The organism is Listeria floridensis FSL S10-1187 (genome assembly GCF_000525875.1).
Taxonomy (GTDB): domain Bacteria; phylum Bacillota; class Bacilli; order Lactobacillales; family Listeriaceae; genus Listeria; species Listeria floridensis.
Window position 1 is genome coordinate 1 of the sequence record NZ_AODF01000045.1, and the last position, 57,149, is coordinate 57,149.

The following is a 57,149-nucleotide window of genomic DNA, read 5'->3' on the forward strand; positions in this document are numbered from 1 at the left end:
TGAATTCTTTTTCAGCTGTTTCTTTTTTTATATAACAGTTTGATGACATGCAAAACCTGTGAAACTGTAAACTTGTCATGGTTTAGCTGAAAATCGGTCTATGCCTTTTCTTTCAAATTGTAAAGATTTTTAATCTAGCTGTAATGTTATTTTTCAAAAAAAAACGATACAATAAAGTCACTGGAAAAACAAAAAAGTTTTCAATTGTTTTTTTAAAGCAGTATAAAAAGTCAAAAGAAATATCCCCTATTTAGGAAATTCTAAACATCAAACGATGACTGTATTACAACAAAGTATTGATTGTCATGTGCTGAAATATAACTGTAATGTAATTAACCTAAAGTTGAAAAACTACAGTGTTATAATAATCTGTATTGTGGCAGTTTTATTATTGCCAATTCACAATTTTATATCAAAGGTTATCATTGCATTACCTTTAACTGAAGCTAAAGAAAGGCGAGTAAGGTGATTAAATGATATTGATGGAAGACGTTTATAAAAAGTACCCCAATGGTATCACAGCCGCAAATGGTCTTAACGTAAAAATTGATCAAGGGGAGTTCGTCTATGTTGTTGGTCCAAGTGGTGCAGGTAAATCCACTTTTATAAAAATGATTTATCGCGAAGAAAGAGCGACCAAAGGAAATATCCAAGTTGATAACTTTGACTTGGTGAACATGAAAAACCGAGAAATTCCTTACTTAAGACGAGACGTTGGCGTCGTTTTCCAAGATTTTAAATTACTCCAAAGTAAGACAGTCTATGAAAATATCGCTTATGCGATGGAAGTCGTGGAAAAAGATCCAGTGGAAATCAAAAATCGTGTTATGGAAGTTCTTGATTTAGTCAATTTAAAACATAAAGTCAGAATGCTGCCCGATGAACTCTCAGGCGGAGAGCAACAACGTATTTCAATTGCAAGATCAATTGCGAATACGCCAAAGGTTCTCATTGCTGATGAGCCAACCGGAAATCTCGATCCAGATACTTCATGGGAAATCATGAATATCCTTGAAGAAATCAATAGTCGTGGGACAACGATTGTAATGGCTACTCACAATAAAGAAATTGTGAATACGTTAAAACATCGTGTTATCGCCATTGAAAATGGCAGAATTGCCCGTGATGAAGAGCAAGGAGAATATGGATATGAAATTTAGAACAGTTGGTCGGCACGTTAAAGAGAGTTTTAAGAGTCTTTACAGAAATGGATGGATGACTTTTGCGGCCGCAAGTGCCGTAACAGTGACATTAATTCTTGTGAGTGTATTCTTCTCCATTTTGATCAACATGAATAAGCTTGCGTCAGATGTTGAAAACGATGTTCAGATTAATGTTCACGTTTCACTAAGCGCAACGGACAAGCAAGAAGATGAGCTTAAGGCAAACATCGAAAAAGTAAGTGGGGTTGAAAAAGTTACTTTTTCATCCAAAGATGAGCAGTTGAATAAACTGGTTGGTGCTTACGGAAAAAACTTCGAACTGTTTAAGCAAGATAATCCGCTCCATGATGTATTCGTTGTTCAAGCAAAAAATCCTGAACAGACAAAAACGGTAGCAAGCAAAATTGAAAAGCTGAAACATGTTGAAGATGCTGAGTATGGTGAAAAAACAGTTGATAACTTATTCAACACTTTGAAATGGGCAAGATATGCTGGAATAGTCCTAAGTATTGGATTACTCTTAACGGCAATGTTCCTCATCTCAAATACAATTAAAATCGCCATCTTCTCGCGTCGAAGAGAAATTGAAATTATGAAGTTGGTTGGAGCTACAAACTGGTTCATTCGCTGGCCTTTCGTTTTAGAAGGCGCTTGGCTAGGACTAATTGGTTCAATCATTCCGGTGATTTTAACGTTTGTAGGTTATATCAACACTTACAATCTGGTAAATCCGAAGCTTGCAACAACATCGCTTTCGCTTTTACCGCCAACACCTTTCGCTTATCAATTAAGTGCGCTGATTATCCTGATAGGAGTTCTGATTGGTATTTGGGGAAGTGCTATCTCAATTAGAAGATTCTTGAAGGTGTAACAGAAGCATACAGTAATCTATATACCCAAATGAAAATTAAATTAATCTTAAAAAATAAAAAAGAAAAAAGCTAGGGAGCTTTTTAGGAGGTAAATTTCTTTGAAAAAAAAATGCGTTTATTGCAGTCTCACTTGCAACAGTAATGACTTTAACACCGGCTTTTGCGACAGATGTTTTCGCTGATGTAAATAAGGATATCCAAGTACAAGATCAAAAAATTAGTGATTTAAAATCTAAAAAAGGTGATCTTGAATCACAACTTTCGAAACTTGTTTCTCAAATGGAATCCGCTAAAAGCAAAGCAAAAGATCTGCAAGCTGACTTTGATAAAACAGGTAAAGAACTTAAAAAATTAAACAAACAAATCCAAGAAATTAATGAACGCATTAAAGAACGCGAAGAAGTTTTAAAAGAACGCGCACGTGCAATGCAAAAAAAATTCGAACTCAAATGCTTACCTTGATGTTATTCTAGGTGCTGATAATTTCTCTGATTTAGTAAACCGTGTTTCGGCTGTGAATCAGCTTGTAGATTCTGACCAATCTATTTTGGAAGAACAACAAAAAGATGAACAAGCTCTTAAAACAACACAAGCTTCTGTGAAGAAGACGCAAGAAAAACAACAAAAAGCAATTGCTGATTTTGAAGTTCAGCAAAATAAAATTGAAGCTCAAAAAGCTGAAAAAGAAGCAGTCGTTGCCCAACTTGCAGCTGACCAAGCAACTGCTGAAAAAGCAAAGGCTGGTTTAATCAGCGAACGCGATAAACAAGCAGCAGCAGCGGCAGCTCGTGCTCAAGCTTTAGCAGCGGCGGCAGCACCAACTGCTGGCGAATCAACTGCCTCAGCTTCATCAAATAGCAGCAGTTCTTCTGCAAGCTCAAATGTAAGCAGTTCTAATACTTCTGCAAGCAATGCATCTTCATCATCTGATTCTAGTAGTAATAGTTCTGCTGGAAACAGCAGCAACAGCGGTTCAACTGGCGGCGGTAGTGTTTCTCAACCGAGCGGTAGCGGTTATTCTGCAATGATTGCGGCAGCTCAAGCTCAACTTGGTAAACCATATTCGCTAGGTGCTACAGGCCCTAACGCATTTGACTGCTCTGGATTCACTTCTTACGCTTTCCGTGCAGCTGGAATCAGCTTGCCAAGAACATCTGGCGGACAATATGCAGCAGCTACTAAAGTAAGTGCAAGCCAAGCAAAACCAGGGGATCTCGTATTCTTTAACTATGGCGGCGGTATTGCACACGTTGGAATTTATGTAGGCGGCGGTCAAATGATCAATGCACAAAATAACGGCGTAAAATATGACAACATTTCAAGCGGCTACTGGGCTCGTTACCTTGTTGGGTATGGTCGTGTAGCAAACTTCTAAGATTAAGAAGTTAAATGGATTTGAAAATCGCAAAGTACCTTTATCTGATTTTGAGATAAGGGTACTTTTTTTTATCAAAATTTATAGAAAAGCTAATTTTCATATGAGAAGTGGGGTAGCAAAACAGAAATGAAAAAAGAAAAAAAACACTTGGGTTAATCGCAGTAATTGCATCAGCGGGGATGGTAGTTCAGCCGCTGAATGTGTTTGCAGATAGTATTTCGGACATGGAAAAAGAAAAACAAAGTGTGACACAAAAGAAGTCTTCGGTTGAAAAGGATATTGAAACGAAGCAAGCGGAGATGAATCAAATTGTTAGCGACGTGAAGACGGTATCGGATAATTTGAACCGTGTTTCAAAGGAGATAAAAGAAACAAATGAAAAGCTAAAAGAACAAACGAAAAAGGTAAAATCGGAAGAAGCTCAGGTCAAACGTTTGGAAAATGAAATTGCGGCGCTTGAGAAGCAGATTGCGGAACGGCAGGTAGTGCTTGAGAAGCGTGCTCGTGCGATTCAAACGAGCGGAAGTAGCAATAGCTATTTGACGATTTTGCTTCAAGCTGAAGATTTTGGTGATTTTATTGATCGAGCAAATTTGGTTCAAGTTCTTGTCAGTGCTGATCAGGAAATTATGACGAAGCAGAAAAATGATCAGGAACTACTTGACCAAAAACAGGTGGATTCAGAAAAGAAATTAGCTGAATTAAACCGTTTGGCCAAGCAAATTGCGGTGACAAAAAATAACTTGGAAAGTCAAAAAGCTGAGCAAAATGAATTGATTTTAACGCTTGCAGCGAAAAAAGATAAGACAGAGCAAGAAAAGGCGTTGCTCGAAACGCAAAAGGGTCAATTGACTGGTGAGGAGCAGAAGCTTTTAAGTAATATTTCAGATGCGTATGCGGAAGAACAGCGTAAAAAGGAAGCGGCTGCGAAAAAAGCGATTGAGGATCAACGTAAGAAAGTGGCGGCTGAACGTGCAGAGGCTCAGGCGGAAGCTAGTACAGCGGGGAGCGCGGCGCAAGCTGGGAATGGCAACGAAACTGCGATTGCTCCTCCGGCGTATACACCGCCAGCTTCAAACGGAAGTATGTTTATCCGCCCCGCACAAGGAATTCTTACTTCGGGATTTAGTGATCGGGTTAACCCAGTGACAGGACAGTATGAATCACATAAAGGTCAAGATATTGCAGCTGGAGGAACGGTGCAGGTTGTGGCAGCTGCAGAAGGGAAAGTTGTTTTTGCAGGTTACGGGGCACCGGGAAGCGGATATGGCGGTTACGGGTATGTGGTCGAAATTGATCACGGGAACGGCTATCAAACGCTATATGCACATATGCGGGCAGGAAGTTTGAATGTGACGGCAGGGCAGCAAGTCATGCAAGGTCAAGCGATTGGAATTATGGGCTCAACGGGGCAGTCAACGGGGCAGCATCTTCATTTTGAAATTCATTTAAATGGAGTACCGATCGATCCGGCACCGTATTTATAACTTTGAAAAAGGCATTCCCAAAAACTGGGGGTGCTTTTTTACAGAAAATAGTCGAACGATTGATTTTATGATATGATAGCGTAGAGTAACTGAAAAAGGGGCGTGCTATGTGGGGATTTTGACAGCTATTTTGGTCATTTTGCTGGTCTTGAATGTATTTTTTGCGGCTGTGACTGTATTTCTAGAGCGGCGCGATACATCTGCGACTTGGGCGTGGCTTTTAGTTTTAACATTTGTGCCGATTATAGGCTTTATTATTTACTTGATTTTTGGCCGAAAGCTCTCCAATAAGAAGATTTTTGATTGGAAAGGGCAGGAAAAGATTGGGATTAAGGAATCGACTGCCAATCAAATCGAGCTCATTCGCCAAAAAGAATTTCCGTTTAGTGATGCAAATGTACAAAAACATCGTGATTTAATTTATCTTTTGCTCGTAAACGACGGTGCAATTTTGACTCAAGATAATGAAGTGGAAGTCTATGTTGATGGTCACGACAAGTTTGAAGCACTGATGAAAGACATTGAAACGGCAACGAATCATATACATATTATTTATTATATTTTTCATTCGGATGAGCTTGGCAAGCGGATGATCAGGCTGCTTGAGAAAAAAGCGGCTGAAGGTGTGAATGTGAAAGTGCTTTATGATGCGATGGGATCGAGAACCACAAAAAAATCATTTTTCCGGACGCTTGAGAAAAATGGTGGAGTTGTGAGGCCGTTTTTTCCATCAAAACTTCCGCTGATCAATTTCCGATTGAATTATCGAAATCACCGTAAGCTTGCGATTATTGACGGAAAAGTCGGCTATATTGGTGGATTTAATATCGGAGATGAGTATCTCGGTTTGTCGAAAAAATTTGGATACTGGCGTGATACGCATTTGCGCGTGCATGGTAAGGCTGTTTATGCGATGCAAACGCGCTATATTATGGATTGGAATTCGGCAGCGCCTAGCCATAAGATTGATTACAAGGCACGTTATTTCCCTACGTTTCATGGGAAAGGGCATACGAGTATGCAAATTGTGTCGAGCGGACCAGATTCTGAATGGCAACAAATTAAGAATGGCTATATTAAGATGATAAATTCAGCGAAAAAATCAATTTATCTGCAATCACCGTATTTTATTCCCGATGCCAGTTTGTTCGAAGCGCTTAAGATTGCTTCGCTTTCGGGGATTGACGTGCGTGTCATGATTCCAAATAAGCCGGATCATCCGTTTGTATACCGCGCAACGACGAGTTATGCGGGAGAATTGATGGAAACGGGAGCGAAAATTTTCATCTATGATAATGGCTTTATTCATGCGAAAATGCTCGTGATTGATGGTGAAATTGCTTCGGTCGGAACGGCGAATATGGACTTTCGCAGTTTTCGCTTAAATTTTGAGGTAAATGCGTTTATTTATGAGAAAAAACTGGCTGCCGAGCTTGAGGATATTTTCCTCGAGGATATCTTGAAATCTTATCAGCTGACGCCAGAATTGTACAATGAAAGATCGATTTGGCTTAAATTCAAGGAAGCGGTAAGCAGACTCTTGTCGCCAATACTATAAAAAATAAAAGTCGGCTTGGGGGGCTTTTTGGAGATGAATGTCATGGAAATTATTTTTAAAGGAATACTCAGCTTGCTGTTACAGCCCGTTTTTTACTTATCGATTTTGCTTGTCATTGTGGCAGGGTTTAACCGTGTCAAATGGGAACGCAAATCGTTTAGTGTGCGGATTTATTCGCCATTTCTAGAGTTGAAAAACTTTTTTACGCTAGGACTTGGAATTGCGATTATCCTTTCGATTATTTTGTTTTTCGTTGGTTTCAGTGTGATGAAAACGTGGATTGTCATTTTTAATGTAGTTACAGTACTTGCTTTGATACTTGCAATGTTTCGGCTTAGCTCGACAGCAATCACGATTGGGATTTCAAGTTTAGTCTTTTATTTCTGCTACTACTTTGATATCCAATTTGGTTCGCTACAAGACAAATTTTTTATCGTATGATGATTTGTATATTGATAATTTTATGATTGGCATGACGTTTCTTCTCGCCGTACTTTTATTTGTGGAAGCCTGGCTGATTCGCTATACGAGCGCGAAAGCCCCATCCCCGTCGCTAAGAAAAAGCGGACGCGGCAAACTTGTTGGAGCTTTTCAACTGCGAAAACTATGGTTCATTCCACTTGTTGCTTTTATTCCTGGTGCTGAAATTCAAAAATTATTTGAGTTCTGGCCGGTATTTAATATTGGATCAAGTTCGTATACGCTTGTACTTCTGCCGCTCGTGATCGGCTTTGAGCAAAAGACGTTGTCGGAACTTCCAGCCGAGTTAAGCCGAAAACTATCTACGCAAGTGACCACCTTGGCGGTGTTTATTGCTGGAATCGGCCTAGTCAGTATTGTCCTTCCGGTCATGACCCTTTTTGCTTTCGTACTCGCCGTGATTTCAAGGTTTTGGATTTCTTGGCGTTTTTATCGAACGGACAAAAAAGCGCCGCTACGCTACAAGCCGGAGCCGGATGGGATTGTTGTACTCGGGGCGCGTGCTGAGACGCCGTCTGCGCGTATGCATCTTATTGCAGGTGAAAAGATAACGGAAGTGAATGGGATTGCTGTCAGGAATCGAACAGAACTTTATGAAGCGCTTAATAAAAATCGGGCATTTTGCAAGTTGAAAGTTGTCGATTTGCAAGGCGAGCCGCGTTTTGAGCAAACTGCGCTGTATGAAAATGAATCGTTTGAGCTTGGTTTGCTGTTAGTGGAACCGAGATGAGCTTTGGTCTTTTAGGATCAAAGCTTTTTTTGAGGGGAATTTAAGAGTGTTTTTCCAAATATGTGGATAACAGTTGAAGGCGATGTTTCATAGCTTTTCAAGGTGATTAGCAAGTTTTTGTTTCAGAAATTTACAACCTCCTTTAAGTTTTTGTAAAAAACAAGCGAAAGCTATCCAGCATCTGTTAATTCATGCTATATTTATGTTAACAAATAGACGAAAGTATGGAAGTTTCTGGAAAGGGAGATTAATGTGACCAAAATTTTAGTTGTGGATGATGAGCTTTCGATCTCGACATTGTTAAAATTTAATATCGAAAAAGCCGGCTATGACGTTATAACGGCGGAAGACGGGGAGCAGGGATACGAACTGGCTGTGACGGAAAAGCCGGACTTGATTGTGCTCGACTTGATGCTGCCGAAGATGGACGGGATTGAGGTTACGAAGAAATTGCGCCAAAATCAAATTGAGATTCCTATTTTGATGCTGACTGCGAAAGACGAGGAGCTCGATAAGATTATTGGACTTGAGCTTGGTGCGGATGATTACCTTACGAAACCGTTCAGCCCGCGCGAGGTACTCGCGCGGATTAAAGCTATTCTTCGGCGGGCGCAAAAGGCCGGTACGGTGGAACAAGCGAAAACGGAGAGCGGAGCGGAAGATCAAATTCAAATAGGTGAACTTGTGATTTTTAAAGAAAGCTACCAAGCAACATTACGTGGTGAAGCGCTTGATCTTACGCCAAAGGAATTTGAGTTGCTGCTTTATCTCGCCAACCATCGTGGAAAGGTTTTTTCGCGTGATCAGCTACTCGATGCGGTTTGGAATTATGATTATATCGGCGAAACGCGGATTGTGGATGTACATGTCAGTCACTTGCGCGATAAGATTGAAGCGGATACGAAAAATCCGCGTTATATTAAGACGGTGCGCGGGTTCGGCTATAAAATGGAGAACGTGAAAGAATGAAAAAATTATGGCTGAAAATTGGAATGACTTTTTTTTGTTTTGTTTTTTGCAACGATTGCACTTGTGGGGCTTTTTTCTGGGGAATTGATGAAGTCAACATACTTGCAGATGAAGGAAAATCAGTTGGAAGATGAAGCGCGGATTTTGCGTCATACGGCCGGATTGAATGATCAGGATTTGGATGGGAGCGAAGCGGAAATTAGCGCGAAAATTGCCCCGCTGAAAGATGAAGTCGATGCGCGGATTACGGTGATGGATAAGGATGGACGCGTGATTACGGACTCGAAGGAAAATCCGGAAAAGCTCGGGAATCATGCGGATCGTCCGGAAATTAAAGCGGTTTTGAAAAATGGGAAATCTGTTGGGACGGCGACGAGGGAAAGTGCCACGCTCGGCTATAGTATGCTTTATGTAGCGGTGCCGATTTTGGATGGCGGTTCGGTTGATGGCGCAATTCGGATTTCAGTTTCGCTTGAATCGATCGACAAGGCGATCGATAAATTATGGGGCAATTTGATGCTGATTCTTGTGCCGACGATACTGATTATTGCTGCGGTGAGTATTTTTATTGCAAGGCGAATTACGCGTCCTGTGGAGGAAATTGTGGATGTTTCAAACAGACTTGCGAGCCATGATTATAGTAGTCGAATTTACGGGAAATCAAGCGGCGAGCTGGAGGAGATTGCAACGGCGGTGAATAAGCTGGCCGAAAGTCTCGAAACGCAGATGTATGAAATCAGAGAAAACTCGCAGCGGCTGTCAGCCATCGTTGAAAATCTTGTGAGCGGTGTGATGCTGATTAATTTCGACAAGGAAATTATTATGGCGAATAAGGCGATGTATCAGATTCTTGGGGTGAAAGAAATCAAAGGCAGACCTTTTTATGAAGTGATCAAAAGCTTTGGGGTTAGTCAGCTGATTGAACAGTCGATGCAGGAGCGTGAGCGTAAACAACAGGAAATTCAAATTTACTTCCCGCGGGAGTTGATTCTCGATGCGAGTGTAACGCCTATTCTCATGGAAGATGGCGAAATTTCTGGGCTAGTGTTGTTGTTACACGATGTGACGCAGATTCGGCATCTCGAAAATGTGCGCTCGGAATTTGTGACCAATGTGTCGCATGAACTAAAAACCCCGGTTACGGCCGTGAAGGGCTTTGCAGAAACGCTGCTTGATGGTGCGATGCACGATGAGGAAGTGCTGAAGCAATTTCTTACGATTATTAAGGATGAAAGTGATCGCTTAAACCGCTTGATTCAAGATATTCTGGCCTTGTCGAAAATTGAGCAAAAAGCATTGCCGGTGCAGCTTGAAGAAATTGATGTGGATGATGTGATCGCTCAGTCTGCCGGAACGGTGAAAGAGCTTGCGGCGGCAAAATCAATTGTACTTGACCTTCCAGTAAAACATCAGCCGCCGCTCGTTGTTTTGGCGGAGCGCGACCGTCTGCAGCAGATTTTGGTGAACTTGCTTTCTAATGCGATTCAGTACACACCTGCTGATGGAAAGGTAAAGATTCGACTGGAAGATGCAGCCAGTCATGTGATTCTATCTGTGTCAGATAATGGAATTGGGATTCCAGAAAAAGATTTGGAGCGAATTTTTGAACGATTTTACCGGGTGGATAAAGCACGAAGTCGTCATTCTGGTGGAACGGGTCTTGGACTTTCTATCGTGAAGCATTTGGTTGAAAGTATGGATGGTGACATTTCGGTTGCAAGTGTGGAAGATGAAGGAACAACGTTTAAAATAAAATTACCGAAAACACCAAAATAATTTTGGATTTGAACTGTTAGGAAAAGTGCGCAGCGCTTTTCCTAACAGTTTTTTTTACGTGAATCGACTGTTTATTCATAGTTTTGATATCTTTTTTACAGAAATAAACAGATTTACATGATCTTAACATTAGCTAAATAACGGCTTAATGCTTTCCGTTTATAGTAGAGAATGTAAGAGATAACAATTAATCAATAAGGTGGGTAACGAAATATGAAAAAAAAAGGTTTTGGGTTTACTTATAATTTTTTCAGCTTTAATGTTGGTTTTGGCAGCTTGCGGAAACGGAGATTCTGATAAGGGCAAGGCAAGCAGCGGAGATTCAAAAGAAATTTCTGGTTCGGTTACGGCTGTTGGTTCAACGGCACTTCAACCGCTAGTCGAAGCGGCGGGTAAGCAATTCCAATCTGAAAATCCGAAAGCACAAATTAATGTGCAAGGCGGGGGATCAGGAACAGGGCTGACTCAAGTTCAGCAGGGTGCAGTTGAAATCGGCAACTCTGATGTTTTTGCTGAAGAAAAAGATGGTGTAGATGCTTCAAAACTTGTTGACCATAAAGTGGCTGTTGTCGGGATGGCACCGGTTGCGAATAAAGATGTGGGTGTAGATAACTTAACAAAACAACAACTGATTGATATTTTCACTGGAAAAGTGAAGAATTGGAAAGATGTTGGTGGAAAAGATGAAAAAATTACGATCATCAATCGCGCTGAAGGAAGCGGAACACGTGCAACTTTTGAAAAATGGGCGCTTGACGGAGCGGATACAGTGAAAGCTCAAGAACAAGATTCTTCGGGTACGGTACGCAAAATTGTTAGCGAAACGCCTGGAGCAATCAGCTACTTGGCCTTCTCTTACATCGATGATTCGATTGTCGGTCTTTCGGTCGACGGTGTGAAACCAGATGAGAAAAACGTCGCAACGAACGATTGGAAGATCTGGTCTTACGAACATATGTATACAAACGGCGAACCTAAAGGGGTTGCTAAGGAATTCTTAAAATATATGACAAGCGATAGCGTTCAAAATGACCTCGTTCCACAGCTTGGCTATCAATCGATCAAACAAATGAAGATCGAACGCGACGCTGAAGGCAATGTTAAAAATATCTAATTCTGGAACAAAGAAATAGAACGGAGAGTCTATCCTGCGCGCAGGATAGACTTGTCCGTACGTTAGGGAATGGAAGGAGTTTTAGTCTTGGAAGTGATTAATGAAGAAAAGCTGACACGTGTTTCCAAGAAAGCACGTCTTGAATCGAGAGGGAAAATCATTACCTTCATTTGTATCGCGGTGATGGTTCTTGCCGCTGTTTCAATTTTATATTTCGTTATCTCAAAAGGATTATCCACCTTTTTTGTCAATAAAGTATCATTTATCGATTTTATCTCCGGAAAAGACTGGAGTCCATCGAAACAAGATGCAGCTGGAAACCCGCTAGTTGGTGCACTTCCAATGATTATCGGTTCATTCGCAGTAACGCTTTTTGCAGCGTGTATTGCTGCACCGCTTGCAATTGGAGCGGCAATTTTTATGGTTGAAATTTCACCGCGCTTTGGGAAAAAAGTGCTACAACCTGTAATGGAACTTTTGGTTGGGATTCCATCGGTTGTTTATGGATTTATCGGACTAAGTGTAGTGGTGCCGTTTATTCGTGAACATATTTCTGGAAGCGGCTTTGGGATTGCTGCCGCGACAGTAGTTTTAACGGTGATGATTCTACCGACCGTAACATCGCTTGCGGTTGATGCGATCAAAGCTGTGCCGCGTCATTATCGGGAAGCTTCGCTTGCGCTCGGTGCGACAAGATGGCAAACGATTTGGCGTGTTGTACTTAGATCTTCACGTGCGGGCATTTTGACGGCTATTGTGTTCGGGATGGCTCGTGCGTTCGGCGAGGCGTTAGCCGTACAAATGGTAATCGGGAATTCGGCGGTGATTCCAATTTCGCTGTTTGAACCTGCGTCAACACTGACAAGTATTCTGACGATGGGTATGGGAAATACAGTCATGGGAACGCTTGACAACAATATTCTTTGGTCACTGGCGATGGTGCTTCTGGCGATGTCGCTCTTCTTTATCATTATTATCCGCTTCATCGGCCGTAGGAGGAAAGCGAAATGAATGTAAAAACAAAAGACAAAATAGCTACTGGCGTATTTTACGTTATCGCTGGCTTTATTATTCTGATACTTGCCGGATTATTAGGATATATTTTGGTAAAGGGCGTGCCCCAGTTAAGCTTAAGCTTCTTAACGAATCCTCCGCAAGCTTTTAAAGCAGGTGGTGGCATTGGACCAGAGATTTGGAATTCGTTTTACATGTTGATTATCACGATGCTGATTTCAATTCCAATTTCGCTTGGTGCCGGGATTTACATGGCGGAATATGCCCGTAAAAACTGGTTGACAGATTTGATTCGGACAATGATTGAAGTGCTTAGTTCGCTTCCTTCGATTGTAGTTGGTTTGTTCGGCTTCCTCGTATTCGTTATCCAAATGGGTTGGAGTTTCTCAGTGATTTCAGGTGCACTCACATTGACGATCTTTAACTTACCGCTTCTTATCCGCGTGGTTGAAGATGCGCTTCGGGCGATTCCTGATACACAGCGGGAAGCAGGACTTGCGCTTGGAATTTCACGCTGGGAAACGATTACGCGCGTGCTCGTACCGGCCGCACTTCCGGCGATCATTACGGGAATTATTCTCGCGGCAGGACGTGTATTCGGTGAAGCCGCAGCCCTTATTTTCACAGCAGGTCAAAGTACGCCGATTCTCGACTTTACTAACTGGAATCCAGCAGATATGACCTCACCGCTCAATATTTTCCGCCCGGCTGAGACACTTGCTGTTCATATTTGGAAAATTAACGGGGAAGGAATCATGCCGGATGCGCGTGTAGTATCAGACGGAGCTTCCGCAGTCTTAATCCTTTCAGTTCTCTTGTTTAATATCCTTGCGCGACTGCTTGGGAAATTTGTTTTCAAAAAAATGACGTCTTCGTCTTAAGATAAAGGAGTTTTAGAAATGATGATTACGAAAAATATGCCGAATGTAAGCGTAGCGGCACAAGATCAGACAGAAGCAGCCGCAATTCCTATCGACATGCAGACACACGCGATGGCTACTCGCGATCTCCGCGTTTTTTATGGCGAAAATGAAGCTATCAAAGGCGTTGATCTTGCTTTCCCAGAAAACAAAGTCACAGCGCTGATTGGTCCGTCTGGTTGCGGCAAGTCAACGTATCTTAGAGCACTTAACCGGATGAATGATGAAATCGACGGCTGCCGAATGGAAGGAAGCATTTTTTATAACGGAATTGATATTAATCGTAAAGAAATCGACCTTTATCGGGTGCGCCAAGAAATTGGCATGGTTTTTCAAAAACCAAATCCATTTTCCAAATCAATTTATGAAAATATTGCCTTCGGGTTGAAGCGTCATGGAATGAAAAACAAAAAAGGAGTTGATGGAACGCGTGGAGAAGAGCTTACGAGGTGCGGCACTTTGGGATGAAGTCAAAGACGACTTAAATAAGAGTGCACTTTCACTCTCAGGCGGTCAGCAGCAGCGTCTTTGCATCGCACGGGCGATCGCGATGCAGCCGAAGGTTTTGTTACTAGATGAGCCGGCTTCTGCTCTCGACCCGATTTCAACAAGTAAAATTGAAGATTTAATTGATGAACTAAAGGAAAAATACACGATCGTGATTGTAACGCACAATATGCAGCAGGCAGCGCGCGTTTCCGATTACACAGCGTTTTTCTACCTCGGGGAAGTCGTGGAATTCAAAGGAACGAAAGAACTTTTCACGAATCCGACCGAAAAACGTACAGAAGACTATATTTCTGGAAACTTCGGTTAAGGAGGGCTTTTTGAAATGACGATGACGACTGAACAAACAAAATTAATGATCGAAGCAGACCAAGTAGACCTGTATTACGGGGCTAAACAGGCGCTTAAAAAAGTGTCGCTTGCCATTAAAAAAAAACCGTGTGACGGCGCTAATCGGTCCGTCTGGATGCGGCAAATCGACTTTTCTGCGGACGCTCAATCGGATGAATGATTTGATACCAGGGGTTAAGACGACCGGTAGCATTAAGATTTCTGAGGAAGAAGTCAATCAAAATAAAGTAGATTTGGTAGGATTGCGCAAACGAGTTGGAATGGTTTTCCAGCAACCGAATCCTTTTCCATTTTCAATCTACGATAATGTTGCTTACGGACCGCGAATGCACGGAGTGACGAATAAAAAGGAACTGGATGCAATTGTAGAAGAAAGCCTACGTCAAGCGGCGCTTTGGGACGAAGTAAGCGACCGGCTTGATAAACCTGCAACAGGGATGTCAGGCGGTCAGCAGCAGCGTCTTTGTATCGCACGTGTGCTTGCAGTGAAGCCAGAAGTAATTTTGATGGATGAACCGACATCAGCACTTGATCCGATTTCAACATCTAAAGTAGAGGATTTGATTTTAGAGCTGAAAAAGGATTATACGATTGTGATTGTGACACATAATATGCAGCAAGCTTCGCGTATTTCGGATGAAACAGCCTTTTTCTTGAATGGAGAAATCATCGAGTTTGCGGATACGAAAACGATTTTCACAAACCCTAAAGAACAAAAAACAGAAGACTATATTTCAGGTCGATTCGGATAAGGAGTGTAACACGAATATGGTAGCAAGAAAAATTTTTACAGAACAATTAAATGAACTGCATCAGCATTTGCTCGAAATGGGGATGCTAGTAAATGAAGCAATTTTTAAAGCAGTTAAGTCGCTTTCAGAACGTGATTTGGAGCTTGCTAATCAAGTCGTTGCAGAAGACAAAGCGATTAATAATATGGAGCTTTCGCTTGAACAAGGCTCATTTGAATTAATTGCACTGCAACAACCGGTTGGAACAGATTTGCGGAAAATTGTGACCGTACTCAAGGCAAGTTCGGACTTGGAGCGGATTGCCGATCACGCGGTGAGCATTGCGAAAGCAGCGATTCTGTTAAAAGACAGTAAAGCGCTAAAGCCGATTCCAGAAATTGCAGAAATGGGCGAAATTGTGAAATCAATGCTTCACGATGTGTTGAACGCATACTTAGCAGGTGATGCAGTTGCTGCACGAGAAATTGCAGCTCGCGACAATGAAGTTGATAAGCTTCATGGTATAGTATCTCGCAAGTGCATTGAGCAAATGCAAGTTGATACGGAGCATTTAGAAGAGTTTTCGCATCTTTTGCTTGTAGCGCAGAACTTGGAGCGGATTGGCGACTACATTACAAATGTTTCCGAATGGATTGTTTATTTGGAAAGCGGAGAAATTGAAGAATTGAATTTGTAAGTATGAAGAGGTTCATCCTTGATTAAGTAAAGAATGAATTTGAGAGTTAAAAAGGCTGCCCGCGGGCAGCCTTTTTTTTATTTTACATATTTGTATTTAAATGGGAGCTGTCCTTTAAATGGCGTGCTACGAATAACAAGTTTGTTGATTGGCGTAAGTTTTGTTGCCGTTTCTCTCAGAAAATAAGATTTTGGCGCAATCCGTCCGCCTGAGCGCACGGAAATCTGGTTATCAATAAATAGTGCCGATTGAATCGTTTCGGTACCGTTAAAACTGAATAGTTTCTGATAAGTTTCGAGCGTCTGCAAAATAACTTTGTTATTCTCAAACGTCCAATTTTTAACATTTCCAATCGGAAAAACATCGTAATTTTTAGGTGAGGTGTCTAAATTGAAGGCGTTATTCTTAACAGTGAAGTTTGTGACGCGAGCTTGACTGCTGCCTGGTCTCCAAGCGATAGCACTTGGTCGGCTAGTCTTTGAAGGATAATCTGATGTGAGGTTATTGCTTATGAAAGAAATTGATTTTATATTGTCTTGGATGGCTAAAAATTTATTTTTTACATTTTTACCGTAATTATTATAAATCTGGAAGTCGCCGCCGGAAATAACGATCGCTTCATCGGCCATGTTAAGAAAAGTATTATGATGAACAGCGGCTTTTTGAACTTGCAGTAAATATAAGGCATTGTCCACTACATTTTCGAAACGATTACCGCTAGCTGTGAAGGAAGTGATACTTGGAGCTAAAGCAACGACTGCTTGATTAACTTGATAGAAGCGGTTATTTATTAGCTGAAACTGATTGGAGTTGCTGCCTTGGATGGTAATGCAGCGATTTAAATCACCGAGTTTAGCCGTATATTCAAAACCGTTTTTAGTGAAAATATTTTGTTCAATGGTGGCATTTTGAACACCATCTAGTAAGATGGCGCTATCTGTTTTGTAATAACCGAATCGCTTTGAATAGCCCGTAAATTCGTTATGACTAATCGTGATGTCCCTATTCTTTGAAAATTTAAGGCTTCCTCGTCCGCGGTGAGCCAAGTCAAAGCGGATATTTTTCACCGTAATATGGGTGTGTCCTTCTGCAAATGAAAGTAAGTAAGGTGTTTGGCTGCTTCCGGTACCATTGAAATCAGCACGTATTTCGGAACCTGAACTTGCGCCGATCAGGTTCACCTTTACATTTTGAATTGGCTTAGAAATAGTATAAACGGCATCTGTTTTACTTTTCAAATGAATATCTCCCGTTTTTCCATCGATAAGCGGCTCAAGCGGTATAACAGTTCTTGTAGCTGCTTTTGTTTGAAGCTCAGCATGGCCAACTGGTAAAACAACAGTGACAGCGAGCAGGCATAACGATAGAATTATGCGTATTTTTTTCATAATGAATTCCCCCTTAAAAAAGAAGTACCCTCTGGAAAAATATGGAAAACGTAAAATTGGTTACGATTAGATTATGTTTTTGTGACTTAGGTTTATGTGGCAGAAGTTACACCTGAAATTTGGACAATTACAGAATATACTAGCCCAAAGGATAGAAAATTTATGTGTGAAACTGGATTAGTTGATAAATAGTCACATTTTTCAGTAGTTTAATTTTGTATACTTAAGATAATGGAATAAAAAGGAGGGGAAAGAATGAAAGCGCTACAAGGGAAATGGCGGATTTATATGATGTTACTGATATTGATTATGAGTCAAGCCATACAAACAGGGAATGTATTAGCAAGCACAGCGATTGTGAAAGAAAATAAAGAAGTTGAAAAAGTGAAAATGACAGAAACGGAGGGGACAAATACAGAGTTATATATTGATCCATACATTTTTAAGGATATATATGTTACGGGTAGACAAAGTACGGAAATTAAAAGGGTTACGCTAGTGGTTAATAAAAAAGAACGAAATGAAGTCGCGGTGAAGGAAAATGGTAATTTTAAAATCTATGTAGCCCCATGGATTTTGAGCGCGAAGGATCAGGTAGAGATAATAGGAAAAACGGCGAGCGGAGAAGAAGTAACGCGTAAATATGTAAACATTCAGCCAATAGAACAAGATTTTGGCATAACCGTAAATCATTACACACTAGGAGAGTCAAAAATTGTCGGGACATATGGCAGTGACATTGCGAAAATTCGTCTGTTTGTAAATGGAAAAGTTGTTAAGCAAGCCGAAATGAGAGATGGTAGTTTCATAGTTGATGCAGAACAGTATATTATGGCAGCAGAAGACAAGGTAGAAATTATCGGTGTCGACGATGGATACTTTGAGCAAGCTAGACATACAGTTTCTGTATCGGAAGAAAAAATGACACGAGATGTTTTTACTTTTGGTGATGTATATATTACAGGAACACATGGAATAAGCATTGATAAGGTAGCGGTTTTTGTAAATGGGAAAGAACGAAATGAAGTTTCTGTGAAAGAAGGCGGCCTATATAAAATCTATGTAGAACCTTGGATTTTAAGTGGAAATGATCAAGTAGAAATTGTTGGTAGAACAGGAACTGGACAAGATGTTGCTCATCAAAAAGTTATAATGCAGGTGGGTAAGCAAGATTTCTCTGTATCAGTGGATGAGTATATGTATAAAGATCAGCAACTGACAGGGAGTTATGGTAAAGACATCAGTAAGGTCAGGCTTTTTGTGAATGGTGAGGTAGTTGCGCAAGCTATAACCAAAGAGGGGAAGTTTCAATTTGCGACCGCTGGACAGTTTATTAAGAGTTCAGAAGATCGAGTGGAAATTGTTGGTGTAGACAAAGGCTATCATGAACAGGCTCGCAAAGCAGTTTCATTGGATCAAGCGGGTTTTATCGGAAATGTTTCTTGGATATGGAAAAAAGAAACAAAAGAATTAGTGTTTAGCGGCGGAGAATTCACAGAAGACAATAGATTGCGCCAGATTTTACTTAAGTATAAGAATGCCAAGGTCATTCGATTTTCAGAAAAAGTACAATTTCCGAAAAACTGCTCGATGTTGTTTCAAAATATTGGTGATTTAGATTGCAAAATTGAAGGTGGTCAAAATATGGATATGTCACAAGTGTTAACGATGCAATCAATGTTTGATTCTTCCAATATAAAATCTATAGAAAGCCCTGTTTGGGATACTTCAAATGTTTCTGATATGTCGTATATGTTCAGATTTTCTAAAGCAGAGTATCTGGATTTAAGCGGATGGGATGTGTCAAATGTTAAAACAATGGAAGGAATGTTTTTCAGTTCAGGGGTTCAAGTTCTATTAGCTGAAAAGTGGAAACCTGTACAGGTAACTAATATGTCAAGCATGTTTGCGTGGACAAATTTTAAAGAATTAAAAATAAAAAATTGGGACACATCAAATGTTGAAACCATGCATTATATGTTCGGTGAGTTAGGTCCTCTTTCAAACGGAGGCGATTTTAAACTAGATCTTAGCGGTTGGAAAACATCAAAAGTAAAGAATATGAGCTATATGTTTGTTGCCGATGGTTCCATTATTGAAGATGCTTTTACACGCTTGTCGCTTAACTTAAAAGGTTGGGATGTTTCAGAAGTGAGAACAATGGAAAAAATGTTTGCCAAAATAATAATTAGCAATCAGGATTTTGATATTAGTGACTGGAATCCAGTAAAAGCAGAAAATATGTCATACATGTTTTTTTTACTCTACATTTGCTAATGTAAAACTCGATTTAAGTGGTTGGAATACTCCCAGCCTAGCAAATATGGAAAAAGCTTTTTATTCATTGGGTGCAGGTGAGCTTAATATTGCAAATTGGAATAGCTTAAACGTAACGAATATGAAAGAAGCTTTTTCGTATGCTTATTTGTCAACTTTAAAAATTGGAACTAACTTTAGGTTTGCAGGCGATTGTGGACTTCCTTGGTCACCTTACGAAGTAGATCCCCGACATGTGTATAGTTGGGAGTGTGAATCGAATTCAGACTGGGTTTATCACTCCACTGGGGAGTTTGTTAATAATTACGACGGAACGCAACCAGGCACGTATCATTGTATATTAAAAAAAGAATGATAATACAAGATTCTCTTGCAATCTTTTAATAGATTGCAAGAGTTTTTTTTGTTTAAATAAGTTTTTTTTAAAAAAAATCCTTGCAATTTTATCTGATATATATTAATATATGTGTATATTAACATATATTAATATATAAGAAAAACACAAGTCCTAAAGAGTTGCGCAAACCACTCTTTTCACGCTATCATATGAATATATGACCATATAGTAATGGAGTGAATCAAGATGGAAAATAAATCGGGACTTAATGAAGCAACCTTGCAAGACGTTACACAAATTTTTAAGGCGCTTTCGGACCCAACGCGTGTTCAAATTTTGAACTTGCTACAAGAACGAGAATACTCAGTAAACGAAATTGCACGGACACTAAGTTTTAATCAAACAACAGTTTCCCATCAACTGCGATTTTTAAAAAAATTTACGGCTCGTCAAATCGAGAAGAGAAGGAACAACCATCTTTTACTCACAAGACGATCATCACGTTCTTGAACTCTTAAAACAAGCCATTCATCACGTTGAACACCGTTAGGTAACGGCGCCGCTTTAGAAGGAGAGAATGAAAATGACTGAATATCGGCTTAATGGACTTTCATGTGCAGATTGCACGGACAAGCTAGAAAAAGAAATCCGCGGCTTGAAAAATGGGGCAGAAACGAAAATCTTCTACAATACAGCCAAACTTATCCTTCCAGATGGAGTTTCGCTTCCAGAAGTTGAGAAAATCCTTAAGACGGAAAATGTATCACTAATTCAGCCGGAAAAAGAAGGTGGGGATCACGACCATAGCCACGATAACGGAAATGATAAAAGATTACTAATACAGCTTGGAGTCTCAACCGTGATCCTTATTGCTGCACTAATATTTGGAGATAAAATGTCAGCACCCATTGCATTCTTCGTATTTTTAATCGCGGCAGGTCTAAGCGGATACCAGACATTCCTTAAAGGCTTGAAAAATCTTGTTAGTTTTAAATTCAATATTGATACACTGATGACAGTTGCCCTAGTTGGAGCTTTTGCGATCGGCGATTATAAAGAAGGAACCGTAGTTGCCATCCTTTTCGGTGTAAATGAGTATCTGGAAGGCTTCGGAATGCGCCAAGCGCGGAAGTCGATGGCAGAACTCCTCAAAGTAGCGCCAAAAACCGCAAACGTGATTCAAAATGGAGAAACCAAACAAATTCCAATTGCAGATTTACGTGTAAACGATATCGTTCTTATCCGTGCCGGTGAAAAAGTACCGTCTGATGCCGTCTTGATCGAAGGCAGCGGTTCATTTGACGAAGCGGCGATCACCGGCGAATCCATGCCGGTTGAAAAACAAGTCGGCGATGACTTATTCGGTGGTTCGATCAACAACGAAGGGACTATCCGAGCTCAAATTACAGCACTTTACAAAGATTCATCACTTGCTAAAATTCTTCATCTTGTGGAAGAAGCACAAGAAACGAAAACACCAACTGAATTGTTTATTGATAAATTTGCCCGCTACTATACGCCCGTTATCATGATTTTCGCTGTCATGATTGCGTTTGTACCACCACTTTTCTTCGGCGGAGATTACTCGAAATGGATTTATGAAGGCCTCGCAGTTCTTATTATCGGCTGCCCATGTGCCTTGATCCTTGCCTCGCCCGTTACGATCGTTTCAGGAATTACCCGCAGCGCCAAAAACGGTGTGTTGATTAAAGGCGGCGTATTCCTTGAGCAACTTAGCAAAATCAAACAAATTGCTTTTGATAAAACCGGAACACTTACAAAAGGAAAACCGGCAGTTGCCGATATGTACAGCTACGATGATAAAAACTTCCTCGACATTGTAGGCCGAATGGAAAGCGACTCACTCCATCCGATTGCAGGCGCGATTATGAGAGAAATTGAAAGCACTGGGAAAAAAGTTCAAAAAATGGATTCCCTACAAACCGTTGCCGGAAAAGGACTTGTCGGGAATTTGGATGGCGTGACTTACTTCATGGGAAGCGAAAGTCAGATTCCAGAGAAGGCATGGAATGACACTGCGCGGCGGGACGCCGCGAGCTTGAAACAATCCGGATTCACATTGGTTGTGACTTCAACAGAAGATCGGATTCTCGGCATGTTTGGTATCCGAGATGCCCTTCGTCCAGAAAGTCGCGAACTGATCGGCAACTTGCATGCACTTGGTGTCAATAACACAATTATGCTGACAGGGGATCACGCTAAGACAGCCGAAAAAGTAGCAGCAGAAATCGGAATTGACAGCTATTATGCTGATCTCTTGCCTGAAGAAAAACTGACACAAATTCAAAAAATCCAAGCCGAATCCGGCAAAGTTATGATGGTCGGAGATGGTATCAATGACTCGCCAGCCCTTGCAACCGCCGATCTTGGTATCGCGATGGGGAAAGGAACCGATAGTGCTATCGAAGTTGCTGACGTTGTCTTGATGCAAGACCACTTGCAGAAACTGCCGATCACGATCAAAATTGCGAAACGCGTTCACAAAATCGTTACTTTCAATATTGCATTTGCACTCGGTTTGAAAATCATTGCGCTTCTTTTGACACTTCCAGGAATCTTGACATTGTGGATGGCCATCATGGCTGACATGGGAGCGACCGTCGTAGTGACGCTGCTCGGACTTACAATTCTAATTCGGTCGAAAGAAGAAAAACAAAGCTAATTTTTTTCCAAAAAACGTCTTTTTGCTTTTCCTAATCGGAGGAGCAGAAGGACGTTTTTCAATCGAAAAGTCCAGCTTGATGTGGTAAAGTTAGATATAAATCAAAAAAATTGGGGGATTTTGCTTGAAAAATCTTACTTCCATCCAAAAAACACTGGTTATTGCCGGACTAGTCTCAATTCTCAGCGATGCTATTCTCGGAATTGTCTTCAATCAGTCACTTGCTGTTGTCGCTGTACTCGGCGTTATTCAGCTTATCCTAAGCCAAGCTGTGTGCTACATCTGGATTTACGCACCGCTCAAAGTCGAACAAACACGCCGAATGAAACTGTTCAGCTTGGGAATCGTCATCACGATCATCCTCGCAGCCTTGATTGCTTTTCTGGTCCCAGCGAACTTCAGATCGTATTCCGGCGCTATCATTGCTTTGCTTAGCTACGTAGGTGCTATCCTGATGCGAGAAGTAGAACATACAAATCCAGCGAACAAAAAAACAAAAGAATAAACAGGAAAAGGAGTGTTAACCATGGGCATTCATCAATATTTTCAAAGCTTATCCGATCTTGAGAACATTTACCGCTGTCCCGGAAAATTCAAATACCAAGAACACTCCGTTGCCGAACATTCTTTCAAAGTAACGAGTATTGCGCAGTTTTTTGGACACGTTGAAGAGCAGGCAGGAAATAAGGTGGATTGGCGCGCGCTTTATGAACGAGCACTGAATCACGATTATTCCGAGCTTTTTATCGGTGATATCAAAACACCCGTTAAATATGCGACCGCTGAACTTCGTGCGATGCTTTCAGAAGTCGAAGAAAGCATGACTCAGAATTTCATCGAACGTGAAATTCCCGCACAGTTTCAAGAGATTTATCGGCATTTGCTAAAAGAAGGAAAAGACGAAACATTAGAAGGGCGAATTTTGGCTATCGCTGATAAAGTGGACTTGCTGTATGAGTCATTCGGTGAAATTCAAAAAGGCAATCCCGAGCCGGTTTTCGTTGAAATATACAGTGAAGCGCTGGCGACGATTTACCAGTATCGCGACATGGCAAGCGTCAAATATTTTCTCGCTGAGATCTTACCTGATATGCTGCGTGAAAAAAGCATTCGCACTACTGATTTGCCGAAACTAACCACAGATATTCGGGAAAATGCTATAAAAAAAACGAACTAAAGGGAGGGAAAGCAGATGTTCGATCAAATTTTGTCGGCCTTCTTTTTCCCTGGTTTGTTAGTCATCTTGTTTGCTCGAATCACTTATAACCGCTATGTTGCGCTGATCTTAATGGTGATTCTAATTGCTGCAAGTGTGAAGCTCGGCTATACCAGTACAATCTGGCTTATCATCATTGATGCCATTTCGATGACAGCCGGCTTTGCAGCGGCTACTGTGATGCTTCGGCGGCTTAAGGCAAAAGAAGAGCACATGGATAGGTGAGAGCATTGAAGAGTGGTAAAATAAGAAGAACAGAAAAACGTGATCCATCGTGATGACGTTTTTTTCTGTTCTCAAATAAAGCGAAAATATGTTCGGTTTTTGCTAGGAGAATAAAAAAATTTATGGTAAAATAGAAGAGCTATTATGAGAGAATGATATTTCAGTAGGAATGGAGGAATCGACATTGACTGATAAATTTGAACTGGTTTCAGAATATAAGCCGTCAGGAGACCAGCCGAGAGCGATTGAGAGATTGGTTGCTGGGCTTAATAAAGGACTCAAACACCAAACCCTGCTAGGTGCAACCGGAACAGGGAAAACGTTTACGGTGTCGAATGTCATTCAAGAAGTGAACAAACCTACGCTTATCATGGCCCACAATAAAACACTTGCGGGTCAGTTATACAGCGAATTTAAAGAGTTTTTTCCGAATAACGCTGTTGAATATTTTGTAAGTTATTATGACTATTACCAACCTGAGGCTTACGTTCCTCAAAGTGATACTTATATTGAAAAAGATGCGAGCATCAATGATGAAATTGATAAATTACGTCACTCGGCTACGGCCAGTCTTTTTGAACGGCGCGATGTTATTATCATTGCCAGTGTCTCTTGCATTTATGGCTTAGGTGCGCCGGAAGAGTACGGCAAGCTACTCGTGTCGCTTCGAACTGGAATGGAAATGAGCCGCGATCACTTGTTGCGCCGCTTGGTTGACATCCAGTATGATCGTAATGACATTGATTTCCAGCGCGGTCGTTTTCGTGTGCGCGGCGATGTCGTTGAAATTTTCCCAGCTTCACGTGATGAACATTGTGTTCGCGTTGAGTTTTTCGGGGATGAGATCGAACGCATTCGTGAAGTAGATGCGCTAACTGGAGAAATTATCGGTGATCGAGACCATGTTTCGATCTTCCCAGCTTCTCACTTTGTGACGAGCCCTGATATTATGAAAAAAGCAATTGTGAACATCAAACAAGAACTTGCAGATCGCTTAAAAGAACTGCGAGATGACAATAAACTGCTTGAAGCACAGCGTCTTGAACAACGTACCAATTATGATCTTGAAATGATGGAAGAGATGGGTTACTGCTCTGGAATTGAAAACTATTCGCGCCATCTTGCACTCCGTGCACCTGGCTCAACGCCTTATACACTGCTTGATTACTTCCCAGATGATTTTCAAATCGTGATTGACGAATCACACGTTACGATGCCACAAATTCGGGGGATGTATAACGGCGACCAAGCAAGAAAGCAAATGCTTGTTGATCACGGTTTCAGATTGCCGTCCGCGCTTGATAATCGTCCGCTTCGGCTTGAGGAATTTGAAGAACATGTTAATCAAATTATGTATATTTCAGCAACACCAGGTCCGTATGAACTCGAGCATAATCCAGATGTGATTGAACAAATCATCCGTCCGACAGGGCTACTTGATCCAATCGTTGAAATACGTCCAATTGAAGGTCAGATTGATGACTTGATTGATGAAATTAATGAGCGTGTTGGTAAAGACGAACGTGTCCTTGTCACGACGCTTACGAAGAAAATGTCAGAGGATCTAACCGATTATCTGAAAGAAGCTGGCATCAAAGTACAGTACCTGCATTCCGAGGTTAAAACACTTGAACGGATTGAAATCATTCGTGATCTACGACTTGGTGTCTTTGATGTGCTTGTCGGAATCAACTTACTCCGTGAAGGAATCGACTTGCCGGAAGTTTCGCTTGTTGCCATTCTCGATGCCGATAAAGAAGGCTTTCTTCGCTCTGAACGTTCACTCATTCAAACGATGGGACGTGCGGCGCGTAATGAACACGGTAAAGTTATCATGTATGCAGATAATATGACGGATTCAATGCGCAAATCAATTGATGAAACCGAACGGCGTCGTCAAATACAAGAAGCTTATAATGAAGAACACGGTATCGTACCGAAAACTATTCGAAAAGAAATTCGCGGTGTTATTGCAGCAACTACCGCTGTAGAAGGCGGAGAAGAAAAACTGCAAGATTTGAGCAAGCTTACAAAACAAGAACGCGGTCAGCTGATCGAAGATATGGAACACGAAATGAAGGCTGCTGCAAAAGCGCTTGACTTTGAACGTGCATCTGAACTTCGCGATGCACTCTTAGAACTGAAAGCGGAAGGATGAAGCAAATTTGAAGAAAGATAAGATTGTTATTCAAGGAGCAAGAGCTCATAACTTAAAAAATATCGATGTAGAAATCCCACGTGATAAGCTGATCGTCATGACCGGCTTATCTGGTTCTGGGAAGTCATCGCTTGCCTTCGACACCATTTATGCGGAAGGGCAGCGCCGCTATGTCGAGTCTCTTTCTGCCTATGCTCGGCAGTTTTTGGGGCAAATGGATAAGCCGGATGTTGACTTGATTGAAGGACTCAGCCCAGCCATTTCGATTGACCAAAAAACAACTAGTCGAAATCCGCGATCGACGGTTGGAACCGTAACGGAAATTCACGACTATCTGCGCTTGCTTTATGCGCGAGTTGGTCATCCAATTTGTCCAAACCACGGTATCGAAATTACTTCACAAACGATTGAGCAAATGGTAGATCGTGTAATGGAATATCCAGAAAAAACACGCATCCAAGTAATGGCACCAGTCGTTTCCGGGAAAAAAGGCACGCATAAGAAAACGTTTGAAGAAATAAAAAAAACAAGGCTATGTTCGGATTCGCGTTGATGGAGAAGTATACGACGTGAATGATGAACTGGAACTTGAAAAAAATAAGAAGCACTCCATTGAAATCATCATTGATCGAATTGTGATTAAAGAAGGGATTCATTCTCGACTGTATGACTCGCTCGAATCAGCACTTAAACTTGCTGATGGTTATGCGATTGTGGATGTGATGGGCGAAAAAGAACTTCTATTCAGCGAACATTATGCTTGCCCGTATTGTGGTTTTTCGGTAGGCGAACTTGAACCGCGTATGTTTTCATTTAATAGTCCGTTCGGTGCTTGCCCAACTTGCGATGGACTTGGAACGAAGCTTGAAGTGGATATTGATACAGTTATCCCAGATACTTCACTTTCGTTAAATGAAGGTGCGATTTTACCTTGGAAACCAATCAGCTCGCAGTACTATCCACAGATGCTGGCTTCGGCGTGCAAAGAATTCGGGATTGACATGGATACACCGTTTGAAAAGCTGTCAAAGGCTGACAAAGACATTGTTTTACGTGGATCTGGCGATAAAGAGTTTTACTTTGAATATAAAAATGACTTTGGAATGACACGTGAAACGTGGATGAAATTTGAAGGGATTTTGCCGAATATTGAACGGCGGTATCGCGAAACGAATTCTGATTTTACACGTGACCAAATGGCGCAATATATGACAAATCTGCCATGTCCGACTTGCCATGGCTACCGACTTAAAGAAGAAGCTTTAGCGGTGAAAGTGGAAGGAAAACACCTTGGCGAAATCAGCAATTATTCGATTACGGAAGGGCTCAATTTCTTTGAAGATCTAGAGCTGTCGGAGAAGGAAACTCAAATTGCTGCACCCATTTTAAAGGAAGTCCGCAATCGGCTTGGATTTTTAAATAACGTCGGTTTGAATTATTTATCGCTTAGTCGAGCAGCGGGGACGCTTTCGGGAGGGGAAGCACAGCGAATTAGGCTTGCGACGCAAATTGGATCGAAGCTGACAGGCGTGCTTTACATTTTGGATGAACCGTCGATTGGATTGCATCAGCGGGATAATGACCGCTTGGTTGATACGCTTCAAGGAATGCGCGACATTGGGAATACGCTGATCGTGGTCGAACACGATGAAGATACGATGATGGCGGCGGATTATTTGATTGATATCGGGCCGGGCGCTGGCGAACATGGCGGTGAAATTGTTGCGGCGGGAACGCCAAAAGAGGTTGCGTCGAATGAAAATTCAATTACGGGCGCATATTTGTCTGGCAAAAAGTTTATCCCAGTGCCGAATAAACGCCGTAAGGGGAATGGAAATAAACTTGAAATTATTGGAGCAGAAGCAAATAATTTGAAGAATGTTTCAGTGGATATTCCTCTTGGAACGTTCACTTGTGTGACGGGAGTTTCGGGGTCTGGTAAAAGCTCGCTTGTAAATGAAGTATTGCGTAAAGCGCTATCGCGCAAACTAAATCGTGCGAATGCCAAACCGGGTCCACATAAAGAAATTAAAGGTATCGAACATCTTGAAAAGATTATTGATATTGATCAGTCGCCGATTGGGCGGACGCCGCGCTCGAATCCAGCAACGTACACAGGCGCATTTGATGATATTCGTGATTTGTTTTCGGCGACGAATGAAGCGAAAGTTCGCGGTTACAAGAAAGGGCGCTTCAGTTTTAATGTGAAAGGCGGACGTTGTGAAGCTTGTAAGGGCGATGGCATCATAAAAATTGAGATGCATTTCTTGCCGGATGTGTATGTTCCATGCGAAATATGCCACGGACAACGCTACAATAGCGAAACGTTAGATATTCGCTATAAAGGAAAGAATATTGCTGAAGTGCTTGACATGACAGTTGAGGAAGGGCTTGAGTTCTTCCAAAATCAACCGAAAATTGCTCGGAAACTGCAAACGATTGTGGATGTTGGACTCGGATACATTCGACTTGGGCAGCCAGCAACGACATTGTCAGGTGGGGAAGCGCAGCGCGTCAAGCTTGCATCGGAGCTGCATAAGCGTAGCAATGGTAAATCGTTTTACATTTTAGATGAACCGACAACTGGGCTGCACGTGGATGATATTGGACGGTTACTAGGTGTATTGCAGCGGCTTGTCGATGAAAATGGGGATACTGTGCTTGTAATTGAGCATAATTTAGATGTGATTAAACAAGCGGATTATTTGATTGACCTCGGACCAGAAGGCGGAGATGGCGGCGGTCAAATTATTGCGAAGGGCACTCCCGAAAAGGTTGCCGCTTCAAAAAAATCGTATACTGGGAAATATTTGAAACCGATTCTTGAACGCGATAAAGAACGCATGAAGGAAAAGGTGAAGCAGAAGGAAAAATAGATTTGTTAGGCTCGATCAGATGTGAAGTCTGATCGAGCTTTTCTTTTCCCCCCAAAAGTCTAAAGAAAGAATCGTTCTTAGGTTGTATGACAGATTTTAGTGAATGCGTCATAATGGAAGTATAATAAATGACGATATTAATGACTTGGGAAATTGATAAATGAATAACTAATGGAGGGAAAAACGATGGAAAACGAACGTAAACGTATTTTGGAACTCGTTAAACAAGGTGTTATTTCTACGGATGAAGCACTCACACTGCTTGAAAATATTTCGAAAAAAGAAGGAAAGAGCGCAGCTTCGGAAAATATTCGCAAAGCAGAGCGCGGCGAAGATGTGAAGCCGGAAGAAGAAAGTGAAAGCGGATATGATTATTCGCAAGGCTGGAACACGAAGGGAAATCCTTATCGCGGCGGCGAAGCGAAAAAAGCACGTCCTACGGCTGAGGAAAAAGCAAAGCGCGAAGAGAAAGCACGAGTGGATAAAGAGAAACGCGAAGAATCAATGAAGAATGTGATGAATGATTTGTCTCAAGCTGGAGAAAAATTAGGATCATTTCTGAGTAGCGCCTTCAATCAAGTAAAAGATATGCCATTTCCGTTTTTAACATCAACAAAAATAGAACGTGAATTTGTTTACCACGATACAACACTATCGATTTTAGAATTTGAAGTAGCCAACGGGAACATTGAATTCAAGCCTTCGGAAAATGATGATATCCGCGTTCACGCGATGATTAAACTCTTTAAAGAATATCCAGAAGAAGAAGCAATGAAAATCTTCTTTGACCGCACAACGCTTCGCGTGGACGAAGAAACGCTTCGCTTTGAATCTAAATCGAAACAAATTGTAACGAATTTGACGGTATACTTGCCGCGTCGCGAGTATGATTATGTATCTGTCAAAATTTTAAATGGAAACTTCCACATTGATGAACTGCTTGGCCGCGACTTGTTTGCGAAAACGACGAATGGAAATATCAGCGTCGGAACGCTTCAAGCAACGCTTGCTGAGATTGAATCAGTGAATGGTAATGTTCGTGTGCAAAACGGGAATGTTCGTGACGTTTCGCTTAAAACGTTTAATGGAAATGTGGCGCTTAAGGGTGACTTTTATTCAAGCAATATGATGACGAAAAACGGTAATGTCAGATACCAGTTGGAAGCGCCGAATGCGACTTTCTTGAAAGCAAAAACGGGTGCCGGAAACATTGAAGTGATTGTACCGAAAGAAAGCGGCCTTGATGGACGTCTTCACACGAATCTCGGTAAAATTCTTCTTGATGTAAAGGAAGCTGAGGTGCTCGATTCGAAGGCAGAATCGGTTAACAAATCGATGGTGTTTACGAAACTAGGAAGTGCAAATGCACTTAAAATTGAAGCGGAAGCGACTACTGGAAATGTGAAGGTTCGCGACTTTAAGTAAGGGGTATAGGTTGGGGAAAGGGCGTTTCGGCGGCTCGTTTCCCCATTTTGAACAAAGACTTTTAAAACAGAAAGGAAGCACGAGCCATGGAGAAAAAATTAAGAAGATCGCGTGTTGATCGGAAAGTCGGCGGTGTATTTGGCGGAATTTCAGAATACACGGGGATTGATGCTACGATTTTACGGCTTGTCTTCATCATTATCGCCATCTTTACGATGAAAACTGGAATTGCGATCGTTGCTTATATTATTGCCTTGTTTGTGATTCCTTCAAGCAATATGAATAATGATGAGGTTCGCGCCGAATTTAGAAAACGGCAAGATGAAAAAGCTCGCTATGTCAGCGAACGCCGCAAGGAACGGTTTGACCGCATGGATGAAAAAATGACGCGTAAGCAGGAACAGTTTGAACGTCATTTGCATAAAAATGAAAAAATGCGCCCGCAGCATTCGCCAAAGCCACCGTTACATCACGGTAAATCCGCTCACAATCGTAGCACTGCAAGCACGCCGCGGCAGCGTCCAACGCGCGAATTTACGTTTGATGCAACGACGTTTACTGCAATGAAAGTTCAAATTGCAACGGGAGATGTAAGCTTCCGTGTTTGGGATAAGGATGAAATGAAGATGCGAGTCGTTCTTGCTGTTCATGAAAAGGCACGCTCGATTCGTCAGCTTAGCGAGGATAAAATCTGGGACTACTTCTTTAGTCAAACCATGCTCGATATTGGACCGGGACAATTTGTTTTTGAATCGAAGAAAGATATTTTGAAAACGGATATTGTCTTTACGATTCCAAAACGGTTATATGAACAAGTGAAGATTCAATTGTTAAATGGAAACTTGAAATTTGATGATATTTCAGTGGAGGACACGATTATTAAGATTAAGCACGGTGATCTTCGCTCGGCAGGAGCAAGCGGGAAATTCTTGAGCGCGGACCTTCAAGACGGCGAGATTTATTTTAAACGTGCAAGTATTGAAAATCTTGATTTGACCACGCTTAAGGGCGATGTGGTTGTGGACGGAAACCTGCTTACAACAGTTGCTAAGACAAAGCTTGGCGACGTTGAATACATTCTGCAAAATGATACGGCAACATCTGCTGATCTTAAAGCGCCTGCCGGAGATATTCGCATCCAGATTCCCGCATCGTGGAACGTGGATGGGACGCTTGGCACGAAACGTGAAAAGATTTATTTTGATCTGAAAAACGCAAAGGTTTGGGATGAATCAAACGAGGCGCTTGTTTTTACTCAAAATGCAGAAGAAATCAGCAATGCAACTTTGCAGGCTAAGGTCGAAAACGGTATTATTAAAGTAACTGAATTAGAACGAACACAAGTTTGAAATAAAACGAGTTAAACTTTTATAAAGAAAGCGAGGGAAAAGCTATGCGTAAATTAACGAAATCATCCGATCAGAAAATGATTGCCGGAGTGTGTGGCGGGATTGCGGAGTACTTTGGTATTGAAGTGACATGGGTGCGCTTGATCTGGGCTGTAATCTCTTTGTTTGCCGGCTCAGGAATCATTCTTTATATCTTAGCGGCAATTATTATGCCGAAAGAAGAAGGATGGGAGTGATTAAAGTACAATGCGTTGGATAATAGGTGTTCTTATTAATGCTGCTTTATTTGTAGCCATGTCGGGGTTCTTTTCGAGCTTCCACGTAGATGGATTTACAACGGCGATTATCGCGAGCTTTATTTTAGCAATTTTAAATATGCTCGTGCGTCCGTTCTTGTTCATTCTTACTTTACCGATCAACATTTTGACGCTCGGGTTATTCACCTTCGTTGTGAATGCCATTATGCTTGAGCTGACAACTTACTTTATGGGAAGCTCATTTAGTATTGACGGTTTTGGAACTGCACTTTTAATAGCAGCAATAATGGCATTTGCCAATATGATTATTAATTCCGTTTTATGGGATGATAAGAAATAACTATGAAAAACAGCCTGATTTTTTTAGGGCTGTTTTTTGTTTGCAAAGCAAGACAAATTTTGTTGGAAAATGACAGTTTCAGCGGGAAAAGCATAAATAAGACTACTCGAACAGTAAGAGAAGTGGTAAAATGAAGAAAATAAAAACAACCTGTATGGAGGTAATTGAATGACGAAATCTGTGACGGTAAAGGAACTGATGGAGCGGCTTAATTTAGAACTTGTCTGTGCAGACGAAGGGTTAGACCGTCCGATTTTAACGAGTGACTTGTCGCGACCGGGCCTTGAACTAACCGGCTTTTTTTCCTATTACCCGGAAGATCGTGTGCAACTATTTGGAATGACAGAAATTTCTTTTTCAGAAGGAATGGAACCCGAGGAACGGCTGAAAAGATACCGCCAAATGTGTACGCGTCGAACACCAGCTTTTGTTGTGTCGCGTAATCTGGAAACACCAAAGGAACTGATTCAAGCTGCAAGTGAAGCGGGCATTCCGGTGCTACGCTCGCGCCTGAAAACGACGCGGCTTTCTGTTTATATTACGAACTACTTAGAGAGTAAACTTGCACCTGTTATTTCGAAGCACGGGGTTCTCGTTGACATTTATGGGTTGGGTGTACTCATTACTGGAAACAGCGGTGTTGGGAAAAGTGAAACGGCGCTTGAACTTGTGAAACGCGGGCATCGCCTTGTTGCAGATGATAATGTGGAGATCAGAAAAGAAGATGAACTTTCGCTGATCGGCTCTTCACCAGAAATTATCGAGCATTTGCTGGAAATTCGCGGGCTCGGCATTATTAATGTGATGACGCTTTTTGGAGCGGGAGCTGTGCGTTCAAGTAAAAAAAATTACGCTTGTTGTGCATCTTGAAAATTGGGACCCGGAAAAACATTACGATCGTGTCGGATTGGATGAAGAAAAAACGCGGATTTTTGATATGGATGTTCCGAAAATCACGGTACCTGTTCGTCCAGGCCGAAATTTGTCTGTTATTATCGAAGTAGCAGCAATGAACTTCCGTCTGAAAAACATGGGGTATAATGCGGCGGAACGTTTCACGAGTGACCTTAACAATTTGATCAGCCACAACAGTATGAATGATTGAACAGGCTATTGCTTCTAAGATCAATGTAAGGGAAGAAAGTTGGCTCTGGTGTTTCAGGGGCTAGCTTCTTTCTTTTTTTACTCAAAAAAGGTACAATCAATAACGAAGCTTGTTCAATGAAAGTGGGGTATAAATGGAAAATCAAATTAAACCGCTTGACCCGGTTGCACTCGAGCTTGGCGGGTTGTCAATCAAATGGTACGGGGTCATTATAGCATGCGGTGTTGTTATTGCGCTGTTACTCGCGCTTCGTGAATCTTCGAAACGCGGACTTGATAAAGATTTATTTGTTGATTTGCTTATCTGGGCCATTCCAATTTCAATTATTTCAGCACGAATTTACTATGTTATTTTCGAGTGGGACTTTTATAAGAACAACCTTGGCGAAATTCCCAAAATTTGGCACGGGGGTATCGCCATATATGGAGCACTGATCGGTGCAGTATTAACGGCAATTATTTTTGCACGTGTCAAGAAAATTTCATTTTGGCAGTTAGCTGATATTGCGGCTCCAAGTCTTTTGATTGCTCAAGCCATTGGCAGATGGGGCAACTTTATGAATCAAGAAGCACATGGCTCGGAAACAACACGTGCGTTTCTGGAAGGACTTCACTTGCCAAACTTTATTGTGAATCAAATGTATATTGATGGTACATATTATCAACCGACATTCCTTTATGAAAGCCTTTGGAATGTGCTCGGCTTTGTTATTTTGTTAATCTTGCGGCGAACTAAAATTCGTCGTGGTGAAATGTTTTTAGGTTATGTAATCTGGTATTCATTCGGTCGTTTCTTCGTCGAAGGTATGCGGACAGACAGCTTGATGTGGGGAGATTTTCGTGTTTCGCAGGTGCTTGCTGTGGTGCTTGTTATTGCTGCGCTTGCACTCGTTGTTTATCGCCGAATGAAGATAGATCCGCCTTATTACTTGGCTGATAAATACGGGAAAACGCCGAAAAGAAAATAGTTCAGAAAACAGGAAAGGGTGTAGAAATGACTAAGAAGATCACGACCCTGCTCTTTGACTTAGACGGGACTTTAATCAACACGAATGAGCTGATCATTGCGACGTTTCAAGCAACACTACAAGAGTTTATGCCTGAAAAAACTTTTACACGAGAAGACATTTTGCCGTTTATCGGGCCACCGATTACGGAAACTTTTGCGAATCTGTATCCGGAAAAGGCTGACGAAATGGTTAGCTATTACCGGGCCTATACAAATGAACATCATGACGAGCTTATTTTAGAGTACGACGGGGTTTATGAAGCAATCCGAGCGCTTTCTGAGGAAGATTACAAGCTTGCTATTGTATCGACAAAGATATACGACACAGTGATGCGAGGGCTTAAGGTGATGGGGCTTGATAAGTTTTTCCAACTAGTGATTGGCTTTGATCAAGTGCAAGCGGCTAAACCTGATCCGGAAGGAATTAATATGGCATTGACGCTTCTGAATGCACTCCCTGACGAGGCTATCATGATTGGCGATAACTATCATGACATTTTGGCAGGAAAAAATGCTGGGGTGAAAACGGCTGGGGTTGCTTGGAGTATTAAAGGCGAGGCATTCTTGAACGAATACAAGCCAGATTATATGCTGCATTCAATGGGTGATTTGATTGAGATTGTTCGCGAAGAGGAAGACTGATGCGTAAAATTGATCGTTTTACGCCGCCGAAAGCAGATGAAAATCCATTGTTTCGTGTCTATCAAACGGTTTCGTTTTGGCGGACGTTTAAGAACACACTTGTGATTGAGTTTTGCCGTTACTATCCGTGGCTGGGCGGAAAGCGAAATTTATATCGCAAGCTACTCGGGATGACGATTGGGGAAAAGACAGCAATAGCTTTCAAGGTAACGCCGGATTTGTTTTACCCTGAAAAAATTACGATTGGGCGCAATACGGTGATCGGCTATCACACGACGATTTTAACGCATGAATATCTTGTGGATGAATATCGTGTCGGTGAAGTGAAGATAGGCGATGAGGCGATGATCGGAGCGAATGTCACGATACTTCCGGGAGTTGTGATTGGAAATCGTGCGGTAATCGGAGCTGGAGCGGTAGTATCAAAGGATGTTCCAGATGATCATTTTGCGTTCGGAAATCCGCTTGTGATCCGTCCGCGTAAAGAAAATAGATAGATAGGCTGAAAGGAAGAGCGAAACCTAAATTCACGCTTTCTTTCAGCCTTTTTACTGCTTGCGGAACTAAGAAACTATGATATACTCTATTAAAGAAAAAAGAACGGAGGGGAGAATTTGAAAAAAAGAGAATCAAGAGATGCGAAAGTGGTTCACTTTCTCCCAAACAGCTATTTTTACTTTGAACGAGGGGTAGCTGCTTTTCGCGAAGAAAAAATGAAGGAAGCCATTGGTTATTTGGAGCGTGCCAGAGAGCTTGAGCCTAGAGAACCGGTCATTATTTGTCAACTGGCAATTTGTTATACGGAGATCGGTCAATTTCATAAGTCCAATCAGTTTTTGCGCTATATTTTAGAGAATCTCGATGAAGATATGCATTACTGTTACTATTTTATCGCTAATAATTTCGCTTATATGAAGGATTTTAGACGTGCGCTACAATATGCGAAGCGCTATCAAGAACTTGAACCAACAGGGGAATACCAAGAAGAATCTGAGGATTTGATTCAGCTTTTGCTTGAAGAAACACCGATAGGAATTACGCTTGAAAATAGTTTTGTAAAAGTCGAGCAGGAATTTTATCAGTATAAGCGGGAATTGAATCGCTATTTGGCAGAAGAAGATGGCGCCTCAGCAAGGCGGATTCTTGAGAAAGTGATTGATGAAAAACCGAATTTTTGGCCAGCCTATAACCAGCTCGCTCAGCTGTATTTCGAGGATTTGTGCGAAGAAGACGGGCTTAAAGTATTGTATCGTTTGCTTGATCGTTCTCCTGGAAATTTGCTTGGACGCGCTGATTTGTTCAGTTACCATTTTTTTAAGGGACACACGGAAGAAGCGGAAAAGCTGTATGCAGAACTGCAAAAGGTAGTACCGATTTTGACGCATCATAAGGAACGTCTCGGTATTATTCATGCGATGATGGGGCAATACGCTGAGGCAGAGAAACTTTTTCAAGATATTGTTGATCTCGAAGTAACAGAACGATCAAAATTTTACTATTACCGAACTAAAACAGCTTTTTATCGAGGGCAACATGAGCTGTCTGAGGAGTTTTGGCAGTTGTTTTTGAATTGTGACGTTTATGAGCGCGAAGCATTTCCGTTTTTGGAAAAAAAAGGGTTTTCGCGATGATGCCTCCGCAATTTTATCAGCCTTAAACTCGCCAGAACCACTTGATCATTTTATTGGCGTTTATGCGCTTTCGGATGCTTCTGTGAGAGCGGAGTTACTACTTTTTAATCCGCTGTTTGAAATGAGCGATTGGAGCTATTTAGAGCATCTTGTTTTTACTGATTTTGACTATTTGCCGGAAGGTGTGCTTGAGCAAAATTGCAAACAGTTGGTTCAGATGTGGCGAAAATTCATCGAGGTGATTTTGCCGCTTTCTGAAAAGACACTTTCTTTTTATCAAAATTCGCTTGCAGCCGTCTTCAAGCTTTCAGAAGCAGGGGTTGCATTACAAAAGGAGGAAGAGGCGCGGTTAGCTGCTCATTTCCTTGTCAGTTTTGGTGGAAAAACAGAATCCGAAGCTACGCAGCTTTGCGACGCAAAACCACTAGATATGCCTCATTTATGATGATCTGAGCATATATATAGACGAAATCTGGATTTCGTATTAAGCTGTTGATAGGTTTTATTGAACTGGGAACTAGGAGGAATAAGAATGGCAAATGAAGAAAAAATTTATGATGTCATTATTATCGGTGCGGGTCCTGCTGGGATGACAGCAGCGCTTTATACGTCTCGTGCGGATTTAGATACACTTATGATTGAACGCGGTGTTCCCGGAGGTCAGGTGGTCAATACAGCGGAAGTAGAAAACTATCCAGGTTTTGACAGTATTCTCGGCCCTGAACTATCCGATAAAATGTTTAACGGCGCAAAGCAATTCGGTGCTGAATATGCTTATGGCGATATTAAAGCAATTGAAGATCATAATACGTTTAAAATTGTAACAGCTGGTTCGAAAAGTTATAAGGCGCGTGCAGTGATCATTGCAACGGGTGCTGAACATAAAAAACTCGGGGTTGCGGGTGAAGAAGAGCTTTCTGGTCGCGGTGTATCTTACTGTGCGGTTTGTGATGGCGCATTCTTCAAAAATCGTGAATTGATTGTCGTTGGCGGTGGCGATTCGGCTGTTGAAGAAGGAACGTATTTGACGCGTTATGCGGATAAAGTTACGATTATTCACCGTCGTGATAAGCTTCGGGCTCAACCCATTTTACAAGATCGTGCTTTTAAAAATGACAAGGTAGATTTTGTTTGGGATACTGCTGTGGAAGAAATTGTGGGTGATGATAAGAAAGTGACAGGGGCGCGTCTTGTTTCGACGAAAGACGGTTCAAAACGTGAAATTAATGCGGATGGAGTCTTCATCTATGTTGGACTCGTACCGCTTACAGAAGCGTTTCATGGCCTTGGAATCACAAATGAAGAAGGCTATATAGTGACAAATGAAGAAATGGAAACAAATATTCCAGGTGTTTTTGCAGCAGGTGATGTTCGTGCAAAAGGCTTGCGTCAAATTGTAACTGCAACTGGCGATGGCGGCATTGCCGGACAAAATGCTCAAAAATTTGTTGAAGAGTTAAAAGAAACTTTGGCACTTGAAGTGAATAAGTAAGAACGATGCCCCGTTTCTCAAAAGAGAAACGGGGTTTTTTGCGCTTTTTTAGCAAGAGAAGTTTAGATCTAATGAAAAAAAGAAGAACGAATTGTGACAGGAAAATGTAAATTAGGGAATTCGGGTGACGGGCTATCTAATTTGTTGTAGAATAGATTGTAGTATCGAGAGGATGTGGAAGAGAAAAATGAGTATTCTAGTTCTTGGTGGTGCGGGCTACATTGGTTCGCATGCAGTGAATCAATTAATCGAACAAAACTATGAGGTCATTATTGTTGATAATTTACTGACAGGACACAGAGAAGCTGTACATGAAAAAGCGACTTTCTATGAAGGTGACATCCGCGATAAAGCTTTTTTGAAAAATGTATTTGCAAAGGAAAATATTGAGGGAGTAATTCATTTTGCGGCGAGTTCGCTTGTCGGCGAATCAATGGAAATCCCCCTTGCTTATTTAAATAATAATGTTTACGGTACGCAAATTTTACTTGAAGTGATGGAAGAATTCGGTGTGAAGCATATTGTCTTTTCGTCATCGGCTGCTACATACGGTGAACCGGATCGGGTTCCAATTACTGAGGATATGGCGACAAAACCAGAAAGTACGTATGGCGACACAAAATTGATGATGGAAAAAATGATGCATTGGTGCGATCTTGCTTATGGTATTCGTTATGTATCGTTGCGCTATTTTAATGTAGCTGGTGCGAAAGAAGACGGTTCAATCGGCGAAGACCACAATCCTGAAACGCATCTTGTTCCGATCATTCTTCAAGTTGCACTAGGAAAGCGTGCAGAACTTAAGATTTTTGGAGATGACTACAACACAGAAGACGGCACTTGTATCCGTGATTATGTTCATGTGGTGGATCTTGTAGCCGCACATATTTTGGCTTTGGAATATTTGAAGAACGGCGGCGAAAGCAATATCTTTAACTTAGGTAGCAACAGCGGTTTTTCTGTGAAGGAAATGCTTGAAGTGGCTAGACGCGTAACTGGAAAGGAAATTCCGGCAGTTATTGCTGAACGGCGCGCAGGCGATCCAAGTACGCTGATTGCTTCAAGCAAAAAAGCAAAAGAAGTGCTTGGATGGAATCCGAAATATACAGATGTAGGCGATATTATTGGCAGTGCTTGGAAATGGCATTCGAGTCATCCGAACGGTTATAGCGACTGAGAAACCGATCTATCCAGCAGCATAGGCATTTAAAGCCTTTTGTTGCTGGACTTTCGTATGATGAGGGAAGGAAATCAATTTATTGAAACGACTATTTGGAAACTTTAATGGACAGGAAGTTTATGAATATACGATTGAAAATAAGGAAGGGCTCCGTCTTTCGGCACTGAATTACGGCGGAATTGTGACGCGGCTTGAAGTGCCGGATCGGGATGGGCGCTTGGCGAATGTTGTGCTCGGTTTTGATACTTTTGAGGAATATCTGGATCATTCACCGTATTTTGGAGCTATCGTCGGGCGGGTTGCAGGACGAATCCGTGGCGGTTCTTTTACACTCGATGGCAAACGCTTTGAACTAACGAAAAATGCAGGAGAACATCAGGTTCATGGTGGGCGACCAAATTTCAGCAAGTCGATTTTCACGGTGACGGAGCAAGATCAAGCACTCGTTTTTTCATACCGTAGTCGAGCTTTTGAAAACGGATACCCAGGCGAGCTTTTGGCCGAAATTCGCTACACGCTTACGGACAGCAACGAATGGGTAATGGAGTACAAGGCGGAAACGGATGCGGCGACGCTTTATAATCCGACCAACCATACGTATTTTAATCTTGCGAATGGGGAGGCGGAGCTGGTTCTCGATCATCAGTTGCAGCTGCGGAGTGCGGCATATGCGCCGATTGATGCGGAGGGAATACCGACTGGGGAAATAAGAGCGGTCGAAGGAACGGCTTTCGATTTTCGGAAGGCAAAACAAATCGAGGAAGCTATCACTGCACAGGATGAACAAATTCTTGCGGCTTCTGGCGGACTGGATCATGGTTTTATACTCGAGCATAAAGCGGGTGAAGCGGATGCGATTTTGTTTGAGCCAAACTCCGGACGCGGGATCAAAATGACAACGACAGCTCCGGCGGTTGTGATATATACGGCTAATACGTTTCCCGGAAATTATTTTGCACGGAATAAAAAAGCGGTTCCGTACAGCGGGATTACTTTTGAAACGCAGGTCTTGCCTGACGCGATTCATCAGGCGAATTTTGGTAACACGGTACTTCGACCGGGAGAAACGTTTCATTCGAAGACAAGTTTCGGCTTTTTTACGCAATAAACGGAGTAAAATTAAATTTTTGAAGCAGAGGGGATAAGCTATGAACTGGGAAGCAGAATATCGGAAATGGCTCGATCAATCAAATTTGGATGAGAAACTAAGAAAGCAGCTTGATGCGGAAGCGGGTAATGACAAGGTGCTTGAAGATAGTTTCTATCGTAACATGGAATTCGGAACGGCTGGGATGCGAGGAGTACTCGAACCGGGAACGAATCGGATGAACATCTATACGATCCGGAAAGCTTCGGAAGGATTAGCGCGCTTTGTTGGGGAAAATGGTTCGGAAGCCAAACAGCGCGGCGTTGTGATTGCCTATGATCCAAGATATATGTCTCAAGAATTTGCCTATGAAAGTGCAGCAGTGCTTGGGAAACACGGCGTGAAAAGCTATGTGTTTGAAGCGCTTCGTCCAACGCCGGAACTTTCGTTTGCGGTGAGATTTTTAAATTGCTTTAGCGGAATTGTGATCACGGCTAGTCATAATCCGCCAGAATATAACGGCTACAAAATTTACGGGGAAGACGGCGGTCAAATGCCGCCACGCGGTGCGGATGCTGTTACGGCTTATATTGATGAAATTGAGGATATTTTCTCGGTGGAAACAGCAGATCTTGAAATGCTGAAAGCAGAAGGGTTGCTTGAAGTTATCAGTGAAAAAGTAGATAAGCCGTATTTGAAAAAATTAAAAGAAGTCATCGTAAATAAGAAACTGACTGAGGAAAAGGGAGAAGACTTGAAGATTGTCTTTACGCCGCTGCACGGAACTGGCGGAATTTTAGGGGTTCCGGCGCTTAAGAGTGTTGGTTTTAAAAATATCATCAAGGTGGAAGAACAATTTATCAATGATCCTGATTTTTCAACGGTAAAATCGCCGAATCCGGAAAATCGCGAAGCATTTGAACTTGCAATTGAGTATGGCGAAAAGCACAATGCAGACATTTTAGTGGGGACAGATCCGGATGCAGACCGGCTTGGTGTAGCGGTGCGAATGAAGTCAGGCAAGTTCGATGTGCTGTCGGGCAATCAGATTGGTGCTCTTATTTTGAATTACTTACTGAAACAAAAGAAAGCGCAAGGCGAGCTTCCAGCGAATGCGGCCGTTTTGAAATCAATTGTGACAAGCGACTTAGGGCGTGATATCGCAGAGTTTTACGGTGCTCAGATGATCGACGTTTTAACCGGCTTTAAATTTATCGCAGAACAAATCAAGCAGTTTGAGGCGACAGGTTCGCACACTTTCGAGTTTGGCTATGAGGAGAGCAATGGTTACATGGTTAAATCGTTTACGCGCGATAAGGATGCAATTCAAGCGGTGCTTGCAATTTCTGAGGTTGCGCTCGATGCGAAGGAACGCGGGCTAACGCTATTTGATGAGCTGGAAGAACTGTACAAACAATTCGGCTACTACAAGGAAGATCTTGTATCGCTTACGATGAGCGGCAAGGACGGTTCGGAGCGAATTAAACAATTGATGGCGAACTTCCGTGCCGAACCGCGAGTGAGTATTGGCGGCGAAGTAATCGCGAAAACGGAGGATTACTTGCGGAGCGAAACCGTGTTTGCTTCTGGCGAAACGGCACCAATTGAACTTCCGCGTGCTGATGTGTTGAAATTTTATCTGGACGACGGTTCGTGGTTTGCACTTCGCCCGTCAGGAACGGAACCGAAAATTAAATTTTATTTCAGCATCAAAGGAGAAACAGCAGAAGAAAGCAATGCTAAATTAGAGCGGGTGCGTAGCGCACTTTTAGAGCAAGTTGAGCAATAAATTTTTTAGAGGGGCTTCGAGGTTGAAGCCTCTTTCTCGTTCTTTCTTGTCCTGATTGTGGTAAAATAAAGAGAATAGCTAAAATCGAAAGGGCGTGTAATTTTGGCTTCAAACCAGTTGCAGTTAGTCATTATAACAGGAATGAGCGGGGCAGGAAAAACAGTCGCAATGCAGTCGCTTGAAGACTTAGGGTATTTTTGCGTTGATAATTTGCCGCCGTCTTTGCTGCCTAAATTTTGGGAACTAATGAAAGAATCCGGTAAGATGAATAAGATTGCGCTTGTCATGGATTTGCGCGGCCGAGATTTCTTTGATTCAATTGATACGGCTTTAGATGAGCTCGATAATACATCGTTTATTACAACGAAAATTTTATTCCTCGAGGCAGATGATCAAGTTCTTGTTTCGAGATATAAGGAATCGCGCCGCCATCATCCACTTGAACCAAACGGATCGGTGCTTGAAGGAATTAAAGCGGAGCGTGAACTGTTAAGTGATCTTAAAGGACGTGCCCAGCTTGTGATCAATACGTCACGGCTCAAACCGCGTGAACTTCGCGACCGGATTAATCAAGAGTTTAAAGCGGAAGATCGCGATATCTTTAATGTGCAAGTGATGTCATTCGGTTTTAAATATGGGCTCCCGCTTGATGCTGATTTGGTATTTGATGTGCGTTTTCTTCCAAATCCGCATTATATTGATAAAATGCGTCCGTTGACCGGAAAAGATGAAGAAGTTTACGAATATGTAATGAAGTGGCCGGAAACACAAACCTATCTTGATAAAACACTCGATTTATTGAACTTCACACTTCCATTTTATAAACGTGAAGGGAAAACGCAGCTTGTAATTGCCATTGGGTGTACGGGAGGTCAGCATCGTTCTGTAGCGCTGACGGAATATATTGGCAAGGCGCTTCAAACGAAATATGAAACAATCATTTCGCACCGCGATATGAAGCGGCGGAAGGAAAACTAAAATGAGCACGGGAAATAAACCGAAAGTTGTCGTTATCGGCGGCGGAACGGGAATTCCGGTTGTATTAAAGGGACTGAAACGCAAAAAAATCGATTTGACGGCGCTTGTTACGGTCGCAGATGATGGTGGAAGTTCTGGGAAAATTCGCCAGCAGATGGACGTCCTCCCTCCCGGGGATATTCGGAATGTCATGGTGGCACTGTCGAATACGGATCAACGGCTTGTTGATTTGTTTCAATATCGTTTTACGGTAGATGGCGACTTATCTGGGCATGTAGTCGGCAATATCATTTTAACGGCTCTAGCTGAACTAAATGAAAATTATGTAGATGCGATAGATGTGCTTTCAAAAGTACTTCGGATTCGTGGCAAGGTGATTCCTGTTACAGACAAACCACTGATTCTTAAAGCAGAAATGGAAGACGGCGACATTGTGACTGGTGAATCTATTATTCCACTGCAAGGCAAGCCGATTAAACGGGTTTTTATTGACCCTAGCGATGTTAAGCCGCTTGAAACGGCAACGAAAGCCATTGAACAGGCTGATTTAATCATCATAGGACCAGGTAGCCTATATACAAGTATTTTGCCGAATTTGCTCGTTAAGGGAATCGCCGACGCAGTCGTGAAATCGAAAGCCGAAAAAGTATATATCACGAATATTTTAACGCAAATCGGCGAGACCGATTATTTCAGCGATGCGGATCATATTCGAGTGATTCACGAACATGTCGGTCAACCGTTCATTACGAAAATGCTGATCAACACCGAGAAGGTTCCGCGTGAACTTTTATTTCCTGATGATGTCATGCAAGTCGAGCACGATGCAGCAGGAATTAAGCAGTTAGGAGTAGAAGCGATTTATCATGATTTCTTATCAACAGAAAACCGTCTTGTGCGGCACGATGGGGAAAAAGTAGCTGAAGCACTTCTGAAAATGCTGTCGAATTATGATGAGAAGGAGTGAGTGACGTGTCATTTGCCTCAGAAACTAAAAAAGAGCTGACGAATCTGGACGTGACAGATGACGAAGCCAAGCCGGAACTGTCTGCTTTCATACGGATGAATGGTGCTGTTTCACTTTCAAACGGATCAATGGTGGCCGATGTGCAGACAGAAAATGCTGCAACGGCTCGACGAATGTATCAACTTTTAAAGCGGCTTTACGATGTTCCAATCGAGCTGTTAGTCCGAAAAAAAATGAAACTTAAGAAAAACAATGTATATATTGTGCGGCTTAAAGCCAAAACTCAAGAAATTCTTGAGGACCTTCATATTTTGGGTGAACAATTTACATTTACAAAGTCGATTGACCGTGGTTTTGTAAAAAAGAGAAACGCCAAGCGAGCTTATTTGCGCGGTGCATTCCTAGCTAGCGGTTCTGTAAACAATCCAGAGACTTCCTCGTATCATTTAGAGATTTTCTCAGTTTACGCGGAACACAACCAAGCGATTTGTGATCTAATGAATTCATTTGATTTAAATGCGCGGACATTGGAACGTAAAAATGGTTATATCACGTATTTAAAAGAAGCTGAGAAGATTACGGAGTTTCTTAGTATTATCGGTGCAACGAGTGCGCTTCTTCACTTTGAAGATGTACGGATCATGCGCGACATGCGTAATTCTGTGAACCGGCTTGTCAACTGCGAAACCGCAAACCTTAATAAGACGATCAGTGCTGCTGTTCGTCAGATTGAAAATATTAAGTTCATTCAAACGGAAGTTGGGCTTGAAGCACTACCGGAACGGTTGCGTGAAATCGCCGAACTCCGAGTAACGCATGAGGATGTATCGCTTAAGGAACTGGGTGAGATGGTTACAACTGGACCGATTTCAAAGTCTGGTATCAATCACCGACTGCGTAAAATTGATCAGATGGCTGAGCGGATGCGGAACGGAGAAACTCCTTCACAAGTTGGACTTCGTACTGCTGAACGCTAATAAATAGAAAAGGATGCGAAATTGATGTCGAAATTATTTTCTAGCTACAAATTGCAAGATGTTATGCTTAAAAACCGAATTGTGATGTCACCAATGTGCATGTATTCTGTTGACAAGGAAGACGGAATTGCGACAGATTTCCACTTGGCGCACTATATGTCAAGAGCTGCTGGCGGAACGGGGCTTGTATTCATTGAAGCGACTGCTGTGCAGGAAATTGGGCGGATTTCTTCAAACGATCTTGGAATTTGGAACGATGAACAGATTCCAATGCTGCAGCGGATCACGGAAGGAATTCACTATCATGGCGCAAAAGCAGGGATTCAACTTGCACACGCTGGGCGCAAATCGGAAATTCCTGGAAGAATTGTGGCACCGTCTTCGATTGGTTTTAGTGATAAATACGGCATACCAGATTCGCTTTCGATTGAAGAAATCAAGGACGTGGTCGCTGATTTTAAACGCGCGGCTTACCGCGCAGCCGAAGCTGGCTTTGATGTGATTGAACTGCACGCGGCGCATGGCTACTTGCTGCACGAGTTCCTTTCGCCACTGACGAATCGGCGGGAAGACACTTACGGCGGACCTGCTGGGAACCGCTATCGGATTTTGAGCGAAGTCATCAAAGCGGTTCGTGAAGTTTGGGATGGGCCGGTAGTTGTGCGAGTTTCGGCGAACGATTATGCACATGGGGGTTTGACACCAGAAGATTATATTCCATTTGCTAAATGGATGAAAGCTGACGGCGTAGATTTGATCGACGTTTCAAGCGGCGGGCTCGTTCCGGTCGTTCCTGAAAGCTATCCAGGCTATCAAGTGCCGTTTGCTGAGCAGATTCGGATGGGCGCTGGGATTGCAACGGGAGCAGTTGGTTTAATCACCAATGCTGTTCAAGCGGAAGAAATTCTGTGCAATGGTCGAGCAGATTTGATTGTTTTCGGGCGAGAATTGTTGCGCAACCCTTATTTTGCACGGAATGCTGCACGAGAACTCGGCGATGAAATCGAAATTCCAGTTCAATACCGACGTTCTTAAAAATTTATTTGGAATAAAGAAAAGCCGCGGGACGATTCCCGCGGCTTTTTTCGTGCTTGCAAATTTATTTAACTTGGCGACCTTTACGATACACCGTTTTTGCGCCTTGTACAGCTCGAATATCTTCCAGCGGATTCGCTTCAAGGATCACGAAATCGGCCAGTTTGTCTGCTTCAATCGTTCCGGTTTCTTGATCAATTTGTAGCAGTTCAGCGGCGTTACGCGATGCAGCATGGAGTACTTGGAGCGGTGTAGCGCCCGCTTTCACCATCAATTCCATTTCAAATGCTGCATTATTTTCAAAGTTATTGTAAGCTGTGCCTGAATCAGTTCCAAGTGCAAGTTTCACACCAGCCCGAGCGGCTTTCCCGATACTTTCAAAGTGAGCATCCATAATTTCGATTGATTTTTTCACCATGAAATCCGGCAGTACATCTGCATGATCATTGATCGCCCAAGGTGCAATCAAAGTCGGAACTACAAACGTACCCGAATCAAGTAGCATTTGAATAGCTTCGTCATCGAGATAAACCCCGTGCTCGATTGAATCTACCCCAGCTCGAATGGCATTTTTGATACCTTCTGTGCCTTGTGCATGCGCGCATGCCGTATATCCCTTATGATGCGCCTCAATCACTGCTGCGCGCAATTCCTCTTCTGTCAGCTGGATATCGGTTGGTTTTTCTCCGTCAATACTAACGCCTCCCGTTGCCATCAGCTTGATGTTCCTTGCGCCGTCTTTAATATTTTTCCGAGCTTGTTTACGCGTTTCTTCCGCGCCATCTGCTTCGATGCCAAGCTCGACGCCGTGGCCGCCAGTCATTGCGATTGCAGGACCAGAACCAACAATCCCTGGCGCGAATAAATGGCCTTCCTTTTCAAGTGCAGAAAGTTTTAAGTCAATATTAAAGGTCGAGCCGCAATCACGAATGTAAGTTACGCCGTTTTCAAGCGATTTTTGCAAGTTGCAAAGTGCGACATAGGTAGCTCGAACCGCATCGGCTTCACCACTGGAAACTGCCTTCAAGCCGCTGATTTTGAAAAACGGATCGAGAATAATATGAGTATGGCAGTTAATCAGCCCAGGAATCACAAACCGGCCGGATAAATCCTTTTCTTCCGTGAAATTATGGTTATTGACGTCGAAAAAGAAGCGCCCAGTTGAATTGTCGACGCCAAAATCCAGCCTTTCAAATTGATCGGCTTTACCAGTGAAAACCTCAGCATTCGTGAATTTAGTTTTTGTCATTTGAAAAACCTCTTTCTATAAGAATTTGATGAAAATGGACGCGATAACAACAGACGCAATCGAAACGGTTGTAAATCCACCGACAAGCATTGGTGGAAGCATGTTCTGGGTCAAGTAACGCTGTTCGGGCTCTGTTTTGGCAACGTCTTTGATGACATCATTTGTTAAAATATAATCTGCCGGAAATCCCAATAGGGCAGTAAGTGCAATCGCAAATCCCATTTCTTTTGAGAGTTTTAAATATCTGGAAATGAGTACGGAAACGATGTACATCCCGATCACGCCGATGACAAGTAAAATGATAATTTCTGGGATATAGGAAAGGAATCCTTGCGGAGTCGATGTGCTGAGGTGCATGAATATGTAGGCGATTAAGCCATATAACAGCCAGTTGAAAACGCCGGCTTTATGAAGCACATCTTTCTCGAGAAAACCCAGTTCCGAAAAAACGACGCCAAATAGCAAACAAAGAATATTGAAGTTTACAAAATCATTCATTAATTTGCTGAGCCCAAAAGCAAGAATTGCGACAAGAATCACTCGTGCTAAAATGAAAGCGCCCGTTTTGTAATCCGCTGGCAACTTCTCAATAAACTTTTGCGAAACAGTCTCCTCTTTCACCTCTTGAAGCTCTGCTTCACTCACAGTTCCTGCTTGGAAATTTGTCTGCAGTCGCCGTGCTTCTTTCCGAAGCATTAGCGAAGTAATCGGATAGCCGAGAATGCCATGGAACATGATCATATAAACGGGTAGAGTAGCAAGTGATGTGAGTCCAAGCTGGGTTAAGCTGTCGCTCATGAGCAGTGCGGATACAATGCCGCCGACAAGTGCCGGCACAGCTGCAAGTACGGTTCGTAAGTCAAAAACAAGCGAGCCGATTGTAAGTGTTAAAAGTAGCGTCCCAGAAACGCCAAGCAGACTTATTAAAACAGCTTTCCACTGACGCGCAAGCTGCTTTAAATTCATGCTAGTTCCAAGATGAACGAGCAGGAGAGGAACGCAAATGCTGGCAAAATTGATGCCGAAACTGGCTTTTTCAACTAAATCCTTCGGGAAAATAGTCCAATAGCCGATGATGAAGATAACAGAAGTAATGAAAAGCGAGGGAATAAAAGCTCTAGTTCGCGTAGAAACCCACTCGCCTACAAAGATGGCAATCATGACTGCCAAAAATGCTCCAATTGTTGCCATAGAATCTCTCCTTTTATGTAGTTTAGCAGTTATTATACGCTAAATTTTCCTAAAAGAAAGATTTATTAAAAAATAGTAGAAAATTTGTAACATTTATATGATTGAAAGGTACATTGTACCAAAAAAAACGCCCTTGTACTCACTAAGAGTACAAGGGCGTTTTAAATGATAATTATTTTAAGCCAGCTTTATTGACAATAATGTCATCGATTAAACCGTATTCTTTTGCTTGTTCAGCAGTCATGAAGTTATCGCGATCTGTATCACGCGCAATCACTTCTAGTGGTTGACCGGTTTTTTCAGATAGAATCGTATTCATACGCTCTTTGATTTTTAAGATATGACGTGCTGCAATTTCAATTTCTGTTGCTTGACCTTGAGCGCCACCAAGTGGTTGGTGAATCATGATTTCTGAGTTTGGAAGTGCAAAACGTTTCCCTTTTTCACCCGCTGCAAGTAAGAACGAACCCATCGAAGCAGCCATTCCCATACCGATAGTTTGAACATCTGCTTTCACGAAATTCATCGTGTCGTAAATCGCCATCCCAGCAGAAATACTTCCACCTGGCGAATTAATATAAAGAAAAATATCTTTTTCAGGATCCTGGGCATCCAAGAATAGAAGCTGTGAAACAATCGAGTTTGCCACGTTGTCATCAATTGCAGATCCAAGCATGATGATCCGGTCTTTTAAAAGGCGCGAATAAATATCATAAGCACGTTCCCCGCGGCTCGTTTGTTCGATAACTGTAGGGATTAAATTCATATCAAGATTCCTCCTGTAATAAGCGTAATTTATGATGAGGTCTTGTTTCTTTCCTCATACAATGATTATATCATATAACAAAGGTCAAAGTAGGTCAAATGAAAGGTTTCAAAAAATAAATTAATCGCAATAAAGCTTGTAAAAATGCGATCTTTCCGCTATAATAATTAATCGTACGGTGAAAAAACGTTTTGCCCTCGTGGTGCAAAGGATAGCACGTGAGATTCCGGTTCTTAAAATGGGGGTTCGATTCCCTCCGAGGGCGTCAAAAGTGATTTTAAAACATCTTACAAATGCTTATAAAGCCTGATTTTTTTTGGTTTTATACGATTTGTAGGATGTTTTTATTTTGGTTAATTTCTCAATTTTGGTCGTGTTTTTTCATGCTTTTTTACTTCATGTTGCACTTTAAATAACTAGAGTGAGTCTTTAAAGTCCTATTTCTTAAAAAGATATGTCCTAACAATATATAATGTTTTAATAAGTTCGTCGTGAATGTATCTAGAGTGTATGTGTAGCTGAGAGGTTACAAGATATCTAAGTTCATTTTTTGTTATATTTACACCTTCTTAACAACGATTTTATGTTATATTCATCATCTGATGCCAATACAACGAAAAGAGGTAAGCAACATGAAGGGAAAGTCATTAAAGACAACGTTACTAACAAGTATTTTGGGCTTGATTTTAAGTATAGTATCACCTTCTGTATTGTCTGTACATGCAACTATACAAGAGGAACAAGTAGCTGTTACACCTGAAAAAAATTCGAGTACATATATGTACCTTCATATTTTGTATAAAATCTGGTGAGCCTAAGAACGATTGCCTTTTAAGAAATCGCTCTTGAGGCTTTTGTTGTTTGCTACTTAATATTAAACAAAATAACGAAGTATATGTTGTAGCTTTATAGGCGGAATAGGGTACATTTTCGGCTTTATTTGCCAAAGAATTCAGATATATTGTATAATCATTCTGTGAGCGTTTTATTTTGGAAGGTAAAGAAAAAACAGAATTATTCTTACGGTATACGTAGTTGCTGTAAGATCGCAAGACGCTTTTTGCTAGAAGCATCTAAAACAGAGAGACGGAGGGAAAGACAGTGGAAAAAGTGACAATTGGCTTTGATATCGGAGTTTCGTCAGTAGGTTGGTCGGTCGTTGGGATGGAGAGCCGCAAGATCTTAGACTCAGGGGTGAGGCTATTTTCGGCTGCATCAGCGGATAAAAATAAAGACCGGCGAGAGGCACGTCAAAGTAGAAGGCTAACGCGGCGCAGGAAGACTCGCTTGAAAGATTTAGATCGATTGTTTTTGAAAAACGGGTTGGAGTTTGAATTCTATAAATTTAATAATCCTTATGAACTCCGTGTAAAAGGCTTGGCTGAAAAATTGGCAAAAGATGAACTTACAGCCGCGCTTAGACATTTAGTAAAGCGGAGAGGAGTAAGCTACGGGCTTGAAGATGTGGAAGCAGAGGAAGAAAACTCAGGTTCAGATTACATGAATTCGATTGAGCGAAATCGAATTTTACTAAAAGGAAAAATGCCGTGTGAAATCCAATTGGAGCGATTGCAGAGATTTGGAAAGGTTCGCGGACAAGTTGAAGATGAGGCAAAGGAAATCTATCTGAATGTATTTCCGACTAGTGACTATGTGCGGGAAGCAAAGCAAATTTTGGAGACACAGCAAAAATTCCATCCAGAACTGACGGAAGGATTTTTGGACGAATACATCAAGATTTTAACACGAAAACGTGATTATTTTGTTGGACCTGGAAATGAAAATAGCCGAACAGATTATGGGATTTATCGTACGGATAGAAACACACTCGATAACCTATTTGAGATGCTGATTGGGAAGGATAAAATCTATCCGGAGGAAATTCGGGCAGCGGGTAACTCCTATACGGCGCAGTTATTTAATTTGCTAAACGATCTTAATAACTTGAAACTTGGCAGTACAGAAGACGGGAAGCTGACTTTTGAGCATAAACAAACCATTGTAGAGCAGGTAACGCGTTCTGTTGGAAATATCACGATGCTGAAATTAATTGCGAAAGTGACGGGAACAAAACCTGAAGAAATTCGCGGATTTAGAATTGATCGCAAGAATAAACCGGAAATTCACTCGTTCGCTTCATTTCGAAAGGCGAGAAAGAAACTGCTTGAAAGCGATGTTGATATACTCGATTGGCCGACAAATTTGTTAGATGAACTTGCCCCGATCTTGACGCTTAATACTGAGAATGGTGAAATCCGCAAGCGGATTTCACTCGATTTAGCCCCGCGGTTCTCACTTTTGACAGAAGATGTTATTGATTTGATAGTGCAACACAAAAATGCTTTTGCGGTTGCTGGAAACAATAAATGGCACCGTTTTTCACTGCGAACTATGCAGGAGCTTCTTCCAGAGATGCTTGAAACATCGAAGGAGCAAATGCAAATTTTGACGGAGCGCGGGATGCTTTCGCGAAATCAAGCAGATTATGAAGGAATGGAAAAGTTGAATCCAAAGCAAATTAGCGATGAAATTTATAATCCGGTTGTTGGCAAGTCGATTCGTGAGACGGTTAAATTGTTCAATGCGCTGCGAGATATCTATCAGGACATTGGATATATCGCAATTGAAATGCCGCGCGATGATAATGAAGAAAAAGCTGTGAGGGATGCGAAGAAGTTCCAGAAAGAAAATGAGGAGGAAAAGGAAAAAGCGCTGACAGAATTTCAAGGGAAAACGGGGCTGAGCAGCGAAAAAAATGGAAAATGCTCTTAAAAAAAACAAAAGGGCTTCAGACAAAGGTTCGGTTGTGGTACCAGCAAGAAGGAAAATGCCTTTATTCGGGACAGATCATACCGCCGGGAGAGCTGCTCGCAAATTCGAACGCCTTTGAAATCGATCATATTATTCCGCAGTCCGTGTCTTTTGATGACAGCTTGAATAATAAGGTGCTGTGTACGTCAAAAATGAATCAAAATAAAGGACAACAGACGCCTTATGAATTCTTGCAAAAGGGCGGGGGACAAGAATTTGACCTCTTTAAAAAGCTAGTTTCAGGAAATAAACGAATGAGCAAAAAAGAAAAAAAGAAAACTTGCTGTTTGATGAGGATTTGAACAGTATTGAAACAAGGAAACGCTTTGTGGCGCGGAATTTGGTCGATACGCGCTATGCTTCGCGAGTCGTATTAAATGAGCTGCAACGCTTTACGCGGGCTAAAAAAATGGATACTAAGGTCGCGGTGATCCGCGGGAAGTTTACGGCGAATTTACGTAAACATTGGAATGTGAGTAAATCGCGCGACACACACCATCACCATGCGATTGATGCTTCGATTATTGCCGTTTCTCCGCTTCTAAGACTGTTCGAGAAGAAGCAATTGCTCGTTCCGGAAAACGTTTCGGAAGGGAACATTAATGTAGAGGTTAGTGAAAAAATGGCGGAGGATACTTTTGAAAAGCTGGCTTATGAGCTGCCGTCAGGTGATTTTAAGGAACAATTAATTGTGAGTGCTAAAAAACTGAAATTTTCACATCAAGTGGATAAGAAAATGAATCGAAGGGTGAGTAAAGACACTATTCGTTCGGTTCGAATTGCTCAGTTGAAAAAAGATAAACAGGAAGTTGAATATTTGATCAAAAAGGTTGAGGATATTTATGATCCGGGCAGCTATGCTATCTTCAAAAAAATTTATCAAACAGATAAAACTAAGTTTTTGATGCAACGATTAGACCCCAAAACATTTGCTAAATTAGAAGAAATTATGAGGAGCTATCCAGAAACTAGAGAAGTTCTGCTTGAAAATGGCAAGGTTGATGAAGTTCAGGTCAGTCCGTTTGCGCTTTATGCAGAAGATAATGGAGGTTATGTTCGAAAATATTCAAAAAAAGGCAATGGACCTGTTATTCGACAAGTAAAATACTATGATGAAAAGTTAGGTAAAAATATTGATGTTACCCCTAAAACGGCAAAGAATAAAAAAGTAGTGTTGCTGTCACTTAGTTCATGGAGAGCAGACATTTACTATAATGTGCAAACAAGTGAATATGAGATTATGGGAATTAAAAACAATGATTTGAAATTTAAAGACGGAGGCTATGGGATTTCTGCAGACGACTATTCGAAAGTGAAGGCTGCGGAAGGTATTTCCGAGGATGCTGAATTTTGTTTTTCTCTTTATCGTAATGACCGCGTTAAAGTGATCAACCCAGCAGATAATGAATCAATTGAGCTGCTTTTTGGATCAGCTTCGTCGACAATTCGCGGCTATGCAGAGCTGAAACCTATTGATCGAGCTGTCTTTTTAAGTAAAGAAGAAATACCGATCTACGGAAACATGTCGGTAAGCGGACGTTGTATTAAACGTTTTGTTAAACCAGGAAATTTACTTTATAAAGTGAATACTGATATTTTGGGAAATCCGTTCTATGTCAGAAAAGAGGGAAAAATACCTGATAATATACTTGACAGGGAATTGAAGGTCTGATAAAGTAGGTAGTACAAGAGGACGCTCTTGTACTGCTACTAAATCTTTAAGAATCTACAAAAATAAGGCTTTATGCCGAATTTCCCATTCCTCGTGAATGGGTTTTTCTTTTGTTTAGGAGGATAATTAAAATGACGTGGCGAACTGTACATATAAAAGAAAGCGAATATATTCGATTGAAATTAGATAATCTTGAGATCAGTAAGCAAGGGAATATTTTTTACATCCCATTGTCTGATATTTCTGTGATTATTTTGGAAGGAAATCATACAACGATAACAACGAAGTTATTGTCACGTTTGAGCAAATACAATATTTTAGTAGTGATTTGCGACGATCGATATATGCCAACGGGAATGTATTATAGTTACGGCAACTTTCATCGCACTGCGAAACGAGCGCAGCAGCAGGCGGCTTGGGAGAAAAGACTTAAAGCTGATATTTGGAAACAAGTTGTTAAGCAAAAAATAAGAAATCAAATTGATTTTATGTCTTCTATAATAAAAGATAGTGAACGAATTCATATTATGGAAGAAATGTACAGGCAAGTGAGAGCTGGCGATGAAACGAATCGTGAAGGGCACGCTGCTAAATTATATTTTAATGCGTTATACGGTTTAGATTTTACGAGAGAAAAGACCTGCATCGAAAATATTGCCATGAATTTTGGCTATTCGATTATTCGTTCTGCAATGGCAAGGATGGCTGCCGGGCAAGGGTTGCTTTTAATGCTCGGTGTCTTTCATCGTAATGAATATAATGCGTTTAATTTGGTGGATGACTTAATGGAGCCTTTCCGTCCGTTGATGGATCATTGGATTCACCGAGTGGTTTTGGGAAAGGAAGAGTATCTAAGCTATGAATCAAGGCTTGAAATCATTGATTTCATGAATCAACCTATGGAGTATAAAGGCAAACGAAGTACAGTAGATCAAGTGATGCAAAAATATGTAAAGAGTTTTGTTACTGCAATGGAAGAAGGAAAGGTAGAATTGCTTCACCCAGTATCTATCAACGATTTAGTAAGGGAGAATTGAAAAGTGAGGTATCAGCAAATGAGAATATTGTGTATGTTTGATTTGCCAATGGAAACTGCACGAGAAAAGAAATACTATCGAGTTTTTCGAAAAGAGTTGTTAGCAAACGGGTTTGTTATGTTACAGTATTCAATTTATTACAGGGCTGTGCAGAATCGGTCTGCTGGAAAGAAATTTGAACGTATTCTTAAAATGATTACTCCTCCATCTGGCGAAGTGCGTTTGCTTTATGTAAGTGAAAAGCAGTTTGAAGAGATGCAGCTACTCATAGGAAAGCGAAGTCAGCAGGAAGAAAAAGTAGGAGCCAATAGACTGGTGGTGATATAGTTTGGAGATGAAAATTGAATATGACGACGGAAGCTATATAAATTTCATGGCTTATCATAAAAATTTTTTCATGGGTGGTTGCAATGAGAAAAAATGGAAACTGTGTAGAAGTTTTGAACGCCTGAAAAGTGGAAAGCAACTTTCTATAGTAGAGGAAAATGTATATGGTGATGATGGATTGAGCTTTTTTATGGGTGAGAAAAGAATAACGGCAAAGGATGTTGATATACATATAGTAAACAGCCGGGAAAGTATTTTTTCAGCGTTGGAGTATAAAAAAGGAAGTTTAATGTATGCGCAAATGGAATCCTTCAAAATGTCTTTTGATGTAAATCGCATGCTTGATCAATTGAATAATGAACTTTTGAAAATTGAAAGTGAAGTACAGGGCAGCTTTGCAGGGCTTTCCGATAACATCACACCTATCTTTTTACCTATAACTTTTGAAGGCCTACTAAAGAATCAACTTTTATTTTCGTATCTTGAAAAGGGAAAGATTTTTCCGCTTGAAATGATGGATGTTGGAGAGCTGCTTGATGAGTTTTGTCAGCTTTTACGTTTAGAAATTGAACGTTCTGCTAGGGAAAATTGGCTAGTTTTGCGAAACGCAGAAAGCTTCATTTATGGAAAGCATTTGCAGCGGTTTATGGATGAGTTAGAGAAAATCAGTTTTGAAACAAAGCTTTTGAAAATTTTCGTTATCAGTGATTCATATGTTGATTTCACCTATACGCAAGAGGATATTGAAAAAACGATTATTTTAGGTGATCAAGATGAGCAATTGCCTCCGTTTGATGTGTTTCGTAAATCGATTTGCAATCACTATCCTTCGGAATTCATATGGTCGGATAATCAATTGGTGTCGAGTGCATTTCGCGTTTTTCATTATCTTGGTAATGAACGGCTTTACCCGTACATAAATGAAAAAGATATGGTATTATTAAAGGTAGTGACAGGTTTACTCGGAATGCCAACACTAGAATGTTTGGTGATGGAAGACGGTCTTAATGATCTGGAACGCGCTTTTTTGAGAGATAAATTACAAAAAATTTTTGATTGAAGACGTTTAATTTGAGGTTTTTGTACTCTTAAAGATTTAGTAGCAGTAAAACTATGAAAGTGGACAAAAGTTTGAGTGATACGTTTTTGTACTCTTAAAGATTTAGTAGCAGTAAAACCTTCGTTATGACGGAACAACAGACCACATGGTTTTTGTACTCTTAAAGATTTAGTAGCAGTAAAACATTTATTTTCAGTACCCTCAAGAACTCGCTGTTTTTGTACTCTTAAAGATTTAGTAGCAGTAAAACAGCCCCCCACTCTTGACGTTCTTGTCTAGAGTTTTTGTACTCTTAAAGATTTAGTAGCAGTAAAACGGGACGATGAACTTCCTGGTGCAACATTAAGTTTTTGTACTCTTAAAGATTTAGTAGCAGTAAAACCTATATGGGTAACGGCAAGCTTAAATATAGGTTTTTGTACTCTTAAAGATTTAATAACGGATTACTAGTTGACCTTGTCCGAGTGGATAGGGTTATTTTTTATGTCCTTGTTGTATGTTTACTAGATGATTTCATAAAATAGTCACATTTATATTCTGCATCGTGTGCTACACTTGAAAAGTACAAATAGAATACAACAAAGAGGTGAGTGTGCAGAGTGAAAGAGGTGGATTACAGCGAAGGTGATTTTGATCGTGTGTATGACAGTATCGGGAATTTGATCGGGAAAGGTGTCTGGGGCAAAGGTGCGATTGATGAGCTGAAAAAGGTATCAGAGAACTTGGATGAAGCGGAGGAAGACATTCGGAACTTGGATCGTGATGGTGCGATTTCATTCAGCCATACAAGTTCAGAGAAAGAACTGCAAGAGCTGTTTGAGGATTTTGAGGTGCTGCACCAGTTTTCTGAGCGGGTGGATGAACTTG

The 57,149-nt window shown here is 41.5% G+C and carries 41 protein-coding genes, 1 tRNA gene, 10 pseudogenes and 1 CRISPR repeat array; of the genes and pseudogenes, 48 read left to right on the forward strand and 4 right to left on the reverse strand.

The window, feature by feature from the left end:
• The first annotated feature begins 473 nt into the window (after positions 1 to 473).
• The 14 genes and pseudogenes from ftsE to phoU all read left to right on the forward strand — a co-directional run bounded on the left by ftsE (position 474) and on the right by phoU (position 15,747).
• Entirely contained in the window at positions 474 to 1,160 is a 687-nt protein-coding gene (ftsE, locus tag MFLO_RS13195) for a cell division ATP-binding protein FtsE (protein WP_036098486.1), read from the forward strand.
• Positions 1,150 to 2,034: a permease-like cell division protein FtsX gene (gene ftsX / locus MFLO_RS13200; RefSeq protein ID WP_036098487.1), complete on the forward strand. Its 885-nt coding sequence runs from the start codon at positions 1,150 to 1,152 to the stop codon at positions 2,032 to 2,034. The genes ftsE and ftsX overlap by 11 nt, the downstream gene beginning before the upstream one ends.
• 142 nt (positions 2,035 to 2,176) lie before the next feature.
• Positions 2,177 to 3,410, forward strand: a pseudogene (locus MFLO_RS13205) (coiled-coil domain-containing protein).
• Between the two features lie 182 nt (positions 3,411 to 3,592).
• Positions 3,593 to 4,900: a murein hydrolase activator EnvC family protein gene (locus MFLO_RS13210; protein ID WP_051993676.1), complete on the forward strand. Its 1,308-nt coding sequence runs from the start codon at positions 3,593 to 3,595 to the stop codon at positions 4,898 to 4,900.
• Positions 4,901 to 5,009: 109 nt separating this feature from the next.
• The gene (gene cls, locus MFLO_RS13215; protein WP_036098490.1) at positions 5,010 to 6,458 is read left to right on the forward strand and encodes a cardiolipin synthase; all 1,449 of its coding nucleotides are present in this window, start codon (positions 5,010 to 5,012) and stop codon (positions 6,456 to 6,458) included.
• Positions 6,459 to 6,491: 33 nt separating this feature from the next.
• Positions 6,492 to 7,668, forward strand: a pseudogene (locus MFLO_RS17075) (serine protease).
• 252 nt (positions 7,669 to 7,920) lie between these two features.
• On the forward strand, positions 7,921 to 8,637 hold the full coding sequence (locus tag MFLO_RS13225) for a response regulator transcription factor (RefSeq protein WP_036098491.1): 717 nt from the start codon (positions 7,921 to 7,923) through the stop codon (positions 8,635 to 8,637).
• Positions 8,634 to 10,413: pseudogene (gene pnpS / locus MFLO_RS13230) on the forward strand (two-component system histidine kinase PnpS). The gene MFLO_RS13225 and the pseudogene pnpS overlap by 4 nt, the downstream one beginning before the upstream one ends.
• Positions 10,414 to 10,642: 229 nt before the next feature.
• Entirely contained in the window at positions 10,643 to 11,527 is an 885-nt protein-coding gene (locus tag MFLO_RS13235; protein WP_036098492.1) for a phosphate ABC transporter substrate-binding protein, read from the forward strand.
• An 87-nt stretch (positions 11,528 to 11,614) separates the two neighbouring features.
• On the forward strand, positions 11,615 to 12,538 hold the full coding sequence (pstC, locus tag MFLO_RS13240) for a phosphate ABC transporter permease subunit PstC (RefSeq protein ID WP_149023060.1): 924 nt from the start codon (positions 11,615 to 11,617) through the stop codon (positions 12,536 to 12,538).
• Entirely contained in the window at positions 12,535 to 13,422 is an 888-nt protein-coding gene (gene pstA, locus MFLO_RS13245; protein WP_036098494.1) for a phosphate ABC transporter permease PstA, read from the forward strand. Before pstC ends, pstA begins: the two co-directional genes overlap by 4 nt.
• Before the next feature lie 96 nt (positions 13,423 to 13,518).
• Positions 13,519 to 14,278 (forward strand): annotated as a pseudogene (gene pstB / locus MFLO_RS13250) (phosphate ABC transporter ATP-binding protein PstB).
• Positions 14,279 to 14,293: 15 nt separating this feature from the next.
• Positions 14,294 to 15,071: pseudogene (gene pstB / locus MFLO_RS13255) on the forward strand (phosphate ABC transporter ATP-binding protein PstB).
• Between the two features lie 16 nt (positions 15,072 to 15,087).
• Entirely contained in the window at positions 15,088 to 15,747 is a 660-nt protein-coding gene (phoU, locus tag MFLO_RS13260) for a phosphate signaling complex protein PhoU (RefSeq protein WP_036098495.1), read from the forward strand.
• Positions 15,748 to 15,824: 77 nt separating this feature from the next.
• Here phoU and MFLO_RS13265 read toward each other — a convergent pair whose 3' ends face one another.
• Complete coding sequence (locus MFLO_RS13265) at positions 15,825 to 17,135, reverse strand: right-handed parallel beta-helix repeat-containing protein (RefSeq protein ID WP_036098496.1); 1,311 nt, start codon at positions 17,133 to 17,135, stop codon at positions 15,825 to 15,827.
• 255 nt (positions 17,136 to 17,390) lie between these two features.
• Here MFLO_RS13265 and MFLO_RS14885 point away from each other — a divergent pair, with 255 nt between their 5' ends.
• The 27 genes and pseudogenes from MFLO_RS14885 (at position 17,391) to namA (ending at position 46,169) form a co-directional block, all read left to right on the forward strand.
• The gene (locus MFLO_RS14885) at positions 17,391 to 19,412 is read left to right on the forward strand and encodes an immunoglobulin-like domain-containing protein (RefSeq protein ID WP_051993677.1); all 2,022 of its coding nucleotides are present in this window, start codon (positions 17,391 to 17,393) and stop codon (positions 19,410 to 19,412) included.
• Positions 19,413 to 19,458: 46 nt separating this feature from the next.
• Positions 19,459 to 19,767, forward strand: coding sequence for a BspA family leucine-rich repeat surface protein (locus MFLO_RS17280; RefSeq protein ID WP_036098497.1), 309 nt, complete (start codon positions 19,459 to 19,461; stop codon positions 19,765 to 19,767).
• A gap of 228 nt (positions 19,768 to 19,995) precedes the next feature.
• Positions 19,996 to 20,299, forward strand: a pseudogene (locus MFLO_RS13280) (ArsR/SmtB family transcription factor).
• A gap of 33 nt (positions 20,300 to 20,332) precedes the next feature.
• Positions 20,333 to 22,432 carry a heavy metal translocating P-type ATPase gene (locus tag MFLO_RS13285; RefSeq protein ID WP_036098498.1) on the forward strand — a complete coding sequence of 700 codons (2,100 nt, stop codon included), beginning with the start codon at positions 20,333 to 20,335 and terminating at the stop codon, positions 22,430 to 22,432.
• 124 nt (positions 22,433 to 22,556) lie between these two features.
• Complete coding sequence (locus MFLO_RS13290) at positions 22,557 to 22,937, forward strand: hypothetical protein (protein ID WP_036098499.1); 381 nt, start codon at positions 22,557 to 22,559, stop codon at positions 22,935 to 22,937.
• A gap of 21 nt (positions 22,938 to 22,958) precedes the next feature.
• Complete coding sequence (locus tag MFLO_RS13295) at positions 22,959 to 23,609, forward strand: HD domain-containing protein (RefSeq protein WP_036098500.1); 651 nt, start codon at positions 22,959 to 22,961, stop codon at positions 23,607 to 23,609.
• A gap of 15 nt (positions 23,610 to 23,624) precedes the next feature.
• A complete protein-coding gene (locus tag MFLO_RS13300; RefSeq protein ID WP_036098502.1) occupies positions 23,625 to 23,873 on the forward strand; it encodes a CsbA family protein in 249 nt (82 codons plus the stop codon).
• A gap of 184 nt (positions 23,874 to 24,057) precedes the next feature.
• Entirely contained in the window at positions 24,058 to 26,031 is a 1,974-nt protein-coding gene (uvrB, locus tag MFLO_RS13305) for an excinuclease ABC subunit UvrB (protein WP_036098503.1), read from the forward strand.
• Positions 26,032 to 26,038: 7 nt separating this feature from the next.
• Positions 26,039 to 28,907: pseudogene (gene uvrA, locus MFLO_RS13310) on the forward strand (excinuclease ABC subunit UvrA).
• 186 nt (positions 28,908 to 29,093) lie between these two features.
• The gene (locus MFLO_RS13315; protein ID WP_036098504.1) at positions 29,094 to 30,332 is read left to right on the forward strand and encodes a DUF4097 family beta strand repeat-containing protein; all 1,239 of its coding nucleotides are present in this window, start codon (positions 29,094 to 29,096) and stop codon (positions 30,330 to 30,332) included.
• An 86-nt stretch (positions 30,333 to 30,418) separates the two neighbouring features.
• Positions 30,419 to 31,681 carry a PspC domain-containing protein gene (locus MFLO_RS13320; RefSeq protein WP_036098505.1) on the forward strand — a complete coding sequence of 421 codons (1,263 nt, stop codon included), beginning with the start codon at positions 30,419 to 30,421 and terminating at the stop codon, positions 31,679 to 31,681.
• Between the two features lie 44 nt (positions 31,682 to 31,725).
• Positions 31,726 to 31,917: a PspC domain-containing protein gene (locus MFLO_RS13325; RefSeq protein ID WP_036098506.1), complete on the forward strand. Its 192-nt coding sequence runs from the start codon at positions 31,726 to 31,728 to the stop codon at positions 31,915 to 31,917.
• Positions 31,918 to 31,927: 10 nt separating this feature from the next.
• Entirely contained in the window at positions 31,928 to 32,278 is a 351-nt protein-coding gene (locus tag MFLO_RS13330) for a phage holin family protein (RefSeq protein ID WP_036098507.1), read from the forward strand.
• Between the two features lie 168 nt (positions 32,279 to 32,446).
• Positions 32,447 to 33,383, forward strand: a pseudogene (gene hprK / locus MFLO_RS13335) (HPr(Ser) kinase/phosphatase).
• Positions 33,384 to 33,516: 133 nt separating this feature from the next.
• Positions 33,517 to 34,350: a prolipoprotein diacylglyceryl transferase gene (lgt, locus tag MFLO_RS13340; RefSeq protein WP_036098509.1), complete on the forward strand. Its 834-nt coding sequence runs from the start codon at positions 33,517 to 33,519 to the stop codon at positions 34,348 to 34,350.
• 26 nt (positions 34,351 to 34,376) lie between these two features.
• Positions 34,377 to 35,033, forward strand: coding sequence for a pyrophosphatase PpaX (gene ppaX, locus MFLO_RS13345; protein ID WP_036098510.1), 657 nt, complete (start codon positions 34,377 to 34,379; stop codon positions 35,031 to 35,033).
• Positions 35,033 to 35,530 carry an acyltransferase gene (locus MFLO_RS13350; protein ID WP_036098512.1) on the forward strand — a complete coding sequence of 166 codons (498 nt, stop codon included), beginning with the start codon at positions 35,033 to 35,035 and terminating at the stop codon, positions 35,528 to 35,530. Before ppaX ends, MFLO_RS13350 begins: the two co-directional genes overlap by 1 nt.
• Before the next feature lie 117 nt (positions 35,531 to 35,647).
• Entirely contained in the window at positions 35,648 to 36,664 is a 1,017-nt protein-coding gene (locus tag MFLO_RS13355) for a tetratricopeptide repeat protein (RefSeq protein WP_420912542.1), read from the forward strand.
• The gene (locus tag MFLO_RS17285) at positions 36,615 to 37,109 is read left to right on the forward strand and encodes a hypothetical protein (RefSeq protein WP_420912543.1); all 495 of its coding nucleotides are present in this window, start codon (positions 36,615 to 36,617) and stop codon (positions 37,107 to 37,109) included. Before MFLO_RS13355 ends, MFLO_RS17285 begins: the two co-directional genes overlap by 50 nt.
• Positions 37,110 to 37,196: 87 nt before the next feature.
• Positions 37,197 to 38,156, forward strand: coding sequence for a thioredoxin-disulfide reductase (gene trxB / locus MFLO_RS13360; RefSeq protein ID WP_036098513.1), 960 nt, complete (start codon positions 37,197 to 37,199; stop codon positions 38,154 to 38,156).
• A 187-nt stretch (positions 38,157 to 38,343) separates the two neighbouring features.
• Positions 38,344 to 39,333, forward strand: coding sequence for a UDP-glucose 4-epimerase GalE (galE, locus tag MFLO_RS13365; protein WP_036098514.1), 990 nt, complete (start codon positions 38,344 to 38,346; stop codon positions 39,331 to 39,333).
• 82 nt (positions 39,334 to 39,415) lie between these two features.
• On the forward strand, positions 39,416 to 40,444 hold the full coding sequence (locus MFLO_RS13370; protein WP_036098515.1) for an aldose epimerase family protein: 1,029 nt from the start codon (positions 39,416 to 39,418) through the stop codon (positions 40,442 to 40,444).
• A 40-nt stretch (positions 40,445 to 40,484) separates the two neighbouring features.
• The gene (locus tag MFLO_RS13375) at positions 40,485 to 42,212 is read left to right on the forward strand and encodes a phospho-sugar mutase (protein ID WP_036098517.1); all 1,728 of its coding nucleotides are present in this window, start codon (positions 40,485 to 40,487) and stop codon (positions 42,210 to 42,212) included.
• A 102-nt stretch (positions 42,213 to 42,314) separates the two neighbouring features.
• Positions 42,315 to 43,190, forward strand: a complete 876-nt coding sequence (gene rapZ / locus MFLO_RS13380) for an RNase adapter RapZ (protein ID WP_036098518.1) — start codon at positions 42,315 to 42,317, stop codon at positions 43,188 to 43,190.
• 1 nt (position 43,191) lies between these two features.
• Positions 43,192 to 44,157, forward strand: a complete 966-nt coding sequence (locus tag MFLO_RS13385; protein WP_036098520.1) for a gluconeogenesis factor YvcK family protein — start codon at positions 43,192 to 43,194, stop codon at positions 44,155 to 44,157.
• 5 nt (positions 44,158 to 44,162) lie between these two features.
• Positions 44,163 to 45,134: a DNA-binding protein WhiA gene (whiA, locus tag MFLO_RS13390; protein ID WP_036098521.1), complete on the forward strand. Its 972-nt coding sequence runs from the start codon at positions 44,163 to 44,165 to the stop codon at positions 45,132 to 45,134.
• A gap of 24 nt (positions 45,135 to 45,158) precedes the next feature.
• Complete coding sequence (gene namA, locus MFLO_RS13395; RefSeq protein WP_036098522.1) at positions 45,159 to 46,169, forward strand: NADPH dehydrogenase NamA; 1,011 nt, start codon at positions 45,159 to 45,161, stop codon at positions 46,167 to 46,169.
• Between the two features lie 64 nt (positions 46,170 to 46,233).
• Here the strand turns inward: namA and MFLO_RS13400 are convergent, their stop codons facing one another.
• The 3 genes from MFLO_RS13400 to clpP all read right to left on the reverse strand — a co-directional run bounded on the left by MFLO_RS13400 (position 46,234) and on the right by clpP (position 49,375).
• Positions 46,234 to 47,418, reverse strand: a complete 1,185-nt coding sequence (locus MFLO_RS13400) for a metal-dependent hydrolase family protein (RefSeq protein ID WP_036098523.1) — start codon at positions 47,416 to 47,418, stop codon at positions 46,234 to 46,236.
• Between the two features lie 15 nt (positions 47,419 to 47,433).
• On the reverse strand, positions 47,434 to 48,609 hold the full coding sequence (locus tag MFLO_RS13405; protein WP_036098524.1) for a hypothetical protein: 1,176 nt from the start codon (positions 48,607 to 48,609) through the stop codon (positions 47,434 to 47,436).
• 172 nt (positions 48,610 to 48,781) lie between these two features.
• On the reverse strand, positions 48,782 to 49,375 hold the full coding sequence (gene clpP / locus MFLO_RS13410) for an ATP-dependent Clp endopeptidase proteolytic subunit ClpP (RefSeq protein WP_036098525.1): 594 nt from the start codon (positions 49,373 to 49,375) through the stop codon (positions 48,782 to 48,784).
• 193 nt (positions 49,376 to 49,568) lie between these two features.
• Here clpP and MFLO_RS13415 point away from each other — a divergent pair.
• The 7 genes and pseudogenes from MFLO_RS13415 to MFLO_RS13445 form a co-directional block, all read left to right on the forward strand.
• Positions 49,569 to 49,640: transfer RNA gene (locus MFLO_RS13415), tRNA-Arg, on the forward strand.
• Positions 49,641 to 50,476: 836 nt separating this feature from the next.
• Positions 50,477 to 52,147 carry a type II CRISPR RNA-guided endonuclease Cas9 gene (gene cas9 / locus MFLO_RS16075; RefSeq protein WP_206538345.1) on the forward strand — a complete coding sequence of 557 codons (1,671 nt, stop codon included), beginning with the start codon at positions 50,477 to 50,479 and terminating at the stop codon, positions 52,145 to 52,147.
• A pseudogene (cas9, locus tag MFLO_RS16085) lies at positions 52,138 to 53,858 on the forward strand (type II CRISPR RNA-guided endonuclease Cas9). The gene cas9 (MFLO_RS16075) and the pseudogene cas9 (MFLO_RS16085) overlap by 10 nt, the downstream one beginning before the upstream one ends.
• 131 nt (positions 53,859 to 53,989) lie before the next feature.
• Positions 53,990 to 54,895 (forward strand): type II CRISPR-associated endonuclease Cas1, encoded by a 906-nt coding sequence (gene cas1, locus MFLO_RS13430; protein ID WP_036098528.1) that lies wholly within the window; start codon positions 53,990 to 53,992, stop codon positions 54,893 to 54,895.
• Between the two features lie 3 nt (positions 54,896 to 54,898).
• Positions 54,899 to 55,222, forward strand: a complete 324-nt coding sequence (cas2, locus tag MFLO_RS13435; RefSeq protein ID WP_036098530.1) for a CRISPR-associated endonuclease Cas2 — start codon at positions 54,899 to 54,901, stop codon at positions 55,220 to 55,222.
• A 1-nt stretch (position 55,223) separates the two neighbouring features.
• On the forward strand, positions 55,224 to 56,282 hold the full coding sequence (locus MFLO_RS13440; protein WP_036098532.1) for a P-loop NTPase family protein: 1,059 nt from the start codon (positions 55,224 to 55,226) through the stop codon (positions 56,280 to 56,282).
• A 16-nt stretch (positions 56,283 to 56,298) separates the two neighbouring features.
• Positions 56,299 to 56,664: direct repeats of the CRISPR family, unit length 36 nt; unit sequence GTTTTTGTACTCTTAAAGATTTAGTAGCAGTAAAAC.
• 217 nt (positions 56,665 to 56,881) lie between these two features.
• Positions 56,882 to 57,149 (forward strand): annotated as a pseudogene (locus MFLO_RS13445) (hypothetical protein); the annotation flags it as partial.

What these genes read in the sequence shown, in the direction of transcription:
- ftsE (WP_036098486.1), top strand. Translation starts at nt 474, where the DNA reads ATGATATTGATGGAAGACGTTTATAAAAAGTACCCCAATGGTATCACA.
- ftsX (WP_036098487.1), top strand. Translation starts at nt 1,150, where the DNA reads ATGAAATTTAGAACAGTTGGTCGGCACGTTAAAGAGAGTTTTAAGAGT.
- MFLO_RS13210 (WP_051993676.1), top strand. Translation starts at nt 3,593, where the DNA reads ATGGTAGTTCAGCCGCTGAATGTGTTTGCAGATAGTATTTCGGACATG.
- pstA (WP_036098494.1), top strand. Translation starts at nt 12,535, where the DNA reads ATGAATGTAAAAACAAAAGACAAAATAGCTACTGGCGTATTTTACGTT.
- phoU (WP_036098495.1), top strand. Translation starts at nt 15,088, where the DNA reads ATGGTAGCAAGAAAAATTTTTACAGAACAATTAAATGAACTGCATCAG.
- MFLO_RS13265 (WP_036098496.1), bottom strand. Translation starts at nt 17,135, where the DNA reads ATGAAAAAAATACGCATAATTCTATCGTTATGCCTGCTCGCTGTCACT.
- MFLO_RS14885 (WP_051993677.1), top strand. Translation starts at nt 17,391, where the DNA reads ATGAAAGCGCTACAAGGGAAATGGCGGATTTATATGATGTTACTGATA.
- MFLO_RS17280 (WP_036098497.1), top strand. Translation starts at nt 19,459, where the DNA reads ATGGAAAAAGCTTTTTATTCATTGGGTGCAGGTGAGCTTAATATTGCA.
- MFLO_RS13285 (WP_036098498.1), top strand. Translation starts at nt 20,333, where the DNA reads ATGACTGAATATCGGCTTAATGGACTTTCATGTGCAGATTGCACGGAC.
- MFLO_RS13295 (WP_036098500.1), top strand. Translation starts at nt 22,959, where the DNA reads ATGGGCATTCATCAATATTTTCAAAGCTTATCCGATCTTGAGAACATT.
- MFLO_RS13300 (WP_036098502.1), top strand. Translation starts at nt 23,625, where the DNA reads ATGTTCGATCAAATTTTGTCGGCCTTCTTTTTCCCTGGTTTGTTAGTC.
- MFLO_RS13315 (WP_036098504.1), top strand. Translation starts at nt 29,094, where the DNA reads ATGGAAAACGAACGTAAACGTATTTTGGAACTCGTTAAACAAGGTGTT.
- MFLO_RS13320 (WP_036098505.1), top strand. Translation starts at nt 30,419, where the DNA reads ATGGAGAAAAAATTAAGAAGATCGCGTGTTGATCGGAAAGTCGGCGGT.
- MFLO_RS13325 (WP_036098506.1), top strand. Translation starts at nt 31,726, where the DNA reads ATGCGTAAATTAACGAAATCATCCGATCAGAAAATGATTGCCGGAGTG.
- MFLO_RS13330 (WP_036098507.1), top strand. Translation starts at nt 31,928, where the DNA reads ATGCGTTGGATAATAGGTGTTCTTATTAATGCTGCTTTATTTGTAGCC.
- lgt (WP_036098509.1), top strand. Translation starts at nt 33,517, where the DNA reads ATGGAAAATCAAATTAAACCGCTTGACCCGGTTGCACTCGAGCTTGGC.
- ppaX (WP_036098510.1), top strand. Translation starts at nt 34,377, where the DNA reads ATGACTAAGAAGATCACGACCCTGCTCTTTGACTTAGACGGGACTTTA.
- MFLO_RS13350 (WP_036098512.1), top strand. Translation starts at nt 35,033, where the DNA reads ATGCGTAAAATTGATCGTTTTACGCCGCCGAAAGCAGATGAAAATCCA.
- MFLO_RS17285 (WP_420912543.1), top strand. Translation starts at nt 36,615, where the DNA reads ATGAGCGCGAAGCATTTCCGTTTTTGGAAAAAAAAGGGTTTTCGCGAT.
- trxB (WP_036098513.1), top strand. Translation starts at nt 37,197, where the DNA reads ATGGCAAATGAAGAAAAAATTTATGATGTCATTATTATCGGTGCGGGT.
- galE (WP_036098514.1), top strand. Translation starts at nt 38,344, where the DNA reads ATGAGTATTCTAGTTCTTGGTGGTGCGGGCTACATTGGTTCGCATGCA.
- MFLO_RS13375 (WP_036098517.1), top strand. Translation starts at nt 40,485, where the DNA reads ATGAACTGGGAAGCAGAATATCGGAAATGGCTCGATCAATCAAATTTG.
- MFLO_RS13385 (WP_036098520.1), top strand. Translation starts at nt 43,192, where the DNA reads ATGAGCACGGGAAATAAACCGAAAGTTGTCGTTATCGGCGGCGGAACG.
- namA (WP_036098522.1), top strand. Translation starts at nt 45,159, where the DNA reads ATGTCGAAATTATTTTCTAGCTACAAATTGCAAGATGTTATGCTTAAA.
- MFLO_RS13400 (WP_036098523.1), bottom strand. Translation starts at nt 47,418, where the DNA reads ATGACAAAAACTAAATTCACGAATGCTGAGGTTTTCACTGGTAAAGCC.
- MFLO_RS13405 (WP_036098524.1), bottom strand. Translation starts at nt 48,609, where the DNA reads ATGGCAACAATTGGAGCATTTTTGGCAGTCATGATTGCCATCTTTGTA.
- clpP (WP_036098525.1), bottom strand. Translation starts at nt 49,375, where the DNA reads ATGAATTTAATCCCTACAGTTATCGAACAAACGAGCCGCGGGGAACGT.
- cas1 (WP_036098528.1), top strand. Translation starts at nt 53,990, where the DNA reads ATGACGTGGCGAACTGTACATATAAAAGAAAGCGAATATATTCGATTG.